Origin of the sequence: Paenibacillus kribbensis (genome assembly GCF_001705305.1) — a bacterium.
Lineage (GTDB): Bacteria > Bacillota > Bacilli > Paenibacillales > Paenibacillaceae > Paenibacillus > Paenibacillus kribbensis_B.
Window position 1 is genome coordinate 57,672 of sequence record NZ_MCBP01000017.1, and the last position, 57,671, is coordinate 115,342.

A 57,671-nucleotide genomic window follows, 5' to 3' on the forward strand; every position below is an offset into this window, starting at 1 on the left:
TTCAAATGCTGTCCGATACGCTCTGCAAACTGGAAGCTCATTAGACCTTGACCATCAAAAAACTGGACATTCTTATTTTCATACTTCGGGTACTCCACTCGCTTAAATCCGATGGACTCTTCATTGATTGCTATGATTGGGATTTCTTCCGTTTGCTCGATGGAATAGCAAGGATATAGTTTGTCATTATACATAACTGAACGAGCAGGGAAAGAAATTGCTTCTAGCTTCACACGACGATTCTGTTTATTCCATCCGTTGAAAGTTTTGAACTCTGATTGATCAGGAACAGATTTCGTGCGACCATTCCACGGGATGGTTTTATTGGGTATACGATCTAACTTATGTAATTGTTCCTTGGTTGGCTTCAATTCTTTCTTCGCTTTGAAATATTCACGTTGCTTCGTCTTTTCATCGAATATCAACTTCTGCTGCTCCAAATTTTCAGCACACTTTTCCACTTTCCATACATCCTCGATGATCGTATCTTTTTCATAATCTGGTATGACGACAATACGAGGGACATACCGGACTTGTTGTGCTGCTGAACGACTTACACCAAGTGCTGCTTCCCATTTGTGGATATTGGTGAGTGGTGGTATTTTGCCGAGTGTAATGTGTCGATACAAATCAGCAACATACTTTTCTTGGATAAATTCTGTTCGCTGTGTACGTCCCATCGCAGGTGACTTGATCGAACGAACATATTTCTTTCCATTATAATAGATGCCATCTCGCAATATACGTTCAAACAGAGCAAGTTGGGATGGATCATCTTCGTCGATTTGATCAGCTTTGAGCATAAAGATGACTTCGGTAACATCGGTGGAAGGATCACGTTCTGCTACGACTCGTTTGAGTTGGTCGAGATAGATGCTGTCCGATACAGTGATGGTACGAGTGCTAGATGGTGGCGCGTTAAGTTGATCGCCTACATCAGTGATCTCCTTAAAGTGGAACAGATTGACTTGGTATTGATTTCGTGTTGGATTAGTGGACAAATTTTGGCCTCCTGTTTATTGGTTTGAGTGATATGGTTGTGAACGTTCCATTCTGTGTCTGAGCATAAACAAAACAAACGTTCGTATATAATATAACGAATATACGTTCGCATTGCAAGAGTTAAGTTCAGAGAATTGTTTATATTATGACAAGACTTTAAGGAGAACAAGAAAACCGAGGGCTACATACCCTCGCTACCTATAGTGTAAAATGAAAAAGTTAATATTATAATATTACATTCAGACCGTTTTAATATAGTACATTAAAGATTTTAACGTTTTCCATAGTGAATTGATATATTAACAGACTAATCTAAATGTCTATTTGGAAAAGTGTGAGTAAAATATAAATTCCCATAAAAAAAGAAATTAATCCAACGAATAAATAGGCATTAAAATAGGGATGTGTTTCCTTCTTGTTCTCAATATCCTCCTACACTCATTCTAAATCCTTATAAATCGAGCGTTTGACATTTCTACGTACAGAGTATACGAAATTATATCCCATTCAAGTGCTTCATACTAAAGCACGAAATACTGTTTAGATTCGCCGTGGCAGAGATATCCAAATTTTGGTTAAATTCCGCCCCCAACTGTCTTCCAAATATGTACTTTATGAAATACCAACGCTAGCTTAATTTATGTAATAGTTTGATATAATATATCTAATAAATTGAAGCTGCTCTAGTCCAACTATTAGGAGGTTATAATGCATTTCAAGTCATTTACGATTAAAAATTTTGGACCTATAGAAGATTATTCTGTTAATTTCCTACCAAAAGGACTTAACATTATAGTTGGAAATTCAGCTACTGGAAAAACTCAAATGTATGGCTCTTTATTATCTCTAATTCAAGGAAGAAAAGTACTATACTTCGATGATGAGTCAACCGAAGCTAGCTCTCTAACGCTAATTTCTGAACACAAGAATGTAATTCAGAAGCATGAATATATGTATCAGGAAAAAGTTTTCACTTGTGTTTTTCAAAACATTGCAGTATCAAGAAATATAACTCTCTCCTCAAATACGTCTCAACTTCTTAGCTTGAGACCTACATTTTATCATGGTGAGCTTGATATTAGTTTACAAGAAATTGATATTACATTTATTGCTTCTCTTTTAGTCAACGAACCTAAATTTCTAGATAGCTGGTCTTTAATAAAAGTAAAATATCTATCCCAATTACAATACATCGGTAAGGAAAAAATAGTAATTACTTCCCGTGGTGCAGAACAAGCCTTGAAATTACTCGCCGTGATCTCTTATCACTCTAAATCAAATTATTCATCACCGCTCATTTTAGATGAAGCCTTAGATTTTATTGATGATCAGTTTCTCAACTTTATCTATTTTGTATTAATAAAGTATTCACAAAAAAATCAAGTCATTCTATTCAGTCAGTTTGGATATACAGACAAATTAAAGCAAATTTCTTGTATGGAATTTCCCCTTTTACATTGGAGAAAAGAAAACCGTTCTCCAATAGGATACAATTACCATTCATCAAGAAACAAGCTTCTTCCTTTAGAGCCTGAAAAAAAGAGCGAGAAAGATAATCCCTTAATAGTTAGATATATTAGTCATTCTATACTAAAGGATGAAGAATATAGATTTGTTGAGTTTAAAGAAATAAAGGGCAATAATCCTACAGACTCAATCCTTAGCCTCGTAGATCAATACATTGTCGCATATTTAAACGAAAATTCAAATCATAGAGGTCGGATTTTCTGGGGTATTACAGACGAGGAACGAAAAGTAGTAGGTGTAAAATTAAACTATAAACAACGTGATGAATTGCGAAAACGTATTTCTGAAAAATTAGGACAAATACAACCATCACTTCCCCCAAGTGTATACAGAATAAATATAGAAAAAGTATATGATAGAGAACTCAATGAAATAGCTGACTTATGCATTGTTGAAATTTCTGTTGAGCCCTATCAGAATAGCTACCTTTACTCTACTTCCAAAGGAGAGGTGTATATTAAAACCGATGGTGGGAAAAAGAAGCTCTCTGCACTAGAACTACAACAGGAGATATTACTTCGAAGGAAAAATTAGAGCATCTTTTAAGTACAACTTCACAGATTAAAGAGAAGATAACCGCCTTTAAAATGGCGGTTATCTTCTCTACTCTAGACTTTTCGTTTTTTCATTTAAATCCATATTAATAAATCCCTTGAGATCATTTCTATAAAATTCGTATTTAATAAATTCCGAAGCTATTTCCGGTGGAGTATTATCTACAATAATTATTTGCACATTATCTTGCAGTTCAATGAGAAAGCTATATATTGCTCTATAACTTTGTGGGTCAAGTCTCTCATCATCAGTTACATCTGAGTTAATTCCTAAGTACTTACTCACAGTATCGAACATTAACAACCCAGGATGATTTAGTTCAGGTTGGTCAATTTTAAGTTTCAGTATTGCCCCAAGATATGCAATCTGAATACACATAACTAAACCGCCACTTTCATGATCAAACACACTTGCATCATGGTAATAAGGCATATACGAATCCGTATTAATATAGTCAACTAAAGGATCTGTTGAAAAATTGAATTTCTTGAGTAATGCCCTGTACTCCTTATTTAAAAATTCCAAAACATTTTCCTCAACTTTCCCTTCAACACGCAAGCCCTGTTCTTGGGCCCTTAATCTTTCTAATGTTTTCTCGGCAGAACTTATTTCATTATTTTTTTCTTCAATTTTTTTATGAACTCGAACAAATTCTTTAATTAGGTTCTCATTATTTTGAAAAGAAGAAATAAAACTGTTAAGAACCTCAATTTCGGCAAGAAACGGCGTTTCAATATTCTCTGAAAATTCTTTAAAAGCAACGTCATATATATCTTTTCTACCTTTAACTTTTTCAATATACGAATTAGCCTCATTTAAAGCAGATTCATTTTGCTGAATTGAAGCTACTAAAGTAGAGATTTTTTTATTGAGTTGACTAATTGCTTGATTTATTGATTCTTGACTTTCTGCAGGAAGATTCATTTTAATCATTGAATCACATAGTGGACAATGATGTTCATGATGGTCATATTTATAATGAAAGAATGCTTCCTTTGTAGCAACCATTTCTTCTAATTCTTTGTTATAGTCATTTAAAAGATTCCTTTTACTGCTTAATGAAAACTGGATACTTCTTCTAAGTTCCTCCATATTTGAAAGTTCTCTTGCTTGATTAATTACTTCAAGTTTAACTTCGTTATATAATTTATTATTCTCACTTTTTTTATCGCTTATTTGCTGAAGAAGCTTTTTCTTTTCCAACTTTTTCCCATTAATCTTATCGCTTATATTATTTAACTCAGTAAGCAAAAGCAACTGATCTTCTGCATCTCGTTCTTTAAGGTATTGATTCAAGCTTTCTATTTCTCTCTCTAAAAGTTTGATTTTATTTTCATTATCGACTATTTGCTGGATAAGTGCATCTAAATCAGGATTGATTAACTTGTGAAGTAATTGAAATGTTGGTTTGTTTTTAGGTTTTACAAAAGAATTTTCAGAATTCAAAAAATTCTTAGTTCCTAGCTCGTGCTGATTAATGTATACAAATCGAAGCATATCTCTAAAAGAGATTGATTCTGTGGTCTTTGTTGTGTCATGAGCCTTGTTCTTAATTCTCTTAAACTCTGGGATTTCTAAAATGTCGAGGATAAATCTCGATAAATCTTGATAGTCGACTATTTTAGGAATAAATGAAGAAAGTTGCTGTGAATCCGTGTAGTATATATGAATTTTGGTTGTATTTTGTTTTAAGTCCCTTCTTAAAGTGTAAGTATTCCCCATGATTACTAACTCTAAAAACACATGGTCACAAAATTGTCCTAGTTCCTTCTGAACGTTTAAATTTATCTTTTCTTTATCGCCAAGACAGTAATCGATTAATTTCAAAATAAGAGATTTACCGCTATAACTATCACCAGAAATAATATTAAGTCCCAACGTAAAAGGAAACGTCCTTTTATAATAGTCTCCCTCAACAATCAACTTCTTGATTCTTATGGATTGGATCATTTTTTTACTCCCATAATAATTTTTTCTCCCTCAACTGAATACTTGGTTTGTGTTTTGATAGTATTTATTCGTTCTTGTAGTTTCTTATAATACGAGCTCTCTAGCTGGGTTAAAACTTCTTTTCCCTCTGCTGTAAGTGAGCATTTAAAATCATCATTTTTTTCATTTGAGATGGTGATATATCTTTGAGAGTATAGATTCAATAGTATTTCCTTTATCTGACTTTGGATATCAAAATAGATATTCTCATTATCTAAAGAAGTGTTTAAATCAGATTTTTTTTCAAATATTAAAGGATCACTATCTGATATCGAGAGACTATAATAAAAAAGTATATGTCTAATACTTAGTCCTGATCTTTTGCTAAAGGAATTGATTACAAATAAAACATTCATCATTTCTAAAAATGGATTATTGAAAAGTAATCTAAGTGATACTGGTAAGTTATTGTTCTGCATAATATTCATCCCTACTTATCCTATTATCTCCCCACCAAATATCCTTTTCCCAATCATCAGCTAAAACATGTATTAAACCTTTATTTTCAAAATCAAAAGGAAGACATTCTTGTATAACCTTAGTTAGTCTTCCATACTCAAGACATCCAAATTGTTCATGAATTTCATCAATAAATAATTGACTATCAAAATGGCTACCATAACTAATCTTTTTAATATCCGCATATTTCATAGCGCATACTGTTAAGATTGTCATTATTACTCTTTCATCAAATCTCTTTTTTCTTAATTTTCTGATATATCTATCAGCGAAGAAGAAAAAATCTTTGCTTTGTTCGTAGGTCTCATTATCAATTCTCTCAAGCTTTATTTTTTTACAGAACAAATTTTTATTTAAATCTTCCTTTATTTCTGGGTCAGGTGGCTCAACAAAAAATTCATCTTCATCAGTTTGTAACGAAGATGGCGGCTCTGTTGAGCTTATCTCATTTAAAATTCTTCGAATTTCTTTTACATGGCTAGATTTTGTGGAATCATATGAAATCACTTCTAGTCGATACTTTGCCTTTAAATCCGTGATAATCTCTTCACTCGGTCTGTCTAAAAGTATGAAATGCCTAGCTTGAAAAGTATCATTATAATCTTGTATAAGTTGCCTAATATATTCGTCATCAAAAGAGAAGCCCATAAAAAGTAAAACAAAGCTCCCTGAAATAAGAGAAAATAATCTTTTATATTTTTCTTCTGAATAAACTTGGTTATATTTATTTCTTGTCAGGACAAGAGAGCCTGTGTCTGAAATATTCCCATGAAGATGCCATATTCGTTTTGGTGATTCATCCAAAACCAACTCGTGCGAACTTACAGAAGATTGACTTAGTATCTGTGGGAATAGCCGTTCACCTTCCAAATAATCATAAAGCCATTGATCATAGTTTGTAGTTAAGATACGTTGAAAATTCAGTCGCCCAATATCTGAATAATTATGGTCTTCATCACTTGGGCACCTTACTTGCTTTGCTTGAACTAAACGTACTATCCCCTCTTGAATTTGTCTCTCATCGTATCTTCCATATCTCATTAATGAATCAACGGCGTTCCAATAATTCTTTGTGCTCAGTTCAAATTCTATAGCAGGTAAAAGTTGAGCAGGGACGTTAGTAGACAGTTCATTTATAAGATCCCCCCAACTTGGAATTTTAAAAGGAATCGATAAGCCTGCACCAATAAAAGGAACTAAACGTCCTTGAGAATAAATGTTCCTCAGATGTGTAATATTGTGATCGGTCATTCTTGCCCTCCCAAATACCTAATTATTGATATCGATAGTTCAAATTATCTATAAATATTCGACAGCTATCCACAGAATCCTTCATTATATTGGAAGTAATATTAAGAGATAGTACAACACTCCCGGATTTTCCTCTTGAATCACATTTTAGTGAATTCAGAACTATTGATGGGAAATTATTGAACAAAGAGCAAGCTGGCAAGCTTATCAGTTTCGTAAGATTTCTTGTTACAGAAAATAATAGAAAGGAATAATCCACCATCGATAGATATCGAAAAACGCGGAAAGAACTCTTGGCGATTTATTGTTGAAATTGGCTCATCAACTCAAGGAAAACACCTTTAGAAAACTAAAACAATAAAAATCGAAGATGAAACTTTATTGCGAACAAAGAAGCGTTTAAATGACCATCTGAATGAGGAATTAGTGAAATTCAGGATTGAAGATGAAGCAGGCAAGTACATTGCGCCAGAGGAGATGCGGTTCTCCGTATTCTGAAAGAATAGGAAAATAAATCTGCAGTTAAGCAACTCAAGGCCACTACTTCAAACAAATACAAATATTACCTAAAAACAGACACTTCCTTTATTCGGTCACAATCGGCTTGATCAGGTTAAGCCAATTCATATCCTGAATTACTTAGATTCACTTGATAAAGATAGGAGTCGCTTGGACGGAAAACAGGCAACACTATCGTCCGGCAGTTTATTTATATGTATCGGATTTTAAAAATAACTTTAGCCGCGCTGGCGAATGATGATCACTTTTAGCCTTAAATACGGGGATGCGTAGAGGAGAGCTACTTAGGTTATAATGGAAAAATATCGATTTAAAAACCGGAGTTATTGATATTAGGCAGAGCATTACAGCATATAAAGATGGCGACTCCATCATAAAAGAACCGAAGATAAAATACTCTTTACGGAAAGTCCATGCTAAGATTATCTCCGAACGGCTAGGACATGCTTACATCGGCACGACCATGAATATCTATAGACACGTATTGAGATCAGCCGACCACGAAGCGGCCAACAAGTTTGACTCCATTTTGTCGGCCATTATGGCAAAATAACCCCCTCAACATCATTCGTCACCATTCGTTCCCAATCAACAATTTTACTTACTCAAACCCCTTATAAATCAAGGAACACACAGCACTCCCCATACCTTTGTAAATAAAATATGTTCCCGCACTCAACCCTAAAGCGTTTTTTTGAATGCAGGAACATATTCAAGTTGCTCTTAAACCCTCGTACATCAATGCTTCTCATCCCGATATATTACTACCACGCACTCCACGTGCACCGTATGCGGAAACATGTCCACGGGCTGCACTTCCACCGTCCTATACCCGCCATCCTCCAATATCCTTAAGTCCCGTGCCAGCGTGCTTGGATTGCAGGATACGTACACCACGCGCTCTGGCTTCATCTCCAGAATAGTATCGAGCAGGCGTGGATCGCAGCCCTTACGGGGTGGATCGACGACGATGACGTCGGCGGTGATGCCTTGCTCTTTCCATGCGGGAATGACGTCCTCGGACGCACCGACTTCGAATTTCACGTTACGCATGTTGTTCAGCAGCGCATTACTCCGTGCATCGTCGATGGCTTCTTTGACGATCTCTACTCCGTACACCTGATCCGCATGCTGGGCGAGGAACAAAGAGATCGTGCCAATACCGCAATACGCGTCAATCACCGTTTCCTTGCCCGTGAGTCCGGCATATTCGACGGTTTTGCTATACAGCACTTCCGTTTGAACGGGATTCACCTGATAAAAGGATCTCGCGGAAATTGCAAACTGGACGTTTCCAATATAGTCGTAGATCACGTCACGGCCCCATAGCACACGAGTTTCGTCGCCAAAAATAACGTTCGTTCGCTTGGTATTCACGTTTTGGCAAATACTTGCCACGTGTGGGATATGCTCACGGATACTACCAATCCAGGCATCGGCGTGCGGGATATCTCGTCCATTCGTGACGAGGACCAGCATCATTTCACCTGTACGAAAAGCGGTCTTCACGACGACATGGCGCAGCAATCCGCGTCCGGTTTCCTCATTATATGCACTGATGCCCAGTATTCGGCCAATCTCTTTGACACGTGCGACAACCTCGTCGTTGCGCTCATCCTGAATGAGACAGGTGTTCATATCCACGATGCGATGGCTGCCACGTGCGTAGAAGCCGCCGACAAGCCCGCCCTCGGTGACGCCAATCGGCACCTGGGCTTTGTTACGATACCGCCAAGGCTCGCTCATTCCGAGCGTAGGATGTACCACTACGCCTTGCTCACGCGCCAAATTTACGGACATGCTATCGGCATTCGGGTCCATACTTATTACCGAGGACGAGGCTGAGGCTGTATCGGCCTCTACACCCGTAGCCAATACCTGTGCTGCCTGGTTACCGGATTCGGTAGTTGCGTTTGCATTCGCACCCGACTCCGTTCCTGAACTGGCGCTATCCGTCACGCTCAGCTTGCCGATGCGCTCCAGTACGTCCACGACATGCTGACGCTTCCAGCCCAGCTGCGCTTCGTAGCTCATATGCTGAAGCTGGCAACCGCCACACTGATCGTAGATGGCGCAAGGCGCTGCAATCCGGTCAGGACTGGCCTGCACGATCTCCAGCAGCTTGGCATAGCCATACTGCTTTTTCGTTTTCAGCACCTTGACTCGTACCTTTTCCCCCGGCAATGCGCCTGGAACAAAGAGCGTAAAACCCTCGACACGCCCTACCCCCTCGCCATCATGATTCATGCCGATAATGTCGATTACGGTCTCATCGTTTTTTTGCACAGGCAGATCAGCATGCTCTGCACTGGAACGGTTACGACTGGATGTGTGTCGCCCCTGTCCATCACCGGAAGAACGACGAGTCCCTCGTTCTTTTTCTATCCTATTCCGATCCGCATCCTTTATATTTCCATCAAAATTTCCATTTCCATTTTCATTTCCATTTCCGATTCCAATTCGAAGCTGTCCCTTTCCAGCTCCACCTCGAGACTGTCCTTGCTCTCTCTCCCTTTTCGGCTGCACAGTCTTTTTCTGCGGCTTTCCTTGAACAGCAGCCACTGCTGCATTCCGGCGGCTTTTTCCACGTCCGCTGCGGTTACTCGTCATGATTCATATCACTTCTTTCTGATCATCTTTTTTATACCTATATTTTCCTTTAAAACATACAATGCAAACAGCCTACAAGCAATATAAACGTCAACCCTAAAATGCCGTTACTCCCCACGGAGAACGGCAAGAACCCATAACCAATAGGTCGAAACAACATAACAACCTCTGCAGTGTATGCTTGTCTCGCTATCATTGGAAACGTCAATCTTTTCTAAAAAAATATTGCTTCACCGGAAACATCCTCATTTGGAAATAAAAAAATTTCCACATCATTCCTTAATGCAGGATTTCGCAAAATTCGATCCCAGCCGCGCCAAGGTACAATATATAGACGAATAAAATCATTTCGTTCTATCTATCGCTGATTCCTATCACAGGATTTTGCAAAATCCTTACCGAAATACATTCAAATGATGCGGCAAATTTCGGAAAGTTGCGGGCAAAGTCCCCCCCAGTTCGCCATCCAGATTAAGCTGGACATAGCCGGGCGAGGTTACTTCCATGTAATCCGTTTTAAAATGAATGATCTTCTTGTCCTGCAAATGTTCACCACGCAGCGCAAGTGTCACCAACCGGATCATTTCCGCAAGATTACATTTACGGACAGCGATGACGTCGAGCAGCCCATCATCTATTGTCGCCCCGGGAGCAAGCTTTTCAAACCCGCCCACTGAATTCGTATTTGCAATCAGGAAGAGCATGAACTCGTCGTGTATCACTTCCTGACCCGATGCTTTAATAATCAGCTCTTGCGGAGCCAGGCTGACCATTTTCTCCATGCCTTTAAAATAGTAGGCCAACTGGCCAATCATCGTTTTTAGCTTGCTGGGAACTTCATACGTAAGCTCGGTTAAAGTCCCTCCACCCGCAATGTTGATAAAGTAGCGGTCATTGGCTTTTCCAATATCCAGCGGCTTCGAATTTTGGCGAATAACCAGGTCACAATAATCTTCCCATTGCCTGGGGATGCCCAGAGCTCTGGCAAAATCATTTGTCGTCCCTAGAGGGAACACACCCAGGGGCGGGCGGTTTTCCCTTTCAGCCATCCCGTTAATGACCTCATACAAGGTGCCATCGCCACCTGCGGCGATAATCATATCATACCCACGCTCAATGGCCTCTGTTGTAGCACGAGTCGCGTCCCCTTCACCCGTAGTTGCATGGCAAGAGGCTTCTATACCACCTTCATCCAAGCGCTGCAAAACATCCGCAAGACGACGTTTCATTTCCTCACGCCCAGAAGTCGGATTATAAATTAATCTAGCTCTTTTCATTCCGTTACGCCACCCGTATATTTAATGATATTTATATTCACATACCCGTTCATCACATTCAGTCTATACAAAATATCATCATACTGGAAAAAGACCTCTTTTACAATAAAAGAAGCCATCTATAACCTAATTATGGAAATAAAAGGACGAAGCAACGCTGTAGCTGGACCCATCTCCCTGAACCAAACTACCTAAACTCAACTACCTGAGCCAAACTATCAATGGCTTGATCTTGTCCGCATGTCTTGCATTAGTTCGCAAATCTGCTTGTCCATCCAGGTGGTGAGTAAAGGATGCGGCAATAAGGGAGCCCCTGAATAACGGTACTCAAGCCCCTCTAACCGCTTGGGAATAACGCGGCTTGTAAAATAACCGGAGCTCAAAAAAAGCGGCGCCACCATAACATCATGACCCCGCTCCTGATTCCAGTACACTACCTTGTCGTGCACACTTTCGGGATTTAGCAAAGCATAGTCTGTTCGTATACCACTCACGATTTGCACTGTACGGGCCAACGAAGAAATTCCCTGCTCCCAGCGCTGAAGAAAGCCGTTATGTACACTACCGTGTCCAACGAGTAAAATGACCTCTTTTGCAGGATCTACAGACAATGGGCGAACCTTGTCCCATACCATGTGTGCAACATCTTCTCCGTCATCCAACGGGCTGCCGAAATGCACTCGCGCCTTCCTCCGAAAAGGCTTCAAATCCGTTTCTTTGTCCGGCGCATCCTTGACTCCCAGCGCATAGCTAATCTCATCTACATGTGTACTGCCTGATGACATAAACAAAGGGATCACCAGTAAATCCGTTACATCCAAGGCTTCCAGATGGTCAATACCATCCTGAATCAATCTTCCTTTAACCGTTTCCAAAAATGAAACCTCTACCGGTATATCCTTCGGTATATGAAGCTTTGCAACTGCCTGATCCACCTGTTCCACCCAATACGGCTCCTTGGAGCCATGGCTGATTACCAGTATCCCAGGGCTCCGCATTAGCGTCCCAGACGTTCCAGCGTCATTTTGTACCCGTCATTACCATAGTTCAGACACCGTTTAACACGTGAAATCGTGGCTGTACTCGCACCGGTCTCCGCTTCAATCTGGTTATACGTGCTGCCTTTGCCCAGCATACGGGCAACCTCCAGACGTTGGGAGAGGGATTGAATTTCATTTATCGTGCAAAGATCATCGAAAAATACGTAGCATTCTTCCAAATTTTTAAGAGTTAAGATCGCCTCAAACAATTGATCAATACTTTTATCATTAAGCTTTTTGAGCTGCATGGATTATCATCTCCCAAGGTTACAATCTCTCCTCATTGTACCTGAGAAATAGTAGGTTTTTCAAGCATTAACGATTTCACGCATTACAGAACAACATTACATGTCATGGCATCATACCGTACGAATGCCCAAATCCGCTTTTATACCTGATTACGGGACACGCGCCTAAACCCACCTGTGCGTTTGTAACATACAGTAGAGTATCAACCTGCAAAGGAATGTGATCTCATGCCTGGACACTACTATCATCGGAGGCCGCTACAGCGATCCCTTTCCGATCCGTATAGTTCAACTCCTTATCCCGGACTCGATCCGTACAGTGAGGTTCCGCAAGCCGATTCCTCCGCGCTGGTGCCTTATGAAGCGCCAGCGAGTATTACGGATTCCGCTGTCGTTACACCAGACCCTGCTCCAGCCAAAGGGGGACTGCTCGGCAGTCTCGGCAGTCTTGGCAGTCTCGGCAATATCAAGAATCTCAATGAAATTAAAGGTTTTATCGACCGTATGGGCGGCATTGACGGAATTGTAGCTACGCTTGGCAAGGTACAAAAGGTCATGAGCAGCGTACAGCAATTTGCTCCAATGGCGAAGCTCATAATGGGTGCGCTCCCCGTATTCGGCAAATCCGGCAGCAAAAATTCTGCGCCTGTTTCCGAGGAATTGGATGAATTCAAGCCACCTTCACGCCGCCGCCGAAAAAAAACACAACGCAAAAATAGCACTACTCCACGCAGACGCCCGGTCAAGCGTAAACGTCGTTAGTCCATTTTATTTGAACCAGCCTCGACGCATAAACCAGACTACCATTGCGACACTGAGCAGGAACATGAAGAATAGGATGCCAAAATAGCCGTATTTCCAGGTTAACTCGGGCATATACGAAAAATTCATACCGTAAATGCCGACAATCAGCGTCAACGGCATAAACACCGTCGTAATTACGGTCAACGTCTTCATAATCGAATTCATGCGATTGGAATTGAGCGAAATATAACTGTCTCTCAGGTCGGCTGTCATTTCACGGTCGGCCTCCAGCATGTCCGTCAGCTTCAACAGATGATCATAAATATCCGTAAAATAGACCATATGCTCCCCTTTGCCCTGCACATGCTGCGAATTCAGGACCCGGTACATCAGATCACGCATCGGTACAATAGTACGGCGCAGCTTGAGTAGTCTGGCCCGCAGGGCAAATACCTGCTTCATCAGTTCCTCCACGGATTCGTGCCTGCCCAGCCCCTCCAGCTCGGCCAATTCATCCTCAATCATGAACAGACTCGGGAAATAGTTATCCACCAGCTTGTCCATCACCGTGTAGGCCGCAGCCAGCGGCCCGCGCGACCATATTTTACGTTCGTTCGCATGCTGGACAATCCGTTCCCAGGCCTGATCGATCTCATCCAATTCATGATGGTGATAGGTCACCAAATAACGGCTGCTAATGAACAAGTCCACTTCTTTCGCATCCAGTGTATCTACATCAAGCGCGTGCACGACCAGAAACTGTACATCCTCGTAATAATCCAATTTAGGTCGTTGCAGGACATGCATACAATCCTCCACAGCCAACGGATGAAAATGAAAATAACTTGTCAGCAGCTCCGATTCACGATCTGTAGGCTCGATAAAATCCACCCATATCCATATGTAATCCTCCATGTCTATTTGCTCCAATGGCTGTCCCACCGTCACCTGATGATCATGACCTATAGCCAATGTACGTATCACCGTACGTCCCCCTCGTCTATACTACCTGTCTTTTAATACTGTTTATATTGTATATAAGCCATTCCGGATTATACAAATTCCAAGCGCTATATGCCACACGCTAAATAAGAAAAGGATATCTCCGGGTCAACAAGCCTTCCCAAGATATCCTTTATCCTCGTGATGAAAAGAAAAATCACTCACGTTCACTAAAGATGCACACGAAAAGCCACTAAGCGGTCGGATGCTTACCTCGCTATTTCCCCCGGCGCAGCAAGCAAAGCGATGCGCCCTTTGCTTTTCCTCTGCTCCCGCTCATTCAAAAGTGAGGCAGGCTTTTGCGAAGAAAGGAGGGATCAGCGAGTCGTAGCGCAGCGGTACATTTGAATCTGTAGAAGCGACAGCGATCGTAAGATCAAATGGACCGCGGAGCGTCTCACAACGAGCACCCCCGCCCACATTCACAAACCCTGCCTCACTTTCGCTCCACTTACAACACTTTCTCTAAAAAACTAATCGTCCGCTCATTTTTCGGATTACCAAATACCTCTTGTGGTGTTCCTTCTTCCACGATGTAGCCACCGTCCATAAACACAACACGGTCGCTTACTTCGCGAGCAAAGCCCATCTCATGCGTCACGATCATCATCGTCATGCCTTCACGGGCCAGATCTTTCATTACACCGAGCACTTCGCCCACCATTTCCGGATCGAGCGCCGAGGTAGGCTCGTCAAACAGCATAATGTCCGGGTTCATCGCCAACGCACGCGCAATCGCTACACGCTGCTTCTGACCGCCGGAAAGCTGGCCTGGCAGTGCATCAGCCTTATCAGCCAAGCCTACACGGTCCAGCAGCTTCATCGCCGTTTCCCGGGCCTCTGCCTTCGTTTGTTTGCCCAGCTCTGTCGGTGCGAACATAATGTTCTTGAGCACCGTCATATGCGGAAACAGATTGAAATGTTGAAACACCATACCTATATTTTCACGGACTTTGTTAATGTCCACGTTTTTATCTCCCAGATTGTAGTCGTCGACGATGACCTCACCAGCGGTAATTTCCTCAAGCATATTCATACAACGCAAAAACGTACTTTTCCCCGAACCCGAAGGGCCGATGACGCATACAACCTCGCCTTCACGCACTTGCATGTCAATGCCTCTCAGCACTTGGTTACTGCCATAACTTTTTTTCAAATCCTTGACGATAATTTTACCCACGACGAACTCTCCCTTCAAGACGGTTGGAAATTTTGGTCAGGACTGTAATGACGATAAGGTACATTATCGCAACGACCAGCCAAATATCAAAGGATTGGAACGTCCGCGCGATAATAATCTTACCGGATTGGGTCAATTCGACCAGACCGATAACAGACAAGATGGACGTATCCTTCAACGTAATAACCAACTGATTGATAAACGACGGGATCATGATTTTTACAGCCTGCGGCAAAATGATTTTGAGCATGGCCGTCCGGTACGGCAAACCAAGCGAACGGGCCGCTTCCATTTGTCCCGGGTCAATGGACTGGATGCCTCCGCGGATAATTTCCGTCACATACGCCCCCGCGTTTAGAGACAACGTCAATACAGCCGCAACAAAAAGCGGCATTTTGAAATCCAGTGCCTGTGGAATACCAAAGTAAATAAAGAAAGCAAGTACGATCAGTGGAATACCGCGGAATACATCTACGAACACTGTTGCAATGCCACGGAGCACCTTGTTATGGCTTACCTTCATAAAGCCAAACACCAGCCCCAGCAAAAAGGCGATAAGCAGCGATACCAGGGTATACAGCAGCGTATTTCCCATCCCTTTAATCAACGCAGGCAGCGAAGCGGAAATCAGTTCCCAGCGGCTGCGCTCAACAGGTGCCGTGCCTTTACCGGATTCGCCCAGGTATTTGGACATGATCTTGTCATACTCACCGCTGTTGCGAAGATTAACAAGCCCGGCATTGAATTTTTCCAACAGCTCCTGATTATTGCCTTTGTTGACCGCAAAACCGTAAGAACCGCCCTTTTCCTTATCCGTCACCAGCTTAAGGCCATTATTTTGCGTCACACCGTATGCCAATACCGGAAAATCATCAAAGCAGGCAACTGAATTCCCTGTTTTGACTTCATCGTACATTTGGGAAGAATCATCGAATGGTACCATCGTAAAGCCGTATTTGTCCTTAATGGATTCCGCGAAGGTGTAGCCTTCCGTTCCTGTTTTGACAGCTACACGCTGGCCCTTCAAGTCCTCATAGCGTTTAATCGTATCATTATCCTTACGAACCGCCATGACAACCCCTGAATTAAAATACGGTTCGGAAAAATCAAATTTCTGCTTCCGTTCATCGGTGATACTCATCCCGGCAATGACGCCATCCACTTGATTGGTCTCAAGCGCCTGCACTGCCGCGTTAAAGCCAAGAGGCTTGATGGTATATTCAAAATTCTGATCCTTGGCAATAGCTGCCAGCAAATCCATGTCGATTCCGACAAACTTGCCATCTACATCTTCAAACTCAAAAGGCGCGAACGTCGTATCCGTGCCGATATCATATTTTGTCTTGTTTTCTGCATGTGCCACTGCACCGAAATTACCGGCCAGGGCAACCACAAAAAACAAACAAATCATGAGAGCTATTAGTTTTCTAGATTTTTGCATAATTTCCTCCAGTCAGTCGAACGGTTCAAAGTTTTCTGTTTATTCTACAGGAGTTATCAAAAATTGACTACTTTGATGTCAGCTTTTTTTGAAAAAATATTTCATGGAACTATCTGGATGTATAAACTTCGAAGATGCAATTTGGGTCACAGAATGCCAATAAGCCCCTGCCGCAAAAAGCGGACGGAAGCTTATTGTGTACCCTATAGTGTATGTTTTCTTTCGTGAAATAATAATGAAAAACTAGAAAAGAATTTTGAAAATCAATCCAGCCAGCAGTGCAGAAATAGGGATCGTAATCACCCAGGTTATTACAATACGACCAGCCAGTGACCAGCGTACAGCACTAAAACGCTTCGCAGAGCCAACACCCAAAATAGCCGAAGTAATGGCATGAGTGGTGCTTACAGGCAAATGAAGCAATGTGGCAGTGAAAATAACGGAGGCCCCCGAAACGTCGGCTGCGAATCCGTTAATTGGATCTATTTTGAAAATTTTAGTCCCCATTGTCTTGATAATCTTCCAGCCCCCTATGGACGTTCCCAGTGCCATGGCTGTTGCGGCTGAAATTTTCACCCACATCGGTACTTCCAAATGATCCTGATACCCTGCCGAGACGAGTGCAAATGTGATAATCCCCATCGCCTTCTGAGCATCATTTGTACCATGTGTGAACGATTGGATAGCTGCCGTAATGACCTGCATTGTACGAAAGCCTTTGTTCACCGTATGTGGACTGCGATAAGCGAAGATGTATTTCAAAATCATCATCACGATGTAACCGATAACGAAAGCAATCAGCGGGGAGAAAATCAGTCCCTCAACAATCCCAATGAAGCCGCTCCAATTTAACTTATCCGGTCCTGCACCTACATACACCGCTCCAGCCAAAGCACCAATCAATGCATGGGAAGAGGATGAAGGAATACCGAACCACCAGGTTAGAAGATTCCAGATAATTGCAGCAATCAGTGTTGCAATGACGACATCAATGCCATTTGTAAGCTTGGTAGGGTCAGCAACACTCCCACCAATCGTCTTGGCAACCCCTGTAAACATGATAGCCCCGAGAAAATTCATGATTGCAGCCATAATAATTGCGCGTCGCGGCGTCAATGCACGGGTCGAAACCGAAGTTGCAATCGCGTTCGCCGTATCATGAAATCCGTTAATAAAATCGAATGCCAGAGCAAGAAAAATAACAATACCCAGTACCAGTAAACTTGTATCCATGTAAAAGGACTCCCTTACGAGTTACGCATAATGATGGATTCCAGCATATTTGCAACATCCTCGCATGAATCCGTTGTCGTTTCAAGGCGTTCGTACAGTTCTTTACGTTTGATCAGCTCAATAGGATCGGTTACAGTTGCAAACAGGTTTTTGATGCAAATACGCAACAATTCATCCCCCTGATTTTCCAAATCATTCAGGCGAATGGTGTACTCACGAATAGCCAGCAATTTCTTTTGCGAAAGCAAATGTACAGCCTTCTGAATCTCATAGGCTGATTGACGCAAAATATCAGCGAACTGCACAATATACTCGTCCGGCTCCGTAATGTTGTACATATAAAAACGTGAGGCTGTTGCTTCCAGACCGTCCAGCACATCATCCATGGTTGTTGTCAGTTCCATGATATCGTCGCGTTCCAGCGGCGTGATAAAGGTCTTGTTCAGCTCAGTAATAATCGTGTGTGTGTAATCATCACACTTATTTTCATACTTCTTCATCTCATTGGTAAACAAAGTCACATCTTGAAGGTTTGAAGTATGTTGGGCAAAATAATCCGCTGCTTGCACGATCGTATCTGCCATATTTTCCAACGTCTCGAAGAATATATCCTTTTTCTTCAATCTCATAACGATTACCCCTTTACGAAAATATCCGCAACCTGTTTCGACTGCAATAGACAACCTTTGCTATCTTATCACACTCATCAATGTTTTTGTAATGTTTGCAAAAGCAAATTTCAGGATATTCGTATACAGTACCCGACACAGAAGTTCATTATCCGACATTTTTTCCTTTAAAAGGTGTGTTCCGCATTCATTTTTCGTTTATAGTCACATGCTCATTTAGAGAAGTATCTGCAGGGACCACATGTATATAGGATGTACCTGGCGTCAACGGAATTTCAACTCCATTTTTCATAAAACGAACCGCATCACCGGGCGTATGCTGCCATTGTGCATGTATGACTCGCCCTTGTTGAAACACCATGGCCTCTCCACTGCCATTCAGCGCAACACTCAATCTGCCTACATCATCCAGCGTTCGATGGCTGGCGCTCATCACAATAACATTGGCCGCAGAAAGCTGTTGATTATTATTTTGATCCATATGTGACTTTTCGTTCACAAATCGCCTATATTGCTGATCCGACGGATCGTAAGTGTAGGATACCCGATAACTTTTGAGCAAAAAGCGGATTTGCAAAGATGCTGCACTCTCGTCTGTCATGACCGGGGCTTCACCGGATTTAAGGTAAGGATATACCGGAACCTCTGCCTGCTTGACATACCCTTTATGATCAATTCCTTTGCGCAGTCTGCTTACATCTGTGTACAGATTATGGGGAGGACGACGATCTTTGCTTCGCCAAAAGTAAGCACCCCCATTTGAAATCTCATCTAAATGTTCCTTCTTCTGCTGCTGTAAAATCGCATAGGCATCTGTGCTTCCACCTGCATGTATCGGCAACGCACCATAGGTTTCGCCCAGCTCAATTAGATACGGTCGGATGCTGCGGACCGGACCGATCTTCACATCTCCGCTATAGCTTTGAAAAAAAGCGATCAAACGGGTAATTCCGCCTTCTGCAAGAACTTCATATACCATATCTGCCTGGCTAAGACCTGCCTGTGGACGTGCAGCCGGAGCATTGTTAATCATAATCGCGAGCGGTCGCTCCAAAACCGGCTGCTCCACCGGAAGACCGGTAAGCGGAGCTGTAAATGCCGGAATGGACTGCTCCTTGGTCGGTTCAGCCTCTAGCTCAGTTTTTTGCTCGATCGATTGGGGAGCGGGTTCCGATTCACCCGTTTTGGACAAAGCAGAACAAGACATCAGCGTCATGCACAACAGAGCTGAGGCCATCACACGCAACCATTGAGTTCGTTGGGAAATGGACCTGGACAAGTTTATCCCTCCACTTTAGATATTTTTCTCATTATAAGCTTTATTTCCTGTTTTTGTCTTGATCGAAGGTATATGTCCCGATAGAATACTTATCTGAAGACATTAAAATTTAAAAAATATTCAGACTTTGTGATTTTTATCACAAATAAGTGTAACTGAACCTAATACAATAAAGGTGTAGCAGAGATGATCATCCTAACCTAATGAAATACAAAACATTTTGATATAAGAAAGAGGAGTGGTTTAAATGTTTAACAACTGGTTGCGTGAAAACAAAGTAGCGATGTGGCTGCTGACTGTAGTACGGGTTTATCTCGGGTATGAATGGATGAGCCATGGACTTGAAAAGCTGACTGGCGGATTTGATGCCGGTGGTTTCATCTCGGGAGCCATTGCTAAAACGGGTGGAGATCATCCCGCTGTACAAGGCTGGTGGGGATCGTTCCTTGAAGCCTTCGCCCTGCCAAATGTCGGTTTGTTCAACGTCCTGATCCCACTGGGTGAGTTCTTGGTCGGGGTTGGCCTGCTGCTTGGTACACTGACTACACTGGCTGCTTTGATGGCCATGGTCATGAACTTCTCGTTCCTGTTCTCGGGTACAGTAAGCACTAATGCAATCTACCTGCTGTTTGAAATCTTCCTTGTGGTCGCCGGTGCAAATGCTGGACGGATTGGCTTTGACCGTTGGGTACTGCCCTTCCTGCGTGGATTGTTCGGTAAAAATAAAGACACCTTTCCAACCGATCCTGCTCGAAAAACAGCTTAACTAACCCACAAACAACCGTTACCCTCTGGGCTAATGGTTGTTTTTTTATGCAGCTATGCTGCTCCCTACTTGTTCATCACAGAAGGAGTCTCCCATCTCATACTGACGTGGGAACTCCTTTTTTTGTCGGATTCAACTTTTCGTCAAATGTTTACAAGTTGGATACAACATGGAATGCTCACGATACATTTCCCCTATACACTACAGATACACCAAAGAAAACACGAAGAAATATGGAGGGTTATATGATGAAAAAAATGACCAAAGCCTATCTCATGCTCGCGGCAGTAACTTTCACTGTACAGACTATGGGAATGGGATATCAGGCAACAGCCGCAGCAGCAAAAACTGCTACAGCATCTCAGACAGTAAGCGCACAACAAATTTCCAAGACCTTTGAGCAACTGCTAAGCCAGCCCGGCAAGCTGCCTCAGGCATTTATGTATTTGCAAAAACACATTCAATCTGTTCCTGCAGCTCAGGCAAGTATGATGGCACTCCATCTGGAAAATGCGCAGAATAAGCAATTGGATGCATACTCACGTACGTTATACCCAACGTCTGTTCAAAATAAGATTAGCAGCATATACAAGCCTGGCGATACGTTCACCAATCTGATTAGCCGTACAAAAGACGCAAGCCTGAAAAAATTACTAGTCCAAACCAGAGATGCCGGATTCAAGCTTGAAACTGCGGAAGGTATGTTTTACCCGGTCATAAACTATGAAAAATATACAGTATTCAGCAAGTACACCACGGCAGATATTCGCAGCTACATTCACATCATGGCGATTGAATCGGGACAGGCAGCTACCAAGGATGCAGCGCTCCGCATCGGCTATCAACAGTTAGCGGGACGAGTCCTGACACAGGAAGCGTTTTTAAACCAATATCCACATTCCAACCGTACACTGGCTGTAAAAAAATTGCATGATCTGTACTATTTCTATACCTTCTACGGCACGAACAATACGCCACTATTCGATTATGAAACCAAGAAGATTCAACCTAATGCCAAAAAAGGATATCAACTCGTCATTCAACGCAACCTGGATTCGAAAAGTGCCTACATTCAGAAGCTGAAAACCTTTGTGACCCTGCTGGATCAAAACGGAGATAAGCAAACGACACAAGTATCTGACTGGCTGAAAAAGAACGTATCTTCCAATTAATCGAGAAAGCGGAATATACAAAAGAACTTCCATCTCCCACACCATGTGGATTTGGAAGTTCTTTTTACATTTATTGATCACTTTCCTGACCAAAAGCCCAGCAATTAAGGCTTAACGAGCCAAGGACATAGCTCTGAAAAAGCTTGCGTGCCGAGCGCTGATCATCCGCAGCACCCATCACATAAAACAAAGGTGAAAAATGCTCCATCCCATAAGAAGGAACCGCCTGCTTGGCATAAGGAGCCTTCTTATCATATTGGAATAGATGACGCAAATTCCAGTCTTGAAGCTGCTGTCCAATCCAGTCATCATATTGAACCGCCCACTCGGCCGGCTCATTCGTTTCCTTGAGTGTACGCAGATTGTGTACCAATCCGCCGCTGCCGATTATCAAAATGCCTTGTTCTCGCAGCGGTGCCAGCATCCGTCCAATCTCATACTGCTCCTGCGGAGCACGCCGAGAATCAATGGAAAGCGGGACGACAGGGATGTCTGCATCAGGATATATATGCCGCAAAACTACCCATGCTCCATGATCCAGTCCCCGATTTCGAACTGGCTGGTGAAACAGGTTATGCTGACTGAACAGATGCTTTATCTCCTCACACAGCTTCGGATCGCCTGGTGCAGGGTAATCAAGTGTGTACATTTGCTCAGGGAAGCCATAGAAATCGTGCAACGCTGCATGCTGATCATCCGCACCGATACATTGATCAGGACTATCCCAATGCGCGGAAAAAATGACTATTCCTTGGGGTCGGGGCAGGCTCGCGCCCAGCTCTGCAAGAAAGCTAGTATATGCGTTATTTTCTACAGCCAGTGTCGGTGAACCGTGCGCAACAAAAATCGAGGGTAATGTCATCGCTGCCAACCTCCACACGCCAGTATAGTGTTACTCTTCCATTTTACTCCGGCGGAGGCGCAATTTCCAATGCAATCCGTTAGACCTGAAATCAGATCATCCAGTGCTGCCAATCCCGTTGAATATTTTCCTGCTCATCCAACCATTCCAGCGTCCGGTCAATCAACTGTTGCCGCTCTTTACCTGAAGAGAAGGTGTGATCTCCCTGGAAAATAATCTCTTTATCGCAGCGTCCCTCTGGACGCATCCAGAATACCTTCTGGAACAAAAAGGCGTAATCCACAGGAATAATATCATCCGAGGTTCCGTGAATAACGAGCACATCCCCGTTAAATTTGACAGCCTCCTGAAACGGCTGGAACTGGGCTAATGACTCAAAATAAGCAGGTGTGAACTTATAGTCCAAATAGTCGGCCTGACCATTTTTAACAGACTCATCGTACACGCTTCGTTCCGTAATTTTGACGATGTCGTTGAACGGATAGCCGACAGCTGACCAAAGGACCAGGTTTTGTACTCTCTTGTCCCGTACAGCTGTGAGAAGGGCGACTGCGCCCCCCAGACTGTGACCGATTAGCGTTACCTTGGTCGGGTCGATGTCCGCGCAATTCACAGCGTAATCCAGCACGGTACGTGTCTGGTTAATCATCGACTCCAGTCCTTGCTTGCCATAATCGCCTGTGCTTTCCCCACAACCGGCAAAATCAAAGCGCAGGACAAAATATCCCCCTGCTGCAAGCTCACGTGCAGTCTTTACAAATAACCGATCTACCCCGATCCGATTGCCTACAAATCCGTGGCATATCACGACGAGCGGCACCCGTCCCTGACGGTCTCCTTCACCCGGATTGCTCGGATAATGAATCGTAGCAGCCAGCTCCTCATTTTCAAAGCGAATTCCAATTTGCCGTTCCATCATAATTCTCCCCCTGAATAATTTAAACGTATATTGTAACACGGATACTCAGCAAAATACCCATTCACTTTAATTCCGATAAGTTTAATAAGTTTTATAGTAAAGTCAGTCTATCATCGCCCTGCTTCCTTGTCAACCTGTCATCCATACCGATAAAAATGTAAACAAATGGCGTTCCCCATACGATGTTGGAGAACGCCATACTACATGCTAATTAGGGTGAATCCCCCACATTAGAGTAGAAGGTTCCTATTCGTAACTGTTCCTGAACATCTGGTGGGTTTCCGCTCGTCCCTCCCACTCCAGTTTATAAGAGTCTCCGCTATTATGATCCTCATGCCATAAGCTGCGGTAGCCCTCCTCACCCAGTTCCCCTGCAAATTCTGTATCCTGAGCCACTTCAGTATCGTCCAGTATACGGTATGTTGGAGATGCTCCCTGAATGCTCCGGTGACTCACGTTAGCAAGCGGGGGTCCCCCGCTGTTCCCGTTCGGAGCGCCTGCCAGTCGTTTTTGGACTGAATAATCTGCCTGATTCTCCAGCTTCATGATGCTACATCCTCTCAACGTTTATATTCAGGTTGCTCCATGTGCTCACCCTTTATCCAGTTTGAGGAGAATGCAGCGCTAATATACATTCTGCCGATAAAGCCTTTTGCCATCTGGCGCGTACTCACGTATACTGTTTTTGTTGCAAAATACCGGTTCCATCAGCGGGATACGCTCGCGAAACAGGAGGAAGAAATGAGTAAAGTAAAATATTATACGCTTATTGCATGGATAGCCTTGTCCATGTTTTTTTTGACACAGGCGATGATCGGAGGGTTTATCACATTTACAGGCGGAGATATCACCCCCTTTGAGAAAATTAACCTGTCGACCCTCATCATTATCGCCGCAGGAGCGATTCTACTGGTTGAAGCACTGATGAATTTTATGGACCGCCCTGGAGAAGACGAGGAGACGCAACAGCCAGACCATGCACCAGTGAAGCCCCAGTTGAATTTCAAATCCATCTTGATGTATATTGTGCTGGTTGTCGTGATTCTCGTCTCCGGATTGGCACTGCGCAGTATACTGCCTGTATTCAGGATTTCACCTTGGGTAAATCTGATTCTCGCAGCCGTCGGCTTCATCGGACTCAAACCACTTTTTTTGCGTAAAAAGCGTTCTTAATCCACCAATCCTTGTTGTACTGAAGCTGCCTCATCAGCCAAAAAAATCCGTATTCCCGCCTGCAAGAAGATGCATGTGGAAATACGGATTGATGTATTCTAAAGCTTATTTGGAAAACAGTTGCTCTGCATTATCCAGGGCGATTTTGTGCCCCATCGAGGAATAGTCCAGCCAAGGCTGTCCGTCCAGCATGTAGACATGACCCTGCTTAACCGCCTTGAGTCCTTGCCATACTGCGTTTCCTTCCAGTTGCTTGTATACCTTTTGCGCATCAGCGCCTTTACTGATAATGACAAGGATGGCGTCAGCATCATAATCAGGCAAAACTTCCTGGGATACGACCTGGTAGGCCTTGTTGATTTTTTCTACACCCTTGGCTGGCTTCAAGCCCAAGTCCTGATACAACAGCGGTCCTACCGGACGCTTCATGCCCATGACACGAACTTCCTTCGCCGTCACACGTACAGCCATAACCGTTCCATCTCCGATTTTGGAGTGGATCAGCTTTTTAACCCGTTCCTTCTGTGCCTCATAATCTTTCAGAAAAGCGTCGGCCTCTGCCTCACGGTTAACCATGACGGCGATTTTTTTCAGTTGGTCCTTCCAAGTGCCTTCATCCAGATCAAAAACCTCGGTTGGCGCAATTTTTTCAAACTTGGCTACATCGTTGCCTGAATATTTTTTGTCGAGAAAAATATGATCAGGCTGAAGCTCCAGTACCGCTTCCATATCCGGGTCCGTAACAACACCCAGCTTGCGGGTATTTTGGAGACGATCTTTTACATGGGGCAGAAAATCCTTCACATCTCCACCTACAACCGAACCGGCCGGAGTAATGCCCAGTGCCAGCAGGTTGTTCGTCAAATGGATAGACATCGAAGCAATCCGCGAATCGGCGTTAATTGTTGTCTTACCGCTGTCGGCTGCTTTGCTGTCTGTAGCTTTGGATTCTGCAGCTTTGTTATTTGCTGCTTGTCCACAAGCGGACAGCATAATCATGCACAAAACAAGAATCATTGCTGCCCATGAACGCTTAACATCTGAACCCTTTAATCCATATTTTTTCATCATCATTCTCTCCTATGCCATAGAAGCCCCATATATATCATCCATATATAAAGCGTCTGCTTGGTTGGTATTTCAGCAATTTGCAACCTTCAATTTCATATGTATTCCTTCTGTCATTTGGTTCGGGACAGCAGGAACAAAAAATACGGAGCTCCTACCACCGCGACCACCACCCCTGCGGGAATCGCATTCGGCTGAAACACCGAACGTCCAATCGTGTCGGATATGACCAGTATGACAATCCCGACAAAACAGGCCACGGGCAGCAAATGCTGGTACATCGGTCCGACCAGACGGCGAGCCAGATGGGGTGCGATCAGTCCGATAAAGCCGATGCCTCCAGCCATAGACACGCTGGCACTGGATAGGGCTACGGCTGCGCCCAGCAGCAGCAGGCGCTGACGCTTCACATTCGTGCCAATTCCGGCTGCTGTCTCGTCGCCCAGCGACAGGTTGTTCAGACTGCGTGTCTGTGACAGGACGTAGGGCAACACAATGATGATCCACGGCAGCAAAGCCGCTGCATGCACCCAGTCCCGGCCCCATACACTGCCAGCCAGCCAGCGTGCTGTGAAGGCGTACGTATCCTCATCCAGCCGCAACGACCAATACAGCGTTATTGCGCTGAGTCCCGAGGCTACACCGATGCCGGACAAAATCAGACGCACAGGCACGATTCCTCTGCTGCGGTTATACGACAACAGAACAATCAGCACCGCCGCGACGAGCCCTCCTGCAAAGGTGAACAAGGGGATAAGCACAGCTGCCGAGCCCTCCAGATCACGAAAAAAGCTGACGAACATCACCAGTCCCAACGCAGCCCCTGCGTGAAGTCCCAGCACCCCGGGATCAGCGAGCGCGTTGCGTGACAAGCCTTGCATGATTGCTCCGGCTGCACCCAATCCCGCGCCAGCCAGCACGGTTACGATGATACGCGGCAGACGATATTCAAACAGAACCATATGATCACGTCCACTGCCACCGCCAAACAGCGTATCCAGCACACGCAGCGGTGGAATGCGGATCGTTCCGGTGTTCAGACCCAACACAATAACAACAAAGCTGATCCCCGCCAATACCAAACAGACGAGCCAAGCCTTTGTTTTTCTTGCATCTCCCGTTCCTATAGAGCGACTCACTACAAATCCCTCCTTTCCTTACGGGCGAGAAAGAGGAAAAAGGGTACTCCGATAAAAGACACCATAATTCCAATAGCCAGTTCCTCCGGCGGATTTGCCATTCTCGCCCCCAAATCAGCCAGCACTAGCAGCACAGCTCCCAATAGCGCAGACAACGGAACAATCTGGCGATAATCCACACCAATCAGCTTGCGAGCGATATGCGGAATAACCAGCCCTACGAAGCTGATGGCCCCGGCGGCCGACACAGATATCCCAGCCAGCACCACCACCGTAAGCAGGCCAAGCAGTCGGATACGCTTGAGATTTAATCCCAGGTTCAACGCCACCTCATCGCCCATTGAAATCAGCGAAATAGAGCGCGCCAGCCCCATCGACCAAGCAATTACAATCAGCAAAATCGGCGCAAGGATCTCAAGCTGCGACCATTTGATTCCGGCAACGCCGCCCGCATACCAAAAGGCCAAATCCTGACTCAAATCAAAATAAATCGCAATCCCCGAAGTCATAGAGCCGAGCAGGGCAGCCGTCACAGCCCCAGACACCGTCAGTCTCATTGGCGTTAATCCCCCCGGCGCGGAGGCTCCAAGGCCGAATACCAGCAAGGTGCTCATCAGCGCACCGAGGAACGACAATACGATTAACGTGCCATAAGGCAGATTGGGGAAAAAGGCAAAGCTCACAGCGACTACAAACATCGCTCCTGCGTTAATGCCCAGCACACCTGTATCTCCCAGCGGATTGCGTGTAATGCCCTGAATCAGGGAGCCTGCCACCGCCAGCGCGGCTCCAATAACGGCTGCACCAAGTACACGCGGCAATCTCAGCTCATGAATGATCTGATGTGTCATTAGCGAATGGTCATAGTGGAATACTGCCGCCCACACTGTGCTTATAGTCAAGTCCTTGGCTCCAAGAGAAATAGCGGCAAACATGGACAAAGCCAGCAACACAGCAGAAGCTATGAACAACGACGCCTGCCGAATCATGCCTGCCCGGAGCAGCGGGCGGGCTACGGTGGCTGCATCGGAAACCGCCTCCTCCGTCGGAGCTGCTCGTCCGTCCGTCCTGCCTTTTAACCGCATTCGTGAGGTCACTCCCTCCATACCCGAAAATCACCATAAATATAAAATCGATAATGATAATTATTATCAACTTGATTCATAATAGCATGTTTTTGTGACATTGCAAGCCAAAAACTGCTCCCCCATATGGAGAAGCAGTTCTTGGCTTACATCTATGTGAGATGACTATAAAGATGACGCCAGACATCCCGTTTTTTTAGTACGTAGGCCAGCCTGCCGAATCCCATTTCAGATCACTAATCAGGAGCTTTGGATTCCCATTATCCGTGGCATCATAGGCATGACGTGCAATGACACTGTTATTATAGATGGATTGACCGCCCGGTCCCTTCCAACGATCATTCCCTGCATCCAGCACAGTCCCACCGCCATCCATCAGGTTTTTACGGCTCTTGTCCACATACGGTCCAGTGATACTCTTGGAGCGGCCGTAAATGATCTTATAATTACTGTCTACGCCTTTGCAGCAGTTATCAATAGAAGCAAACAGATAATAATAGCCGTCGCGGTATGTAACATGTGGCGCTTCCAAACCACCGGCAGTACGCTTGGCGATAGAATAGATCTGGCCCGTAGGTTTCATTGTACTCTTGTCCAGACGAGTAATTTTCAAGCCAGAATTCCATGAGCCAAAGGAAAGCCACGGGTTACCGGAAGCGTCAATGACGAGATTCGGGTCAATGGCGTTATAATCGTTAGAATCCGTCGTACGCAGCACCAGTCCATCATCTCTCCAGCTTCCCGCGCCTATGCTCGTTGCAGAGGTTAGCCCAATAGCCGAGGTTCGGGAGCCGAAAGTAGAAATGGAATAGTACACCCATACTCGACCATTGTACTTTTGAGCATCCGGTGCCCATACATCATTAGTCTTCTGCTTAGGTACATACGATTTCCACCACGATGGCGGTGACAGGAATATTTGCGGCAATCTGTAAAAATTACGTCCATCATCCGATCTTTGAACCTGTATCCCCTGTCCTGTGGAGAAAATATACCATGCATTGCCTTCCTTCGTGATGGACGGATCATGTACCGCCACATCGCCAGTTAACGGCCAATGTTCTGCCGATGCGGATGGCACCACTGACAGCAGTAATGCAGCCGAGGTTACGGCAGCAAACGCTGTTCGGACCAATTTACCTTGTACTGATTTTTTCCAGGATTTCAACACGCTTACGCACCTCCAAATTCGTTTTATATAGATGAGAATCAGGTGAAACATATATTACGTTAGTGTTTATACTTATGAAGTTACACATATATTAACCTATACATTTCTGTTTTGTAAACGCTTTATTTCAAATAAAAAGAAATTCATAAACTACGTATAACGTAATGCATACAAAAAGGAGCCCGCGGGCTCCTCTCCTTGTTAAATCAGCATATTAAATAAATTCTCATTTTTGTTCAGTTCCGTATAATTGAGCCCCTTGCGGTTCATTCGTTCGATCAAAGGAAGATAGTCTTCCTGATGAAGCAGCTCAATGCCGACCAGCGCCGGGCCGTTTTCCTTATCGTTCTTTTTTGTATACTCAAACCTAGTGATGTCGTCGTCCGGTCCAAGCACATCCTGAAGAAATTCGCGCAGCGCCCCGGCTCTTTGCGGGAAATTCACCATAAAATAATACTTCAATCCTTCGTAAATCAGGGACCGTTCCTTAATCTCCTGCATCCGATCTATATCGTTGTTGCCGCCACTAATGATACAAACCACCGTTTTGCCTCGAATCTGCTCGCGGTACAGATCAAGTGCCGCTACAGGCAGCGAGCCCGCAGGTTCCACTACAATCGCATTTTCATTATATAGCTCAAGAATGGCGGTGCATGCCTTGCCTTCCGGTACCTTCACAATATCGTCCAAGGTATGGTTGCAAATATCATAAGTCAACTGACCGACACGCTTTACCGCTGCTCCGTCAACAAACTTGTCGATGTGCTCCAGGGTAACCACCTTGTTCAGTCGCATCGCTTCCGTCATGGACGCCGCCCCAAGCGGTTCCACACCGATCACCTTGGTGGCTGGACTCACTGTTTTTACATACGTGCCTACGCCTGCCGCCAAGCCGCCGCCGCCAATCGTCACAAACACATAATCCGCAGGGGTATCCAGGCTCTCCATCACTTCCATCGCAATCGTACCGTTGCCTGCTATAATTTTCGGCTGGTCAAACGGATGGATAAAGGTCATCTCCTGCTCACTGCACACCTTCATGGCCTCGTCATAGGCGTCGTCAAACGTATCTCCGGTCAGAATGACCTCTACACTGTTACCGCCAAAGCGACGAACCTGCTTCACCTTCTGATTAGGCGTTGTGCTCGGCATGAATATTTTACCGTGGATGCCCAGCGCATTACATGAAAAAGCCACACCTTGCGCATGATTGCCCGCACTCGCGCACACAATGCCCTTTTCCATTTGCTCGGGAGTCAGACTGCGGATCATATTGTAAGCTCCGCGGATTTTAAAGGACCGTACAACCTGGAGATCCTCTCTTTTCAGATATACATTACAGTTATATTTGGCCGACAGGACGGCATCTCTCTGTAAAGGTGTACGTACAATCACCTCACGCAGCATATGATGCGCCCGTACAATATCCTCCATGCCAACGGTTGACGCCGTGGCCGGGCCAGTTTTCTGGGTTTCTGTTGGTTCCATAGGTTCTCCACGCTCCGCCTGAATATTTCTGTATTTGAGCATTTTGCATAAATCCTATTTGTACCCTTGAGCGTTAGGAATCGAATTATACAAAATGCTGTATTTGAAATCTTTCGAATATCATACCACGTTTACCTACAGCTTGTGCAGGTCATATACATGAAAATGAGAATGAAAATCAATTATAATGCAAAAAACAGACCGGGCGATGCCCGACCTGCTTTTTTTCGATGCTATACGTTTCTGGTATTGTATTGCTCCGATTATCGACTATCCTTTAACCCCTCCTGCCGTCATGCCTTCGATGAAATAACGCTGGAAGAACAGGAACACGACCAGAATCGGCAAAATAGCCAACACCGACCCGGCAATCAGCACATCATAATTGTTGCCATATGGCGTCAGCAGACTGGACAGACCAATCGGCAGTGTCAGCATGTCGTTGGTACGCAATACGATCATCGGCCACAGGAAGTTATTCCAGCTGTTCATCGCCTGTAAAATAGCCATCGCCGCAAACGCAGGCGCCATCAGCGGCATCATAATCCGCACGAAAATACCATACTCCGAACAACCGTCAACCCGTGCAGCATCCATAAAGTCCTTGGGCACTCCACTCAAATATTGACGGAAGAAAAAGATCGGGATCGGCGCAACGACGAAGGGCAGTATCACACCCCATACCGTGTTGATCAGCTTCATGCCAATCATCAGCTTGTAAAGCGGCAGCATGATAATTTCGACTGGAATCATCATCACAACCAGCACCAGCGTAAAAATCACATTTTTTAATCTAAAACGGTACATTTCCAGTCCGTAGCCCACCATTGCGGACAATATCAGACATAGCACCGTAAACAAGACGGTAATGACAATGCTGTTCCAATACCATTGAAAATAATCCGTCGTCCCCTGAAAAATGAACGCATAGTTTTTCAAGGACATGATGGCCCACTCCAGCTTGAGATTCAAGCCGTAACGCAGCAGTTCCGTTGATGGCTTGAACGAGGCAAGCGTCACGGCAAATAGCGGAAACAGGGCAAACCCGGCAAACAGAATGAACAGGACAACGAGAAATGCGGATAACGGGCCTTTTTGTTTCTGAACCATCGCTTAATCCTCCTTCCGGAACATGCCGAAAAATTTGAGCTGGATCAGGTTCAGCACTAATGTAAATACGAGCAATACAATGCCCACCGCAGCTCCAAAGCCCATACTGTTCTGCTCCAGACCTTGGCGATAGAGATAACCGACAATCGTTAAGCCGATATCATTCGGGGAGTTATTTCCGTTCCACAGCATGTAGCTCTCTGTGAACATCGACAAGCCCGCGTAAATACTAATCGTAAATACGTAGATCGTCACCGGCTTGAGCATAGGAATCGTAATCCGCCAAAAGGAAGCAAACCGGCTGGCTCCATCAATCTGCGCGGCTTCATACAGCTCGGGGGGAATGTTTTGCAATCCCGACATGTAATACAGCATGTTAACACCCAGCCATCTCCATAGAGCCAGCACAATCAACGCTAAAAAACCGGTGTTGGCATTCATCAGCCATTTATGCGGCTCCACACCGAATACGCCCAATAAGGAATTCATCAAGGAACCATCCAGTTCCCCGAACATAAGCCGGAAAATGGTGCCTGCCACCACCACCGAGGTCAGAGCAGGTATGAACATAACCGAGCGGAACAGCCCTCTGCCCGGCATTTTAGGCGAATTCAGCAATACCGCCAGTACCAGCGGCAGGGGAATCAACACGACCAGCGTAAGCAGCGTGTACAGAACACTGTTCAGTATCGCTTTTCCAAACGTAGGATTCATTAAGTCCTTGTAATTCTCCAATCCGACGTACGTTGTGATACCTGGTAGCACTTCCTGAAAGCTCATAATGATCGTCGAGATCACCGGATAAGCAAAAAACAGCGCAAAGGACAGTAAAAATGGAAGGATAAACACATACGGTGCTGTACGGCTGGAATGAATAAAGCGACTCCATTGACTTCTGGTCGGACGCTGAGTTTGTGGCGGCTGACCTGTCGGTACATTAGCGTTCGTATGAACGGGCGTTGCCATGAATCTCACTCCCTTTCCTGTTGGGGTCTATCTCAGTTCATCTGCCAGCTCATGCAGCACTGTGGCCGGGTCTTCGCCATTCAGCAGTGTCCGATAAAGTATTTTATTGCGAACCGCACTGGCGATATCAGGCGTTTTCGGTCCGATATGCACCGCATTGATTTCGTCTTTTACTTCGATGAGGGTGTCAAAAATATTCGGTCCGAAATAGTCCGTAAATTTGTTCTTGGCTTTGACTTCCGGCATTGTCCATACCTCACTGCGGATGGGATCAAAACCAAGCTGCTTCCATATCTCCACATTCCCTTGCTTGGACAGCTTGGCAAAGGCCAAAAAGCGCATGGCCAAATCCGGGTGCTTCGATTGGTTCGTGACCACCGTGCCGGTTCCGCCCATACCCGCTGAGCGAAAGCCGCCTTTTTCCCAGGCCGGCAACGGTCTGATGATGATTTTTCCTTTCAGGTCAGGCATATAATCCGTAAAGCGTCCCATATACCACATCGGCATCCACACCGAAGCGGCACCGCCTTTGTTCATAAACCCGTAGTATTCCTCCATATGGTGTCCACCGCCTGGTGCGGGAATCGCTATTTTGTCCTTCACCATCTGCTGAAGAAACTTAAGAGTTTTAATATTCGTTTCGTTATCCAGTGTCAGCTCGCCCTTGTCATCCAGAAAATCCGAGTTCTGCTGGGAAATCATCGGCCAGTAATTCCACAGGTCATTCGTCTCCACCGTCGCCATTGGCTTGCCTGTTTTCGCCAGTACTTGCTTGCCTGCCGCAGCATAATCTGCCCACGTAACGATGGAATCCGGGTTTACCCCCGCCTGGTCCAAAATTTCTTTATTGTAATACATCACTTCGGCCCCGACATGAAAATCAATGCCGTAATATTTGCCGTCTTTTCCGTAAATCTGTACTCTGGAAGGCACAATGTTGTTCATCTCCGGGTCAATCACCGGATTGAGCGGGACAAGCTGCGGTATCCCTTTGAGGAAGTTGCCGATCTTGTTCACCTCGATATCCGCGATATCCGGTGCCCCCACCCCCGATTGCAACGCAATCGATAGCTTGCTATGGTGGTTGTCATAAGGAAATGTATTCGCTTTCAAATTAATTTGTTCATCAGGGTGCAGTTGGTTCCATTGATCAGCCATTTGCAGAAAAAACTTCTCATGCAGTTCGTTAAACGTCCACAACACCAGTTCTGTTCCCGGACCATCCTGTTCGTCGGCCTTGAAGGAACAACCTTGCAGCAGTCCAGCCATTAAAACCACTGCCATGAGCATCAACGCCATGCTTTTTCTTCGCAGCAGCATATCCTTCCCCCTTCGCATGATGAAAAAATGATTTGCTAATGATTGCGCTTTCTTTTATTATTTAACATCAACCCTAATTCGTTTACAACAACATTATTTATAAAAGTTCATTTTTAGCGCAAAACTAGCGTCTCCATTGCATTATAGGGGAAAAATGAATTGGATGGGACTATGATGTTTTTTGCATAAAAAAAGCGACCCAACACCATTGAAATTTGGCGTTGGATCGCTTTTTTTACCTATTCTTGAGCGTGTGCTGCTTCGTCCTTCACTTCTGCTCGAAACGCTCTAATGCTTTCTTTGCGGCGATTATTTTTTTCTTCGATTTGCTTGCGCTCCTCGTTGCTGATTTCAGAGGAAAATTCGTTCAGATACCCTTCAGCTTCATGAAGATTCTGTTGTGTATTCTGAATACTTTGCTGCAAATGCTCTACATTATCGGCCCGATTATCCGGTTTTGCCATTTCGTTGTCGCCTCCTGATTATGGAATCGCTCATTGGAGCGCTAATCGGTAGCTTGAACGATATCAGACCATTTTATGCATTAAAATGCTCTCCAAACCATTTCCCTGCGGCTTCGGCTTCTGTACGGGTTAATTGATGACCATTGCGTTCCCAATATGCATCCACCTGAGCTCCGGCCCCTTCCAGTAAAGCGTGCAGCTCACGGGATTCCGCAACCGGAACGATCGGATCATTTTCACCGGAAGACAGAAATACAGGGACACCTTTTAAGTCCGGCAATTGCAGCCCGCGCAACGGCACCATCGCATGATGGAGAATAGCCCCGCGCAGCGCTTTGGCATCGTGAAAGAGCATGCTGGCCGCTATGTTCGCTCCATTGGAATAGCCAAGAGCCACGACGTTGTTACGGTCAAAATCGTATTGCTCAGCAGCCGTATCCACAAATTCGCTCAGTTCTTTGGTGCGAAATACCAGATCCTCCAGATCGAACACTCCCTCTGCCAACCGGCGGAAGAAACGCGGCATTCCATTTTCCAGCACATTCCCCCTCACGCCTAACACAGAGGCTCCTGGGGCAACCAAATCTGCCAATGGCATCAGATCCTGCTCATTCCCACCAGTGCCGTGCAGCAGCAATATCACCGGGGCTTGTGGATTACTTCCTTTACGGAAAACGTGTTTCATACTACATTTCCTCCTCACAAGAATGGTTTATATTCATTTAATATTAAGAATCTTATTTTTTGTATAAATTAATTATAACGAGTTTTGCCGCCTTTTACAAATAGAAATATTGGTGCAGCTCAGCCATTTTTGAAGCTTCATGCATTTGCCTGTTGACACGTACATTGCATCTATTTTAGTATCGTATTAGATATTTAGAGAATTATCTAAATATCTAAAGGAGTGAGCTAACTTTGAATGATGCCTTTAAAGCCTTGGCCGATCCGACCCGGCGCAAAATATTGCAGCTTTTGAAAGACAAAAGCATGAGCGCAGGCGATGTCGCCGAGCATTTTCAAATCAGCAAGCCCAGCATATCCCACCATTTGAGCATTCTGAAGCAAGCCGGGCTGGTGCTGGATGAACGGCAGGGACAAAACATCATTTACACCCTACATACGACAGTGGTGGCGGATGTCATCGGTTGGATGTTCAGCATCGTCCAATCGGATGCCCCTGTAAAGAAACATTCGAATGATATTAAGGATACGGAGGGGTCTGAATGAAATTTCGAATACACTGGAGCCTTAGGGATGTTTTGACAACTTTGATTGCCTTATCACCTGCTATAGGCGCTTTACTGCTGTATGACCGGCTTCCTGATGTTATGGCCTCTCATTTTAGCTTTAACAATACAGCGGACGGTTATATGAGTAAAAACGGTTCTATTCTCATGCTGGTGGTGTTGGGGCTGGTGCCATTGCTTCTCCGGCTAGCTCGCTACATGGACCCTAACAGGGCCAATTACGAGAAATTTTCTAAAGCCTATGAAGTCACACGGGTAGGTACTTCCCTCATTCTCGCTGTAGCAGGTTGGGGAATGCTGCTGTATAACCTGAATTATCCGTTGCAGATGGTTACCATAATTTATGGAGTGTTGGGCCTGATGCTGATGGTACTTGGCAATTATATGACACAGGTACAACCCAACTTTACTTTCGGCATCCGTACACCATGGACTCTATCCAACCCGGAGGTGTGGCGGAAAACTCACCGTTTGGGCGGACCCATGATGATGCTCGGTGGTGCGGCCAGTCTGGTAGCGGCATGGGTCGGAGGTGCGGCGGGAACGTTCATTTTTATAACTGTCCTGGTTATATCCGTAGTCACTCCCATATTCTACTCCTTCCTCCTGCATCGCAAATTAAATCATCAGTAGGCATCTCTGTCCAGACGGACAGGGATAAAAGCTATGAGACCATCCCGATGCATAAAAAGAGAACCTCCCGGCTACGGTTAACGCAGATTGGGAGGTTCCTTTGTATATTTGAATATTAGAACAACAGCTTATCGGGATGAGTACCTACACGCTCATCCAGATGAAGTGCGTTGATTCGGTTAATATCCTCTGCCGTCAGTTCAAAATCGAACAAATCGGCATTTTCGCGGATACGATGCGCAGTTACAGATTTGGGAATCGTCACGATGCCCCGATCCAGATGCCAGCGCAAAATAACCTGTGACGAGGTTTTGCCGTATTTAGCAGCAATCTCTACGATATCCGCCTGCTCTGTCAGTTTCCCCTTCATCAGTGGACTCCACGATTCAAGCTGAATCTGGTGTTCCCGGCAGTATTGATGCAGCTCTTGCTGTGTCAGACGCGGGTGAAGCTCCACTTGGTTGATGACAGGTACAATGTTGCTGTCTTTCAGGAGGTTTTCGAGATGGTGGACTTGGAAATTGCTTACTCCGATAGCACGCACGCTTCCCTCTTCATACAGGCGTTCGAACGCCTTCCAGGTTTCCTTGTACTTGTCCTTGCCAGGCCAATGAATAAGATACAGATCAATGATGTCCAGACCCAGCCGCTTGCGACTTTCCTCGAATGCACGCAGTGTTGAATCGTAGCCCTGATCCTGGTTCCATAGCTTGGTGGTAACAAACAGATTTTCTCTGGCCGCCCCACTGTCTCGAATGGCTTGTCCAACCAGCTCCTCATTACCGTAAATCGCCGCCGTATCAATGCTGCGGTAGCCAGCCTCTATGGCTATTTTGACCGCTTCGTAAACCTCATTGCCTTCGGCCTTGTATGTACCAAAACCCAGCCAAGGCATCTGAACTCCATTATTCAGTACAGTTGTATCCGCAATGTTCCCCATGTCTATCTCCTCCTGTTCCTGATTATGATTTATCCGCGAGATGATTACAGTTTGGTTGCATCCTGAAAAGCATTCACTTGAAGCGGAGCTGCCAGCAATTCCTTCGCTGCCGCAACAAATGCCTGGAAATGGGCAGACTTGTTATGGAAATCTACAGCGGCTGCATCCTTCCATTCTTCGACCATCGTAAATGCGTTGGGATCATTCAGATCCTGCATCAGCGTGTAGCGTACATTGCCTTCTTCAGCCTGTGATGCGCTGATCAATCCCTGGGTTTGTTGCAGAAAGACCTCTCTTTTTTCTGGTAAAACTTTCATATCAGCATGAATAATAACCATGATATCGTCCTCCTCATATTATGTAACTATTTTCTATTATAGACCATTCATCCGACAGATTAAAAGTGCGGCTGTTCCTGTAATACAGTAAAATGGATCGTATTGAGGAGATGAACAGCTTGATCGGCTCCTCCTATATCTTGCTTGACGGCGGTGAAGGCATGTGCGTTTTCAGACAAAACTAATGGTATTCATCTCCCTTTTAGTGCTGGTGGTTACCGGGCTATTGGGGTTATCCTTTCGATATATGATCACCTCCGCTCTATACGAAGAGATCGGAAAAAGGGCTCTGACCGTTGCCAATACGCTTGCGGTAGATGCGCAGGTCAGGGACGCTCTGGAGCAGACGGATACGACGCAGCTGCGCTTGCGAATCAAGGAGGCAGTGAAGCCAGTCCAAGCCAGCAGCGGCGCTGACTTTATTACCATTGCTGATCGTCATCTCATCCGGCAATGGCATGTCAATCCAGAGCGCATCGGCACGCCTATGATAGATCCCATGAATGATAAGGTGCTGCAAGGGCAGTCCTTTATCACAGAATCGACAGGCTCTCTCGGGCGATCACTCCGGGCCAAAACTGCAGTTTATGATGAACAGGGCAAGGCCATCGGCCTCATTTCTGTAGGTTTTCTAATGACAGATGTGGAGCAAAATATCCGCACATACACCTATGCATGGCTGTGGTTCATGGTGGGCGCGCTTATGATTGGCATTTCAGGCAGCCTGCTAATAGCGCGAAGGGTACGCCGGGAGCTGCACGGGCTGGAGCCAGTGGAGATTGGACGCTTGTACCAGGAAAAGCAAGCCATTCTCGAATCCATAGGCGAAGGGATTATCGCGGTTAATAGCAGTGGACAAGTCACACTTGCCAATCCGCAAGCCGTCCGCTTACTTGGTCTTCCCCCGGAAACTACCATGGACGGTTGCGAGCTTCATCACTTACCGGGTGCCGCAGCTAAACTGGCAGATGTGCTTGTTGCGGATTTCATCGTGAATAGTGAAGATACGAAGCCGGGCCAGGAACATATTGTATTCAATGAGGAAATTGAGGTGCAGCAACGAGTTGTAGTCGTCAGCCGTGTGCCGATCAAGGATCGCTCCGGGCAAAGGATGGGCACGGTTGCCAGTCTGCGTGACAAAACAGAGTTGCTCCGCATGACGCGGCAGTTGACCGAGGTCAAAGATTACGCGGAAGTGCTGCGATCACAAACACATGAATACACCAACCGGCTGTATCTCATCTCCGGCTTGATTCAGTTGGAGTGTTATGATGAAGCGGTGGACTTCATTACTCAGGAATCGGAACAATATCGCATGCACAGGACCAATGCCTCTACTTCTTTACCTGATTCGATCATCGCCAGCCTGCTGATCGGTAAGAAAAAGCAGGCGCTGGACAAGGGGATTGTATTACACTCTACTGTTAGCGGGGCATTCTCTACCGTATCTCCTGCGTTGGAGTGGTCGCTTCTTGCTGCCATGGCCGGAAACCTGCTGGATAATGCCATGGAAGCTGTCGCGATGCCCTCAATTCCTGAGGGACAAGTCTGGTTCCGGCTCGAAGAAACGGCTAAAGCCATAACTATCGAGGTTGCGGACAACGGATCGGGAATTTCAGAGGATATCCGGGATAAGCTGTTCGTCAAAGGGGCATCGACCAAAACAGAAGCAGGGCACGGGTACGGCCTTGCTCTCGTGCACGAGTATGCAGAGCGAATGGGCGGCTCAATAAAAGTAAATGAACGGACAGGTGGAGGTACCATTTTTGAAATACGCATACCTTTAAACAGGTTAGAAACGTGTAATGATGTAAAAGGAGGTTATGCCCATGAATGAGCGGGTTTTATCGGATATTGAGGTGCTTGTTATTGAAGATGATCCGCGAATTGCGGAGATTAACCGACGATTTATTGAAAAGGTGGACGGATTCACCGTATGTGCAATAGCAACGAACGAATTTGAGGCAAAGCTTCAATTGGACGTGCTGCGTCCGCCTTTGGTCGTGCTGGATGTTTATTTTCCTGATACCGACGGTCTGACGCTGCTATCGTTCATCAAGCAACACTATCCGGACACCGATGTCATTATGCTGACTGCCGCCAAAGAAGCTGAAACCGTGGTACAAGCCGTTCGCGCAGGCGTATTTGATTTTATCGTGAAGCCGCTTGTGTTCGAAAGATTGCGTGCCACGCTGGAGGAATATGCCCGTTTTCAGCGACAGGTCAAGGCATGGCAGGAGCAGCCATCGACGGTGGAGCAAGCCGAAATTGACAGTCTGCTTCAAAACGCGGGCACTGGTCGGATGACAGGCACCGGAGTGGGAGAGCTGTGGGCCAAGGGCATTGACAAAGTAACCTGCGACAAGGTGCTTGAGCTTCTGAATCGGCGGGGCGAGCTGACTACGGGTACGGTGGGGAATGAGTTGGGTATGAGCCGCTCCACAGCCAGAAGGTATCTGGAGTACTTGGTAGAAAGTGGTGACGCCCACCACGATCAGGTATACGGAACCGTCGGCAGACCAGAGCGTATCTATCGGCGACAGCGGGAAAATGAATAAACGTAATTTTAATGAACTTAATTCACTTTATCAGCCAAAATAGTTTAAATGAACACATTGTTTACGTCCCTCCTCCCGATTGCTAGAATGATCAACAGTTGGTTAATTGATAATGATTATCACTAACTATGATAAGCACATTTGGAACGGGGGACAACATATGGCATCACCAAAGAAACCACTACGCACAGGCATGCTGCTTACAGCCATTCTTGCACTGCTGACGGTCATTATCGCCGGATGTGGCAGCCAGACAAAAGATAACAACGCAGCAGCACCTCAAGCAACAGGCGATTCCCGAATCATAAAGCATGAGATGGGAGAAACCAAAATTACAGGTAAACCAAAAAGAATCGTAACGCTGGAATTCTCTTTTGTCGATGCAGCAACCCAGCTAGGTGTAACACCTGTCGGAATAGCCCAGGAAAATGACGATGATATCGAGGGATTGCTCGGCAAGAAAATCGACTTCACTCCTGTAGGAACGCGCAAGCAGCCGAATCTGGAAACGATCAGCTCCTTGAAGCCCGATTTAATCATTGCCGATCTAAACCGTCATAAAAGCATATACAAAGAACTAAGTGAAATTGCTCCGACCATTGTTCTGAAGAGCCGCAACTCCTCCTATGAACAAAACCTGGCATCCTTCGGTGTCATTGCCGATGCGCTGGGCGAGAAGGAAAAGGGCGAACAGATTTTAGCTGCACATAAAGCTAAAATGGAAAAGCTGAAGGAAGGAATTAAAGCTGGGGAGCCACGCAGCGTACTGCTAGGGGTATTCCGCTCTGATTCACTGTCCGCTCACGGGGCTTCATCCTTTGATGGACAGCTACTGGAGCAAGCGGGCATCCACAATGCTCTTCAAAACACAGACGAGCCCACTGTCAAGCTGACGCTGGAGCAAATTGCACAAGCTGATCCGGACGTGATCTTCTTGGTGGAAGCTGATGAGAAGCTGATTGCAGAATGGAAGCAAAATCCGCTGTGGCAAAACATTACGGCTGTCAAAAAAGGGGAAGTTTACGAAGTGAACCGGGCACTGTGGACCCGGTACCGCGGACTCGGCTCAGCCGAGAAAATACTGGAGCAAGCTATTTCGCTTCTGTATCCCGCGCAAAGCAAATGAGACGCCTCCCGTTGATCGGACAGGCCTCACGTGGCCGGCTGAATAAGCCGGTCTTCTTTGCACTTCTATTGGCGCTGCTGGCTGGACTATTGCTGAGCGTGGCGATTGGCCCGGTCAGGATGGACATCCCCACCATGCTGACTGCGCTATTCACCGAGCATCCGTCCAAGGATCAGCTCATTATCCTGACGGTCCGCCTGCCGCGTGCCGTCATTGGCCTGATCGTCGGGGCCGGCCTTGCCGTGGCCGGGGCGCTGATGCAGGCCATCACACGCAACCCGCTGGCTTCGCCGCAGGTATTCGGGGTCAGCTCGGGCGCTTCGCTGGCTGTCGTGCTGTCCGTCGTGTTGCTGCCGAATATCGGATCGTCCGGCAGCATTTATTTTGCTTTTGCCGGGGCTATCGCGGGCGGCTCCTTCGTATATGCACTGGCCGGAACGGCAGGCATGACGCCGGTCAAGCTGGCTCTGGCCGGGATGGCCGTGCATCTGCTGTTGGCCTCCGTCACCCAGGGACTGCTCGTGTTCAACGAGCAAATATCCGATGTGCTGTATTGGCTGGCCGGAGCCATTGACGGGTCCACCTGGGCGGATACACGTCTGGTGCTGCCCTGGTTTGCCATCGGCATGATCCTTGCGCTGGCATTGGCTCCCTCTCTGTCCGTGCTGAGCCTCGGAACAGAGGTCGCGCAGGGATTGGGACAGAATGTACGGCTTGTCCGTCTACTGGCCTCGGCCTCAGTCATTATGCTAGCAGGCTCTGCCGTTGCGGTGGCCGGTTCCATTGGCTTTGTAGGCCTGATGGTGCCGAATATCATCAAGATGTTCACGGGTGACAATTACAAACGGGTCATCCCCCTGTCTGCGATCTGCGGAGCACTCCTGCTGACATATGCAGACGTGCTCGGACGATTTATCGCATTTCCGTATGAATCGCCCGTTGGCATTGTAACAGCGCTGATCGGCGCGCCCTTCTTTTTATATCTGGCACACAAGAACGGGAGGGCTGCACGATGAAAAAGCTGTGGATTTTACTCGCGCTAATGCTGGGTGTTTCTTTTATAGCCATTGGCGTGGGCAGCACCTACATTACGCCCTCCGAGTTGCTCGCGGCTTTGACTGAACGAGATGCCTCATCGTGGTTCATCGTTCACCACTATCGGCTGCCTCGCGGCCTGCTGGCCATGATGGCCGGAGCAGGACTGGCGGTAGCCGGAGTGCTGCTGCAAGGCATGATCCGCAACCCGCTGGCTTCGCCGGACGTGGTGGGCGTATCGAAGGGAGCCGGCTTCGCGGCGGTTCTCGTCATCGTGCTGCTGCCCTCATCCCCGGTGGCTCTCCTGCCTGTAGCCGCCTTCGTCGGAGCCGGGCTGGCCGCGCTACTGCTCGTACAGCTTTCGATGAAGGGCGGCATGCGCCCCAATATGCTGGCCTTGACCGGGCTGGCGGTAGGCGCTATTTTTCAGGCTGCGACCGATTACATTCTGGTCAAATATCCTCTTGAAGCCAGCGATACGCTGACCTGGCTGGCTGGAAGCCTCTGGGGCAAAGGCTGGGACGAAGTCTACGGACTACTGCCGTGGTTGCTCGTCCTGCTGCCTCTAGCCTATACGCTACAGCGCAAGCTGGATATTATGAGCCTGGATGAAGAAAGCTCGGCCGGGCTAGGACTTAGCGTAAAACGCGTGCGTACAGGGCTGCTAGCCGTGTCTGTGGCCCTGGCTGCCTCCTGTGTCGCTGCCATCGGCTCCATCGGCTTTATCGGCCTGCTGGCACCGCATCTGGCACGCCGCTTGTTTGGCAACCGCCACCGTTACCTGCTGCCCGGCGCGGCGATGATCGGCGCTCTGATTCTCGTCCTCGCCGACGCGCTGGGACGGGGCTTGAAGCCGCCGCTCGAAATTCCCGCCGGCATCGTGACAGCCATTATTGGCGCACCCTATTTTCTGTATCTGTTGCTGCGGGAACGCAAGTCCAAAGGAAATGGGTAGGGAATTAAAAGAAAAAAGAGAGTCAGCCTGTATATGATACGGGCTGACTCTCCTTACTGGCTCTCCTTATTGGCCTCCGCACTTATGCGGGTTTCGGTACTTCTACTCCATTCAAAATGAGGTGCATACGAATGTCCGCCTTTAAGGAGTCGGATACTGCACAATATTTTTCCTTGCCCATCTGAATCGCCTTCCACACACGGTAATCCGGAATATCTCCATCCACATGGAATGTCAGATCAATCGCTGTAAAGCCTGTCGGCATTTGTTCCTTACGCGTACCTTCTGCGTCAATATCAATTCGGGTAATGTCCGACAAGAAACGGTCCAAAATCATCGTGATATCAATACCGATACACCCCGCCAGACCCGCCAGCAGCAGCTCCATTGGTGTCATCCCCTTGCCATCACCGCCATAAGCAGCCGTAGCATCCATTCCAACCGAATAGCCGGACGGTCCCTCCGAAGTAAACGCGCGTTTGCCGTGCCAAGTTGTAGATACTTTCATAATTAAAAGCCTTCTTTCTCATTTAATCATCTATAATCAACCGTCATTCTTGTCTCAAAACTCACTAATCTGGCGCAAAAATTTTCGTGTTCTCTCGTGCTGGGGAGCCTCAAAAAATGCCTGTGGTGCAGCCTCTTCCAAAATAACACCGTCTGCCATAAATACAATCTTGTCCGCCACTTCACGGGCAAATTTCATCTCATGGGTGACGACAACCATCGTCATTCCCTCTTGAGCCAGCTCCCGCATCACGCTCAGCACTTCCCCGACCAGCTCGGGATCAAGCGCCGATGTCGGCTCGTCGAACAGCATGATCGCCGGGTCCATCGCCAGCGCACGCGCAATGGCTACCCGTTGCTGCTGCCCACCGGACAAACGTGCAGGATGTACATCCTGCTTATCTGATAAGCCCACACGCTCCAGCAACCGTTGTCCGACGGACATGGCCTGGTCGCGCGGCATTTTTTTCACCGTTACCAATCCTTCAATGACATTGCCGATGGCGGTTTTGTGCGGGTACAAATTGAATTGCTGAAACACCATGCCCGTCTGTCTGCGAATGTTACGAATAGCTGCTTGTCGTGTACGAAGTGGAGCGGTGGCATCGACCTCGATCCCGTTTACCTCAAATTTGCCGGAAGTCAGTTCCTCCAATCCGTTCAAGCAACGCAGCAAGGTACTTTTACCGGAGCCGCTCGGACCAAGCAACACGACGATTTCACGAGCGGCCACCTGAAAATCAATGCTTTTCAGAACCTCTACCTGTCCAAATCGTTTCCCCAATCCGTTTGTTGTTATCATATATCCATCATCTCCACCTTAATAAGCTCGAGCCAGACGCTTTTCCACCCGCTCCAGTATAGCGGAGAATCCAATGCTCATAATCCAGTACATCAGGCCAATTTCGAGCAGAAATGGCATGTAGAGCAGATACTGCGCCTGTAAAAGCTGTGCTTGCCGCATCAATTCACTAACCCCGATGAACGAGACAAGCGACGTTTCCTTCAGCATTCCAACAAACGTATTCCCCATCGGGGGAATCGCAATACGTACTGCTTGTGGAAGGATGATACGCCACATTGTTTGACCGGGCGACATGCCCGTTGCATAGGCTGCTTCGGTCTGACCCTGCGGGACAGCTAAAATAGCTCCACGAAACGTCTCCGACAAGTACGCCCCCGTATTAATACTGAGTGCAAGACAAGCGGCCGTCAGCGATCCGAACGATATTCCGTAATCATCCAACCCGTAATAAATAACCGCAATCTGTACCAAAACGGGCGTCCCCCGGATGATAGATACATAGCTGCGTGCCAGCCATCGGACGGGGCGATTCCCCTTCAACCGGGCGACAGCCACAATCAAACCAATGATTAAGCCGAAAAACATAGAAACAATCGTAATATACAGCGTATAATAAGCGCCCTTCAACAAAAAAGGGACATTTTCCCACATTAATTCAAGCATCGGTTATATTCCCTTCTTTCAGACGAGTGGCTCCGTGTCAGCATAAAGCCAGAACCGGAGCCAGACGCCTTAGCAGGCTTGCGTTATTCTTTTGGCTCCTCGCCGAACCATTTTTTGAAGATGGTTTTATAGGTGCCGTCTTCCTTCATTTCTTTTAGAGCCTTGTTCAAGGCTTCTTTAAGCTCAGGCGAATTTTGGTTAATAGCTACACCTGCTTGGTCGGATTTAATTGGCTCACCTACCGCTTTAATCTGGAAGCCATTTTTGTCGACGATAGGCTTGAGTGCATACAGATTGTTAATGGTTGCGTCAATGCGGCCAGAGTTCAGATCCTTTAGGGAAGTAATGACATCATCATACGTTTTAATCTCAAAATCCCCTACCTTTGGCAGCACTTCGTTACGCAGATAAGATTCATCATTCGTTCCCAGGCCGACACCAATAGTTTTGCCTTTGAAATCCTCCAGCTTGGTAATATCATTGGTTTTGCTGTTGACGATAATGTTTACATGGTTTGTGATATAAGGCTCTGTGAAATCAATTGCCTTTTTACGATCCTCTGTAATCGTGACCTGGCTGATGACCGCATCGAATTTTTTCTTTTGCAAGCTTGGAATCAGTCCCGAAAATTCTTGTGCCGTGAACTCCGGTTTTACTCCAATCCGCTTCGCCAATTCCTTGGTGATATCCACGTCAAACCCGTCCAATTCCTTGGCATCATTCAAAAAATTGTACGGTGGGTAGGTCCCCATCATACCGACCTTGATCACACCTGCCTTCTTGATCGCTTCCAGTTGATTCCCCGCTGCCTCATTGCTGCTGCCCGCTCCATTACTGGTGCCGGAAGTATCCTGTCTCGTTCCGCAAGCGCTCAGCACAAGACTAAACAATGCCAAAGCCATTAGTGTCGTTACCAAGAACCCTCTTTTACTTGTTTTCATAAATCGTTCTCTCCTGTCCTGTCTGGATGTAAATGATTAAGTGCCTATGTGTAGTTTGGCTATATTATTTGTCGCCTACTGCCAATTCATGCGATATTGACCATCTAGCCTTGACCTAACAATCCGTAAAATTCAAAGCTCGCCGCCTCTGCCGCCAATCTTTTAGCTGTTGCCTGCATCATATGGTCATGTGTTCCCTCGGAACCGAATAGCCAGCGTGTAATGATGCCCTCGATCATACCCATGAGTAATGCTGCCCGTAATTCGACATCCAGCTCAGCAGGCAGCATGTTCAGTTCGATCGCTCTTTCCATATTACGCCGGAATGCCAGTTCCATTGCGATTCTTGTCTCCCGGATACTTTGGCGCACCGGTTCATCGACGCCGCTGCCACTCAGCAGCAAACCCATCAGATGGCGGTTCTCCAATGCAAAATCAAATAAACGGACAAACAGCGCTTCGGAAGCCTTAACCATATCAGCCAGCGTTCCAGCATCGCGGCGATAACCCTGTCCTATCGCTGACAGCAGCTGTTCACGGCCTGTAGCAATAATCTCCAGTGCCAATGCCTCTTTGCTTTTAAAATGCCAATAAAACGTGCCCTGGGCTACTCCAGCCTCCACCACGATATCTGAAATCTTCGTTTGATGGTACCCGTGCTCGGCGAATCGCTTCAACGCAATGTGGAGAAGCTGTGTTCTGCGGTCTGTTTCTTCTCCAGCGCGGTCAGCAGGTTGTTCATTTGCGACGGTTTCGGACTGCTTCGCCTTCCGTGGCAGCATAGGTTTCTCCTCCCGATTGATCAGTCAGTCAGTTTTATATTTTTAATCCTATAGGATAAGTATACTTTTGTCAAACAAAGTTCCATACTTTGCGTACAACAAAAAAAGAGAACCTCCGAAGAAGCACTCTTTTTTTATAAAGCTCTGCTACAGCAATGCTTTTGCTGCAATATCCGTACGGTTGTGCTTGCCTTCAAAGGTAATGCGTGCCGCCTGCTCGTAAGCTTTGTCCCGTGCCTCGGCAATGTCACGTCCCAAGCCGACCACGCCTAATACGCGTCCGCCGTTCGTTACCCACTCACCCTGCTCATTGATGCCTGTTCCGGCATGGAACACAATCGCTCCGTCTGCCTGGTCCAGCCCGTGGATCGGAATACCTTTAGCGTAAGCTGCGGGATAGCCCCCGGAAGCCAACACTACGCACACCGCCGCTTCATCCTTCCACTCGATCTCCACCTGATCCAGCGTGCCATTCACGGCCGCGAGAAAAATATCGAGCAGATCGGATTGTAGACGCGGCAATACAACTTGAGTTTCAGGATCGCCAAAACGTGCGTTGAACTCAATCGTCTTCGGCTTGCCATCTGGCGAAATCATCAATCCGGCGAATAAAACACCACGGAACGGGCGTCCTTCAGCAACCATGGCCTTGGCCGTCGGCTTAATAATCGTCTCGATGGCTTCTTCAATAATGGAATTGGCTATGTGCGGCAATGGAGAATAGGTGCCCATACCTCCGGTATTCGGCCCTTTATCCCCATCAAAAACCGGCTTGTGGTCTTGTGCTGCTGCCATCGGCCGAACCGTTTCACCGTCCACAAAGGAGAGAATCGACATCTCCTGTCCAGCCAAAAATTCCTCGATCACAACCTGCGCGCCCGCTTCTCCAAACACCTTCGTTACCATAATATCGGAGAGAGCCTTCTCTGCTTCCTCCATTGAGTAGGCGACCGTTACCCCTTTACCCGCTGCCAGTCCGTCTGCCTTGATGACCACCGGAATCGGCTGTTCCTTCAAGTAGGCATGTGCTTCCTCATAGGTATAAAACTTGCGATAGGTGGCTGTCGGAATATGATATTTTTGCAGCAAATCCTTCATGAAGATTTTGCTGCCTTCGATTTCCGCTGCATTTTTACGCGGTCCGAATACGGGAATGCCTTTCGCTTCAAAGGCATCCACGATGCCGTCAGCCAGTGGATCATCAGGGCCAACCACGACCAGCCCGACCTTTTTGGCTTCCGCCAGCTCTGTCAGCGCGTCAAACTCACTTACCGGAATCGGAACGCACTCCGCCAATTGACCAATGCCGGCATTGCCCGGCGCGCAATAGATTTTCCCGGCCTTGGGGCTTTTCTTCAGCGCCCACACAATTGCATGCTCGCGGCCGCCCCCTCCGATAACCAAAATATCCATTCAGGTGATTCCTCCCGCTTCCATTAAGATCATTCAGGTATGAACAAGCTGCTGCATCCTCAACTCATGCAAGTTAGTGCTTGAAGTGACGAACGCCCGTAAAGACCATGGCTATGCCGTACTCATTAGCTACCTTGATGGATTCTTCGTCCTTGATGGAGCCGCCCGGCTGAATGACTGCCGTAATGCCTGCTTTAGCAGCCATCTCCAGCGTATCGCCCATCGGGAAGAATGCGTCGGATGCCAGCACCGCGCCCTTGGCTTTTTCTCCAGCCTGCTCAATGGCAATCTTGGCCGCTCCGACACGGTTCATTTGCCCCGCGCCCACGCCAATGGTCATATTGTCAGCCGCTAATACGATAGCGTTGGATTTCACATGCTTAACCACTTTCCAGCTAAACAAAAGCTGCTTCAGCTCTGCCTCGGATGGCGCCCGCTCCGTTACAACCGTAAGTGCGTCCGGGTCTACAGCGTGAATATCATTTTGCTGCACGACCATGCCGCCTTCAATCGATGTAACAACAAAACGGCTCTCTGCTTGTTGAGAAGGGGAAATCTCACCTAGGTCAAGCAAACGGATATTTTTCTTTTTCGTCAAAATCTCCAGTGCTTCCTTCGTAAAGCCCGGTGCCAGTACAATTTCCAGGAAGATTTCGCTCAACTTTTTGGCTGTATCGCCGTCAATAATCCGGTTGGCCGCTACGATGCCGCCAAAAATGGAGGTTGGATCAGCCGCATACGCCTTGCTGTACGCTTCATAGATACTGCCGCCGATTCCTACGCCGCAAGGATTCATATGCTTCACCGCCACCACGGCTGGTTCGCTGAATTCCTTGACGATTTGCAGTGCCGCGTTCGCATCATTGATGTTATTGTAGGACAGCTCCTTACCGTGAAGCTGTTTCGCTGTTGTTAGCGTCCCCTTCGCTGCGAGTGGCTGACGATAAAAAGCCGCCTGCTGATGCGGATTTTCGCCATAACGCAAATCCTGAATTTTTTCATAGGTTACCGTGTAACGCTCAGGCAAAGGCTCGCCTGTCACATTCGACAAATAATCAGAAATCAAAGCGTCGTATGCAGCCGTATGACGGAACACCTTTGCTGCCAAACGCTTGCGGGTATTCAGCTCCGTATCGCCATCCTTACGGATTTCCTCCAGTACGGTGCTATAATCATCGGCATCGACTACCACACTTACAAAAGCATGATTTTTCGCCGCAGAACGTAGCATGGTTGGACCGCCGATGTCGATATTTTCAATCGCGTCCTCGTAGGTTACACCGGGTTTGGCGATCGTTTCCGCAAAAGGATACAGATTCACAACGACCAGATCAATATAACCCAAGCCTAGCTCCTTCATCTGCCGCTGATGCTCTTCATTATCCCGAACAGCCAGCAAGCCGCTGTGTACCGCAGGATGGAGCGTTTTAACACGTCCGTCCATAATTTCAGGAAATCCTGTCACCTCTGAAATGCCGATAACAGGAATACCCTCCTTAGACAGCAAGCTGCTCGTTCCCCCTGTCGAAACGATCTCCACACCTAATTTGGACAACTCGCGGCAAAACTCCACGATCCCCCGTTTGTCCGATACACTAACAAGTGCTCTTTTAATAGTCACCCTGTCTCCTCCTTTAGCTCTTTATCAATTTATTTCCCGAGAAATATCGGAAAATGCTTATACAGCATCCTTGATATGACAATGATATGACAAATTACAATCATCTTTAGAGAAGTGAAACTACCTTGCGACCATCCAAATGAATTTTGCCTTGAGCCAGTCTGCCAACCACTTCCGGATAGAGCTGGCGTTCCACGGATTGAATAGCTGCAGATAACGTATCCGCTGTAGCATGATCGTGTACTTCCACCACACGCTGGGCAATAATCGCCCCGGTATCCATACCTCCATCGACAAAATGAACGGTGACCCCACTTACTTTGACTCCATAGGTCAACGCCTGTCCGATCGCATCTTTTCCAGGGAATGCAGGAAGCAGTGACGGATGGATATTAATGATTTTTCCAGCGTAAGCATCGACCATGACACTGGATAGCAATCGCATATAGCCTGCCAACACGATGAGATCAATCGATTTCTGCTCCAGCAGAGCCACCAGTTCACGCTCATAGTCTTCTCTTAAAGCATACTCCTTGGGTCGAAACGTATGACAAGCAATCCCGGCTTTCTCTGCTCTGGCTACAGCAGGAGCCGCAGGCTTGTCACAGATTAACAGTTCTATGGATGCACCGCCCAGTTCTCCTCGCGCAGACGCATCTACCAATGACTGGAAATTCGTTCCTTCGCCTGACGCAAAAACAGCAACCCGGTAACTGTTCATTACACCTCGGCTCCCGTAAAGGTCACGATAGAGCTGCCTTCCGTTACCTTCCCGATCACATAAGCATCTTCGCCTTGCTCTTTCAGTACATTCAGTGCAGCCTGAGCATCCTCTTGCCCCACAACGATGACCAATCCGATCCCCATATTAAAGGTCGTAAACATGTCTTTGTTCGAGATTGCGCCTTTTTCCTGCATGAGCTGGAAGATTGGCAGGATCGGCCAAGTGCCATACTCTATATCCACATTGACGTGATCCGGCAACACTCTCGGAATATTTTCGATAAAACCGCCGCCCGTTATATGAGCCATGCCTTTAACCTTTACCTTGTCCAGTAATGCCAAAACGGATTTCACATAGATTTTCGTTGGCTCCAGCAGTACATCGCCCAGCTTGCCGTTCAAGCCTTCGATTTCATCATGCAGACTATACCCTTGCTGTTCTAACAACAGCTTGCGAACCAGTGAGAATCCATTGCTGTGTACTCCGCTGGAGGCCAGTCCGATTACGGTGTCTCCGGGAGCAATCGAGCTGCCGTTAATGATTTTGCTCTTGTCCACAATCCCGACAGTGAATCCGGCAATATCGTATTCACCATCGCTGTACATGCCTGGCATTTCTGCGGTTTCTCCGCCGACCAGTGCACAACCCGATTGGTGGCAGCCCTCGGCAATTCCGGCGACAATGGCTTCGATTTTCTCAGGTACAACCTTGTCACAGGCGAGGTAGTCAAGAAAAAAGAGCGGCTCTGCGCCCCCAACGACAATGTCGTTCACACACATCGCAACCGCATCAATACCAATGGTGTCATGGCGATCCATCGCAAAAGCAAGCTTCAGCTTCGTGCCGACTCCATCCGTACCGGAAACGAGTACAGGCTCCTCGTACTTATCCTTATTCAGGCCGAACAACGCACCGAATCCGCCCAAATCCGTCAGCACTTCGGGACGGAAGGTACGCTTGACGTGCTTTTTCATCCGTTCTACTGCTTCATTACCGGCAGCGATATCTACTCCTGCATTTTTGTATGCTTCGGACATTCATGAACACTCCTTCAAATGATTGACCCTCCTAAGTCCTCCCTAACAGGGAGGATTCCATGGGGCTGCTCCCCCTGGACCCCTCAAGAGTCGGTCAGATGCGTAGGGTTGGGTGCTACTTGGTGTATGGTTCGTGCTGTGAGTCGCGTGTTTTCCTTTGTCATTTTTGCGGGTTATTCCCGCAAATGACAAGGACACGCTTTAGTGCGTGGCCGCCTTTTGCAGCGGGCGGCGGGAACACGTCCCGGGCTGTTTGCTTCGCAAAGGCGGGGACGTGCCGGGCAAAGAAGTGAGCGGCGCCAACAGACGGCTTACTTCTTTGCCCTTTTGGGGCAGGTAGCTTCGCCCTGCCTGCTGTGAGCCTCGCTTCGCTGGCTCACGCCTTTCCTTCCCTCTTCCCCATGGGAACGGAAGAGGTACAGGCACTGCTGCAAAGGGATGTACAACTGAGGAACGCAGCGGGTGGAAGGATTCTGGAGAAGCGAAAGCGTTCGCCTTTGCCGCTGGATTCTAACCCTGTAGGGGTTATTCCAATCCAGGAATCTGGCGGCAACAGCGATCGGAAGAACCTTCCACACGCGGAGTGGCCCCCTCAGAACCACCTTCAATTCGTACTAGTACCATACACCGCCTGTATCTCTTTTGTTCCCTTTTATTAACAACTACATCCGAACTTTTCTTCGCCTTTGAAATCCACCTGAGTCGGATAATCGTTATCGAAGCAGGCCAGGCATAAGCCGCCCTTATAATCCTGTTCGTTATGTCCGCCTACAGCGGCAATCAAGCCCTCGGCGCTCATAAAGTAGAGCGAATCGGCGTTAATCTCTTGACGAATTTCCTCGACGGTTTTGGAAGAAGCGATCAGCTCCCGGCGATCCGGCGTGTCAATGCCATAGAAGCACGGATTTTTGAAAGGCGGTGAGGTAATACGTACATGTACCTCCAGTGCACCCGCATCCCGCAGCATATTCACGATTCGGCGGGACGTGGTGCCCCGGACGATGGAATCGTCGATCATAATGACGCGCTTGCCTTCAACGACGCGGCGCACAGCGCTCAGCTTCATTTTCACACCCTGCTCGCGCAGCTCCTGACTTGGCTGGATGAACGTACGTCCGGTGTATTTATTTTTAATCATGCCCAGCTCATACGGAATACCTGTCTGCTCGGCATAACCAATCGCGGCCGAAATACTGGAATCCGGTACCCCGGTCACCAAATCCGCATCGACAAAAGCTTCTAGAGCCAGCTGGCTGCCCATCCGTTTGCGTGCGGCATGAAGATTAGCCCCGTTCAAATCACTGTCAGGACGAGCAAAATAAATATACTCCATCGCACACAGCGCTTTACGCTGCTTATCTTCCGTGTAACGGTCTTCGTGCAAGCCGTTTTTATCCAGTACCAGTAGTTCACCTGGTTCGATATCGCGCAACAGCTCTGCCCCAATCGTTTCCAGAGCACAGGTCTCGGAAGCAAACAGATAAGCATCTCCCAGCCTGCCCATCGTTAACGGACGCAAGCCGTTGGGATCAGAAGCAACGAGCAGCTTGTCGTTGGTCATAATAAGGAAGGCAAACCCGCCGACGATACGCTTCAATGCATCCTTGGCAGCCTCCACCAAATCCTTGGACGACCGGGCGATCAAATGGGCGACGACCTCTGTATCGCTGGTCGTTTGAAAAATAGACCCGCCCTGCTCCAGCTCCTGCCGGATTTGCAAGGCGTTTACGATATTACCGTTCGTGGCTACCGCCAAATCGCCATCACGATATTTGAACACCAAGGGCTGGGCATTCGTCAGCTTACTGTCTCCACTTGTGGAATAGCGTACATGCCCGATGGCAATGTCGCCTGTCAGCGAAGCCAGCAAATCTTTATTGAACACTTCTTTAACAAGGCCCATCCCGCGGTGATAATGGAACTCATCCCCACTGCTTACACAGATGCCTGAGCTCTCCTCCCCGCGATGCTGGAGCGCATGCAATCCGTAATAGGCTAGAGAAGCCGCATCGGAGTGTCGGTATACACCAAACACGCCGCATTCCTCTTTTAATTTATCAAAAAGCCCCTCTTTACCAGAGCCTTCATTATAATATTCTCCAGTCCACAACGTCCGTGCTGTTATTTCATCAGACATGGAATGACATCCTCCCAGATTTGCTTCAAGCTGGCGACTGCCTCGTTCAAAGCGGGTTGTCCGTTCACCTCAACTGTCAATTGTGTTCCTTCAACCGTACCTAATACGGTAACCGGAACTCCCAAGCCACGAAGATGTGCTTCCAGTGCAGAAGCCTTATCCGGCGATGCGGATAACAAAATGCGAGATTGACTTTCGCTGAACAAAGCATGGTCAGGACGCAAAGACGTTTCTACGTTAATCTGCGCTCCCAATCCGCCGCTAATGCCGGATTCCGCCAGAGCTACAGCCAATCCACCCTCTGCGAGATCATGCGCGGATTGTACCAATCCGGCCTGGATCGCTCCCAATACCGCGGTCAGCAGTTTTTTCTCTACGTTCAAATCCAGCTCGGGCGGACGTCCCTCGGATACACCGTGTACGACAGCCTGGAACTCACTGCCTCCCAGCTCGGCCTTCGTTTCGCCCACCAGGAAAATCACATCACCTTCGGCTTTGAAGCCTTGTGTCGTAATATGATCCGTATCATGTACCAGACCTACCATACCGACAACAGGCGTCGGATAGATGGAGCCTTTGGCATTTTCGTTGTACAAGCTGACATTGCCCCCGATGACAGGGGTATCCAGTACACGGCAAGCTTCTGCCATACCGTCCACGGCTTTTTCCATTTGCCAGAAAATATCCGGCTTTTCAGGGTTGCCAAAGTTCAGGTTGTCCGTAATCGCCAAAGGCTCGCCGCCAGAGCATACAATGTTACGTGCTGCTTCGCTGACTGCAATCCGTCCGCCTACCTCTGGGTCCAGGTATACATAACGTCCGTTACAATCCGTGGTCATCGCAAGTCCCTTGCGGGTGCCGCGTACGGTCACTACAGCTGCATCCGAGCCTGGACGAACGGCTGTGCTAGTGCGAACCATGTAGTCATACTGCTCATATACCCATTTCTTGCTGGCTACACTTGGTGAAGACAACACCTTTTTCAGCGCACCGTTCAAATCAGTTACTTCCGGGTAACGCAGCGTGTCAACAGCAGCATTTTGCTCATAATAAGCAGGAACCTCGGAAGGCTTGTCGTAAATCGGACACTCATCTACCAGCGCCGTCACTGGCATATCTCCCACTACTTCACCGTGATGGAACAAACGCAAACGACCGTCATCTGTCACCTTGCCGACCTTGGCACAAATGACGCCCCAACGCTCGAAAATTTCAAGCGCCTGTGCTTCGTCCTTTGGCTCAACAACGAACAGCATACGCTCCTGTGATTCGGACAGCATCATTTCATAAGGCGTCATGCCCTCTTCACGCTGCGGTACCTGATCCAGATACAGCTCAAGACCGTTGCCCGCCTTACTTGCCATTTCGGCACTGGAGCAGGTAAGTCCCGCTGCCCCCATATCCTGAATACCCAGTACAATACCGCTGTCGATCAGCTCCAGACATGATTCCATAACCAGCTTCTCCATAAATGGATCGCCTACTTGAACCGCAGTCCGATTCGCTTCGGATTCCTCTGTCAGCTCAACCGATGCGAAGGTTGCTCCATGAATTCCGTCACGGCCTGTCGGTGGTCCCACATAAAACACCGGGTTGCCGACTCCTTTTGCCACACCGCGCTGGATTTTATCATGATCAATCAATCCGACACACATCGCATTAACGAGCGGATTGCCCTCATAGCTTTCATCAAATACAACCTCGCCGCCTACGGTCGGAATACCGATACAGTTACCATATCCCGCTATACCGGATACCACATGCTCGAACAAATATTTCACACGGTCGCTCTCCAGCTTGCCAAAACGCAGAGAGTTCAACACCGCTACAGGTCTTGCGCCCATGGAGAAAATATCACGAATGATACCGCCTACCCCAGTCGCTGCTCCTTGAAAAGGCTCTACAGCCGATGGATGGTTATGGCTTTCGATTTTGAATACAACCGCTTGGTTGTCACCGATATCTACAATCCCTGCTCCCTCGCCGGGTCCCATCAACACTCGCGGACCACTCGTCGGAAAACGACGCAGCAATGGCTTGGAGTTTTTGTAGGCACAATGCTCTGACCACATGACACTAAATACGCCAATCTCCGTATAATTCGGCTGACGTCCCATAAATTCGCAGATCAACGCATATTCGCTGTCCGATACACCCATCTGCTGATACAGTTTATGTTCGGCAACCTGCTCTGCCGTCGGTTCCTTAGCGGACACTTGCTGCGCCATGACGATCCCTCCAAGCGTTTAAAATAGATGTAAACATACGTTTGCCGTCATCTGTTCCAAGCAATGCGTCCACCGCGCGTTCCGGGTGGGGCATCATGCCCAGTACGTTACCCTGCTCATTACAAATCCCCGCGATATCGGTCACAGAGCCGTTGGGATTATCTTTATACGTAAATACGATCTGGTTATTCGCCTGCAAGCGAGCCAGCGTCTCATCATCACAGTAATAGTTGCCTTCGCCGTGTGCGATCGGAATGACGATCTCTTCACCGGCAGCATAATCTTTTGTAAAAGGTGTATCGTTATTCGCAACCTTCAACACCGTATCATGACAACGGAACTTCATCGACAGATTACGGCGCAAAGCACCCGGCAACAGCCCGGCTTCGGTCAAAATTTGAAAACCGTTGCAAATACCCAAAACATATTTACCCTCAGCAGCCGCTTTCGCTACCTCTTTCATTACCGGTGCAAACCGGGAAATCGCGCCACAGCGCAGATAATCTCCGTAAGAGAAGCCCCCCGGAACAAGAATACAATCGTAAGGCGACAGATCCGTCGCAGTATGCCATACATAATCGACAGGTTCACCGACCGTGTCCTCTATCGCCTTATAGCAGTCAATATCACAGTTGGAGCCCGGAAAAACCAGAACTGCAAATTTCATGGAATTAGCCCTCCAGTTCGTAGCGGTAGTCTTCAATGACCGTGTTGGCTAACAGCTTTTCGCACATTTCGATGACACGCTTCTCTGCACTCTCGCGGTCTGTTGTATCCAGATTCAGCTCCATATACTTACCAATTCTGACGCTGTCCACTTCTCCGAAGCCCATAGAATGCAGTGCGCCTTGCACCGCAACTCCCTGCGGGTCCAAAACGCTTTGCTTAATTGTGACATAGACCGTTGCTTTCATCATGTTCCTTCAGTTCCTCCTCCGAATGGATGAATCCTATTGGTTTTAAATCAATGATTACTATTTACTGTGCCGTCAGACGCCGCCAAATATCCGTATATCTTGCAGTTGTTTCTTCTACGACCTCAGCAGGCAACGGATCGGGCTTACTGTTCTTGTCCCAACCGGATGATGCCAAATAGCTTCGTACCGGTTCCTTATCCATGCTGTCAATCTCCACATCCAGCTCATACTTTTCCTGTGCCCAGAAACGTGATGAATCCGGGGTAAAAATTTCGTCAATCAAAATCACCTTTCCGTTAACAAGACCAAACTCAAACTTGCAATCCGCTAAAATGATTCCCCGCTTTTCACAGAAAGCACGGGCAAATTCGTA

Annotated in this window: 56 protein-coding genes (2 of these 56 cut by a window edge); 13 read left to right on the forward strand and 43 right to left on the reverse strand. The window is 47.0% G+C overall.

Annotation, left to right across the window (positions count from 1 at the left end; genetic code table 11):
• Positions 1 to 1,001: the start of an RNA dependent RNA polymerase gene (locus BAZ21_RS23785; protein ID WP_068505382.1), read on the reverse strand. Its footprint begins 2,398 nt before the window's first position; only the first 1,001 of its 3,399 coding nucleotides appear in the window; it begins with the start codon at positions 999 to 1,001; the stop codon falls past the left edge of the window.
• 709 nt (positions 1,002 to 1,710) lie between these two features.
• On the opposite strand from BAZ21_RS23785, the gene BAZ21_RS29975 reads away from it, so the two are divergent.
• Entirely contained in the window at positions 1,711 to 3,063 is a 1,353-nt protein-coding gene (locus BAZ21_RS29975) for an ATP-binding protein (RefSeq protein WP_068505383.1), read from the forward strand.
• A gap of 69 nt (positions 3,064 to 3,132) precedes the next feature.
• On the opposite strand, the gene BAZ21_RS23795 is transcribed toward BAZ21_RS29975, so the two are convergent.
• From BAZ21_RS23795 to BAZ21_RS23825, 7 genes are all read right to left on the reverse strand, one after another.
• A complete protein-coding gene (locus tag BAZ21_RS23795) occupies positions 3,133 to 5,034 on the reverse strand; it encodes an AAA family ATPase (protein ID WP_068505384.1) in 1,902 nt (633 codons plus the stop codon).
• Entirely contained in the window at positions 5,031 to 5,501 is a 471-nt protein-coding gene (locus BAZ21_RS23800; protein WP_068505385.1) for an ABC-three component system middle component 4, read from the reverse strand. The genes BAZ21_RS23795 and BAZ21_RS23800 overlap by 4 nt, the downstream gene beginning before the upstream one ends.
• Complete coding sequence (locus BAZ21_RS23805) at positions 5,479 to 6,783, reverse strand: SIR2 family NAD-dependent protein deacylase (protein ID WP_068505386.1); 1,305 nt, start codon at positions 6,781 to 6,783, stop codon at positions 5,479 to 5,481. Before BAZ21_RS23805 ends, BAZ21_RS23800 begins: the two co-directional genes overlap by 23 nt.
• A 1,257-nt stretch (positions 6,784 to 8,040) precedes the next feature.
• Positions 8,041 to 9,912 (reverse strand): 23S rRNA (uracil(1939)-C(5))-methyltransferase RlmD, encoded by a 1,872-nt coding sequence (gene rlmD / locus BAZ21_RS23810; RefSeq protein WP_068505387.1) that lies wholly within the window; start codon positions 9,910 to 9,912, stop codon positions 8,041 to 8,043.
• Between the two features lie 395 nt (positions 9,913 to 10,307).
• Positions 10,308 to 11,189 (reverse strand): diacylglycerol kinase, encoded by an 882-nt coding sequence (locus BAZ21_RS23815; RefSeq protein WP_068505388.1) that lies wholly within the window; start codon positions 11,187 to 11,189, stop codon positions 10,308 to 10,310.
• A gap of 218 nt (positions 11,190 to 11,407) precedes the next feature.
• Positions 11,408 to 12,187 (reverse strand): sirohydrochlorin chelatase, encoded by a 780-nt coding sequence (locus tag BAZ21_RS23820; RefSeq protein WP_084011887.1) that lies wholly within the window; start codon positions 12,185 to 12,187, stop codon positions 11,408 to 11,410.
• Complete coding sequence (locus BAZ21_RS23825; protein WP_007428885.1) at positions 12,187 to 12,477, reverse strand: YerC/YecD family TrpR-related protein; 291 nt, start codon at positions 12,475 to 12,477, stop codon at positions 12,187 to 12,189. The genes BAZ21_RS23820 and BAZ21_RS23825 overlap by 1 nt, the downstream gene beginning before the upstream one ends.
• Positions 12,478 to 12,705: 228 nt before the next feature.
• Between BAZ21_RS23825 and BAZ21_RS23830 the strand changes: the two genes are divergently transcribed.
• Entirely contained in the window at positions 12,706 to 13,239 is a 534-nt protein-coding gene (locus BAZ21_RS23830) for a tyrosine protein kinase (RefSeq protein ID WP_068505389.1), read from the forward strand.
• 6 nt (positions 13,240 to 13,245) lie between these two features.
• Here BAZ21_RS23830 and corA read toward each other — a convergent pair whose 3' ends face one another.
• The 6 genes from corA to BAZ21_RS23860 form a co-directional block, all read right to left on the reverse strand.
• Complete coding sequence (gene corA, locus BAZ21_RS23835; RefSeq protein WP_068505390.1) at positions 13,246 to 14,205, reverse strand: magnesium/cobalt transporter CorA; 960 nt, start codon at positions 14,203 to 14,205, stop codon at positions 13,246 to 13,248.
• A gap of 469 nt (positions 14,206 to 14,674) precedes the next feature.
• The gene (locus tag BAZ21_RS23840) at positions 14,675 to 15,403 is read right to left on the reverse strand and encodes an amino acid ABC transporter ATP-binding protein (RefSeq protein ID WP_068505391.1); all 729 of its coding nucleotides are present in this window, start codon (positions 15,401 to 15,403) and stop codon (positions 14,675 to 14,677) included.
• Positions 15,396 to 16,844 (reverse strand): amino acid ABC transporter substrate-binding protein/permease, encoded by a 1,449-nt coding sequence (locus tag BAZ21_RS23845; RefSeq protein ID WP_068505392.1) that lies wholly within the window; start codon positions 16,842 to 16,844, stop codon positions 15,396 to 15,398. Before BAZ21_RS23845 ends, BAZ21_RS23840 begins: the two co-directional genes overlap by 8 nt.
• A 243-nt stretch (positions 16,845 to 17,087) precedes the next feature.
• Entirely contained in the window at positions 17,088 to 18,077 is a 990-nt protein-coding gene (locus BAZ21_RS23850; protein WP_068505393.1) for an inorganic phosphate transporter, read from the reverse strand.
• Between the two features lie 14 nt (positions 18,078 to 18,091).
• Positions 18,092 to 18,706 carry a DUF47 domain-containing protein gene (locus BAZ21_RS23855; RefSeq protein WP_007428879.1) on the reverse strand — a complete coding sequence of 205 codons (615 nt, stop codon included), beginning with the start codon at positions 18,704 to 18,706 and terminating at the stop codon, positions 18,092 to 18,094.
• A gap of 187 nt (positions 18,707 to 18,893) precedes the next feature.
• Positions 18,894 to 19,985 (reverse strand): DUF3048 domain-containing protein, encoded by a 1,092-nt coding sequence (locus BAZ21_RS23860; protein WP_068505394.1) that lies wholly within the window; start codon positions 19,983 to 19,985, stop codon positions 18,894 to 18,896.
• Positions 19,986 to 20,232: 247 nt separating this feature from the next.
• On the opposite strand from BAZ21_RS23860, the gene BAZ21_RS23865 reads away from it, so the two are divergent.
• The gene (locus BAZ21_RS23865; RefSeq protein ID WP_068505395.1) at positions 20,233 to 20,751 is read left to right on the forward strand and encodes a DoxX family membrane protein; all 519 of its coding nucleotides are present in this window, start codon (positions 20,233 to 20,235) and stop codon (positions 20,749 to 20,751) included.
• 248 nt (positions 20,752 to 20,999) lie between these two features.
• Complete coding sequence (locus BAZ21_RS29185) at positions 21,000 to 21,923, forward strand: hypothetical protein (protein ID WP_068505396.1); 924 nt, start codon at positions 21,000 to 21,002, stop codon at positions 21,921 to 21,923.
• Positions 21,924 to 21,993: 70 nt separating this feature from the next.
• On the opposite strand, the gene BAZ21_RS23875 is transcribed toward BAZ21_RS29185, so the two are convergent.
• From BAZ21_RS23875 to BAZ21_RS23885, 3 genes are all read right to left on the reverse strand, one after another.
• Entirely contained in the window at positions 21,994 to 22,785 is a 792-nt protein-coding gene (locus tag BAZ21_RS23875; protein ID WP_068505397.1) for a dioxygenase family protein, read from the reverse strand.
• Positions 22,786 to 22,876: 91 nt separating this feature from the next.
• Entirely contained in the window at positions 22,877 to 23,701 is an 825-nt protein-coding gene (locus BAZ21_RS23880) for an alpha/beta hydrolase (RefSeq protein WP_068505433.1), read from the reverse strand.
• Positions 23,702 to 23,950: 249 nt separating this feature from the next.
• Positions 23,951 to 24,250 carry a hypothetical protein gene (locus BAZ21_RS23885; protein ID WP_068505398.1) on the reverse strand — a complete coding sequence of 100 codons (300 nt, stop codon included), beginning with the start codon at positions 24,248 to 24,250 and terminating at the stop codon, positions 23,951 to 23,953.
• Between the two features lie 195 nt (positions 24,251 to 24,445).
• Between BAZ21_RS23885 and BAZ21_RS23890 the strand changes: the two genes are divergently transcribed.
• Positions 24,446 to 24,877 carry a hypothetical protein gene (locus tag BAZ21_RS23890; protein WP_068505434.1) on the forward strand — a complete coding sequence of 144 codons (432 nt, stop codon included), beginning with the start codon at positions 24,446 to 24,448 and terminating at the stop codon, positions 24,875 to 24,877.
• Between the two features lie 105 nt (positions 24,878 to 24,982).
• Here the strand turns inward: BAZ21_RS23890 and BAZ21_RS23895 are convergent, their stop codons facing one another.
• The 10 genes from BAZ21_RS23895 to BAZ21_RS23940 form a co-directional block, all read right to left on the reverse strand.
• Positions 24,983 to 25,945 (reverse strand): ABC transporter substrate-binding protein, encoded by a 963-nt coding sequence (locus BAZ21_RS23895; RefSeq protein ID WP_068505399.1) that lies wholly within the window; start codon positions 25,943 to 25,945, stop codon positions 24,983 to 24,985.
• 113 nt (positions 25,946 to 26,058) lie between these two features.
• Entirely contained in the window at positions 26,059 to 27,084 is a 1,026-nt protein-coding gene (locus BAZ21_RS23900) for a FecCD family ABC transporter permease (RefSeq protein ID WP_068505400.1), read from the reverse strand.
• On the reverse strand, positions 27,084 to 28,073 hold the full coding sequence (locus tag BAZ21_RS23905; RefSeq protein WP_176718209.1) for a FecCD family ABC transporter permease: 990 nt from the start codon (positions 28,071 to 28,073) through the stop codon (positions 27,084 to 27,086). The genes BAZ21_RS23900 and BAZ21_RS23905 overlap by 1 nt, the downstream gene beginning before the upstream one ends.
• 292 nt (positions 28,074 to 28,365) lie before the next feature.
• Positions 28,366 to 29,340, reverse strand: coding sequence for a glycoside hydrolase family 43 protein (locus tag BAZ21_RS23910; RefSeq protein ID WP_068505402.1), 975 nt, complete (start codon positions 29,338 to 29,340; stop codon positions 28,366 to 28,368).
• A 201-nt stretch (positions 29,341 to 29,541) separates the two neighbouring features.
• Entirely contained in the window at positions 29,542 to 30,828 is a 1,287-nt protein-coding gene (ilvA, locus tag BAZ21_RS23915) for a threonine ammonia-lyase IlvA (RefSeq protein ID WP_068505435.1), read from the reverse strand.
• Between the two features lie 270 nt (positions 30,829 to 31,098).
• Positions 31,099 to 31,938, reverse strand: a complete 840-nt coding sequence (locus BAZ21_RS23920) for a carbohydrate ABC transporter permease (RefSeq protein WP_068505403.1) — start codon at positions 31,936 to 31,938, stop codon at positions 31,099 to 31,101.
• A 3-nt stretch (positions 31,939 to 31,941) separates the two neighbouring features.
• Entirely contained in the window at positions 31,942 to 32,904 is a 963-nt protein-coding gene (locus tag BAZ21_RS23925; protein WP_084011889.1) for a carbohydrate ABC transporter permease, read from the reverse strand.
• A gap of 27 nt (positions 32,905 to 32,931) precedes the next feature.
• A complete protein-coding gene (locus BAZ21_RS23930; RefSeq protein ID WP_068505404.1) occupies positions 32,932 to 34,224 on the reverse strand; it encodes an ABC transporter substrate-binding protein in 1,293 nt (430 codons plus the stop codon).
• 239 nt (positions 34,225 to 34,463) lie between these two features.
• Complete coding sequence (gene tlp, locus BAZ21_RS23935; RefSeq protein WP_007428862.1) at positions 34,464 to 34,688, reverse strand: small acid-soluble spore protein Tlp; 225 nt, start codon at positions 34,686 to 34,688, stop codon at positions 34,464 to 34,466.
• A gap of 73 nt (positions 34,689 to 34,761) precedes the next feature.
• Entirely contained in the window at positions 34,762 to 35,373 is a 612-nt protein-coding gene (locus BAZ21_RS23940; protein WP_068505405.1) for an alpha/beta hydrolase, read from the reverse strand.
• Positions 35,374 to 35,606: 233 nt separating this feature from the next.
• Between BAZ21_RS23940 and BAZ21_RS23945 the strand changes: the two genes are divergently transcribed.
• Both BAZ21_RS23945 and BAZ21_RS23950 read left to right on the forward strand, forming a co-directional pair.
• Positions 35,607 to 35,918: an autorepressor SdpR family transcription factor gene (locus BAZ21_RS23945; protein ID WP_068505406.1), complete on the forward strand. Its 312-nt coding sequence runs from the start codon at positions 35,607 to 35,609 to the stop codon at positions 35,916 to 35,918.
• Positions 35,915 to 36,571: an SdpI family protein gene (locus BAZ21_RS23950; protein WP_068505407.1), complete on the forward strand. Its 657-nt coding sequence runs from the start codon at positions 35,915 to 35,917 to the stop codon at positions 36,569 to 36,571. Before BAZ21_RS23945 ends, BAZ21_RS23950 begins: the two co-directional genes overlap by 4 nt.
• Positions 36,572 to 36,686: 115 nt before the next feature.
• On the opposite strand, the gene BAZ21_RS23955 is transcribed toward BAZ21_RS23950, so the two are convergent.
• The gene (locus tag BAZ21_RS23955) at positions 36,687 to 37,511 is read right to left on the reverse strand and encodes an aldo/keto reductase (RefSeq protein WP_068505408.1); all 825 of its coding nucleotides are present in this window, start codon (positions 37,509 to 37,511) and stop codon (positions 36,687 to 36,689) included.
• 44 nt (positions 37,512 to 37,555) lie between these two features.
• Positions 37,556 to 37,849, reverse strand: a complete 294-nt coding sequence (locus BAZ21_RS23960) for a putative quinol monooxygenase (protein WP_068505409.1) — start codon at positions 37,847 to 37,849, stop codon at positions 37,556 to 37,558.
• Positions 37,850 to 38,033: 184 nt separating this feature from the next.
• On the opposite strand from BAZ21_RS23960, the gene BAZ21_RS23965 reads away from it, so the two are divergent.
• The 5 genes from BAZ21_RS23965 to BAZ21_RS23985 all read left to right on the forward strand — a co-directional run bounded on the left by BAZ21_RS23965 (position 38,034) and on the right by BAZ21_RS23985 (position 43,523).
• Complete coding sequence (locus BAZ21_RS23965; protein WP_444939614.1) at positions 38,034 to 39,686, forward strand: ATP-binding protein; 1,653 nt, start codon at positions 38,034 to 38,036, stop codon at positions 39,684 to 39,686.
• A complete protein-coding gene (locus BAZ21_RS23970) occupies positions 39,679 to 40,407 on the forward strand; it encodes a response regulator (RefSeq protein ID WP_068505411.1) in 729 nt (242 codons plus the stop codon). The genes BAZ21_RS23965 and BAZ21_RS23970 overlap by 8 nt, the downstream gene beginning before the upstream one ends.
• 160 nt (positions 40,408 to 40,567) lie before the next feature.
• Positions 40,568 to 41,533: an ABC transporter substrate-binding protein gene (locus BAZ21_RS23975; protein ID WP_068505412.1), complete on the forward strand. Its 966-nt coding sequence runs from the start codon at positions 40,568 to 40,570 to the stop codon at positions 41,531 to 41,533.
• Positions 41,534 to 41,544: 11 nt separating this feature from the next.
• The gene (locus tag BAZ21_RS23980; RefSeq protein ID WP_068505437.1) at positions 41,545 to 42,549 is read left to right on the forward strand and encodes a FecCD family ABC transporter permease; all 1,005 of its coding nucleotides are present in this window, start codon (positions 41,545 to 41,547) and stop codon (positions 42,547 to 42,549) included.
• Positions 42,546 to 43,523 carry a FecCD family ABC transporter permease gene (locus BAZ21_RS23985; RefSeq protein ID WP_068505413.1) on the forward strand — a complete coding sequence of 326 codons (978 nt, stop codon included), beginning with the start codon at positions 42,546 to 42,548 and terminating at the stop codon, positions 43,521 to 43,523. The genes BAZ21_RS23980 and BAZ21_RS23985 overlap by 4 nt, the downstream gene beginning before the upstream one ends.
• 82 nt (positions 43,524 to 43,605) lie before the next feature.
• On the opposite strand, the gene BAZ21_RS23990 is transcribed toward BAZ21_RS23985, so the two are convergent.
• From BAZ21_RS23990 to purM, 9 genes are all read right to left on the reverse strand, one after another.
• Positions 43,606 to 44,031, reverse strand: a complete 426-nt coding sequence (locus BAZ21_RS23990; protein ID WP_068505414.1) for an OsmC family protein — start codon at positions 44,029 to 44,031, stop codon at positions 43,606 to 43,608.
• A gap of 54 nt (positions 44,032 to 44,085) precedes the next feature.
• The gene (locus BAZ21_RS23995) at positions 44,086 to 44,832 is read right to left on the reverse strand and encodes an amino acid ABC transporter ATP-binding protein (protein WP_068505415.1); all 747 of its coding nucleotides are present in this window, start codon (positions 44,830 to 44,832) and stop codon (positions 44,086 to 44,088) included.
• An 18-nt stretch (positions 44,833 to 44,850) separates the two neighbouring features.
• Positions 44,851 to 45,498 (reverse strand): amino acid ABC transporter permease, encoded by a 648-nt coding sequence (locus BAZ21_RS24000; RefSeq protein ID WP_007428849.1) that lies wholly within the window; start codon positions 45,496 to 45,498, stop codon positions 44,851 to 44,853.
• Between the two features lie 83 nt (positions 45,499 to 45,581).
• Positions 45,582 to 46,439: a substrate-binding periplasmic protein gene (locus BAZ21_RS24005; RefSeq protein WP_068505416.1), complete on the reverse strand. Its 858-nt coding sequence runs from the start codon at positions 46,437 to 46,439 to the stop codon at positions 45,582 to 45,584.
• A gap of 104 nt (positions 46,440 to 46,543) precedes the next feature.
• Positions 46,544 to 47,221, reverse strand: a complete 678-nt coding sequence (locus tag BAZ21_RS24010; RefSeq protein ID WP_068505417.1) for a TetR/AcrR family transcriptional regulator — start codon at positions 47,219 to 47,221, stop codon at positions 46,544 to 46,546.
• Between the two features lie 147 nt (positions 47,222 to 47,368).
• Positions 47,369 to 48,634: a phosphoribosylamine--glycine ligase gene (gene purD, locus BAZ21_RS24015; RefSeq protein ID WP_068505418.1), complete on the reverse strand. Its 1,266-nt coding sequence runs from the start codon at positions 48,632 to 48,634 to the stop codon at positions 47,369 to 47,371.
• 73 nt (positions 48,635 to 48,707) lie between these two features.
• Positions 48,708 to 50,255 (reverse strand): bifunctional phosphoribosylaminoimidazolecarboxamide formyltransferase/IMP cyclohydrolase, encoded by a 1,548-nt coding sequence (purH, locus tag BAZ21_RS24020; RefSeq protein WP_068505419.1) that lies wholly within the window; start codon positions 50,253 to 50,255, stop codon positions 48,708 to 48,710.
• 106 nt (positions 50,256 to 50,361) lie between these two features.
• On the reverse strand, positions 50,362 to 50,976 hold the full coding sequence (gene purN, locus BAZ21_RS24025) for a phosphoribosylglycinamide formyltransferase (protein WP_068505420.1): 615 nt from the start codon (positions 50,974 to 50,976) through the stop codon (positions 50,362 to 50,364).
• The gene (purM, locus tag BAZ21_RS24030; RefSeq protein WP_068505421.1) at positions 50,976 to 52,016 is read right to left on the reverse strand and encodes a phosphoribosylformylglycinamidine cyclo-ligase; all 1,041 of its coding nucleotides are present in this window, start codon (positions 52,014 to 52,016) and stop codon (positions 50,976 to 50,978) included. The genes purN and purM overlap by 1 nt, the downstream gene beginning before the upstream one ends.
• Before the next feature lie 204 nt (positions 52,017 to 52,220).
• Here purM and BAZ21_RS29190 point away from each other — a divergent pair, with 204 nt between their 5' ends.
• Positions 52,221 to 52,376, forward strand: coding sequence for a hypothetical protein (locus BAZ21_RS29190; RefSeq protein ID WP_176718208.1), 156 nt, complete (start codon positions 52,221 to 52,223; stop codon positions 52,374 to 52,376).
• Positions 52,377 to 52,671: 295 nt separating this feature from the next.
• On the opposite strand, the gene purF is transcribed toward BAZ21_RS29190, so the two are convergent.
• The 5 genes from purF to BAZ21_RS24060 form a co-directional block, all read right to left on the reverse strand.
• Positions 52,672 to 54,153 (reverse strand): amidophosphoribosyltransferase, encoded by a 1,482-nt coding sequence (purF, locus tag BAZ21_RS24040; RefSeq protein ID WP_068505423.1) that lies wholly within the window; start codon positions 54,151 to 54,153, stop codon positions 52,672 to 52,674.
• On the reverse strand, positions 54,138 to 56,381 hold the full coding sequence (gene purL / locus BAZ21_RS24045) for a phosphoribosylformylglycinamidine synthase subunit PurL (RefSeq protein WP_068505424.1): 2,244 nt from the start codon (positions 56,379 to 56,381) through the stop codon (positions 54,138 to 54,140). Before purL ends, purF begins: the two co-directional genes overlap by 16 nt.
• On the reverse strand, positions 56,359 to 57,048 hold the full coding sequence (purQ, locus tag BAZ21_RS24050; RefSeq protein ID WP_068505425.1) for a phosphoribosylformylglycinamidine synthase subunit PurQ: 690 nt from the start codon (positions 57,046 to 57,048) through the stop codon (positions 56,359 to 56,361). The genes purL and purQ overlap by 23 nt, the downstream gene beginning before the upstream one ends.
• 4 nt (positions 57,049 to 57,052) lie before the next feature.
• The gene (gene purS / locus BAZ21_RS24055; protein WP_007428837.1) at positions 57,053 to 57,298 is read right to left on the reverse strand and encodes a phosphoribosylformylglycinamidine synthase subunit PurS; all 246 of its coding nucleotides are present in this window, start codon (positions 57,296 to 57,298) and stop codon (positions 57,053 to 57,055) included.
• A 61-nt stretch (positions 57,299 to 57,359) separates the two neighbouring features.
• A protein-coding gene (locus tag BAZ21_RS24060) for a phosphoribosylaminoimidazolesuccinocarboxamide synthase (RefSeq protein ID WP_068505426.1) crosses the window boundary here: on the reverse strand, positions 57,360 to 57,671 show its final stretch. Its footprint extends 570 nt past the window's final position; 312 of the gene's 882 nt are visible here — the last part of the coding sequence; the start codon falls outside the window, past its right edge; the stop codon is at positions 57,360 to 57,362.

Excerpts from the sequence above, each read along its gene's own strand:
- BAZ21_RS29975 (WP_068505383.1), top strand. The coding sequence starts at position 1,711 with ATGCATTTCAAGTCATTTACGATTAAAAATTTTGGACCTATAGAAGAT.
- BAZ21_RS23795 (WP_068505384.1), bottom strand. The coding sequence starts at position 5,034 with ATGATCCAATCCATAAGAATCAAGAAGTTGATTGTTGAGGGAGACTAT.
- BAZ21_RS23800 (WP_068505385.1), bottom strand. The coding sequence starts at position 5,501 with ATGAATATTATGCAGAACAATAACTTACCAGTATCACTTAGATTACTT.
- BAZ21_RS23805 (WP_068505386.1), bottom strand. The coding sequence starts at position 6,783 with ATGACCGATCACAATATTACACATCTGAGGAACATTTATTCTCAAGGA.
- rlmD (WP_068505387.1), bottom strand. The coding sequence starts at position 9,912 with ATGACGAGTAACCGCAGCGGACGTGGAAAAAGCCGCCGGAATGCAGCA.
- BAZ21_RS23815 (WP_068505388.1), bottom strand. The coding sequence starts at position 11,189 with ATGAAAAGAGCTAGATTAATTTATAATCCGACTTCTGGGCGTGAGGAA.
- BAZ21_RS23820 (WP_084011887.1), bottom strand. The coding sequence starts at position 12,187 with ATGCGGAGCCCTGGGATACTGGTAATCAGCCATGGCTCCAAGGAGCCG.
- BAZ21_RS23825 (WP_007428885.1), bottom strand. The coding sequence starts at position 12,477 with ATGCAGCTCAAAAAGCTTAATGATAAAAGTATTGATCAATTGTTTGAG.
- BAZ21_RS23830 (WP_068505389.1), top strand. The coding sequence starts at position 12,706 with ATGCCTGGACACTACTATCATCGGAGGCCGCTACAGCGATCCCTTTCC.
- BAZ21_RS23845 (WP_068505392.1), bottom strand. The coding sequence starts at position 16,844 with ATGCAAAAATCTAGAAAACTAATAGCTCTCATGATTTGTTTGTTTTTT.
- BAZ21_RS23850 (WP_068505393.1), bottom strand. The coding sequence starts at position 18,077 with ATGGATACAAGTTTACTGGTACTGGGTATTGTTATTTTTCTTGCTCTG.
- BAZ21_RS23855 (WP_007428879.1), bottom strand. The coding sequence starts at position 18,706 with ATGAGATTGAAGAAAAAGGATATATTCTTCGAGACGTTGGAAAATATG.
- BAZ21_RS23865 (WP_068505395.1), top strand. The coding sequence starts at position 20,233 with ATGTTTAACAACTGGTTGCGTGAAAACAAAGTAGCGATGTGGCTGCTG.
- BAZ21_RS29185 (WP_068505396.1), top strand. The coding sequence starts at position 21,000 with ATGAAAAAAATGACCAAAGCCTATCTCATGCTCGCGGCAGTAACTTTC.
- BAZ21_RS23875 (WP_068505397.1), bottom strand. The coding sequence starts at position 22,785 with ATGACATTACCCTCGATTTTTGTTGCGCACGGTTCACCGACACTGGCT.
- BAZ21_RS23880 (WP_068505433.1), bottom strand. The coding sequence starts at position 23,701 with ATGGAACGGCAAATTGGAATTCGCTTTGAAAATGAGGAGCTGGCTGCT.
- BAZ21_RS23885 (WP_068505398.1), bottom strand. The coding sequence starts at position 24,250 with ATGAAGCTGGAGAATCAGGCAGATTATTCAGTCCAAAAACGACTGGCA.
- BAZ21_RS23890 (WP_068505434.1), top strand. The coding sequence starts at position 24,446 with ATGAGTAAAGTAAAATATTATACGCTTATTGCATGGATAGCCTTGTCC.
- BAZ21_RS23895 (WP_068505399.1), bottom strand. The coding sequence starts at position 25,945 with ATGAAAAAATATGGATTAAAGGGTTCAGATGTTAAGCGTTCATGGGCA.
- BAZ21_RS23905 (WP_176718209.1), bottom strand. The coding sequence starts at position 28,073 with ATGATTCGGCAGGCGTCGTTGTTCATAGCTTCTGCTGTGTTGCTGGCT.
- ilvA (WP_068505435.1), bottom strand. The coding sequence starts at position 30,828 with ATGGAACCAACAGAAACCCAGAAAACTGGCCCGGCCACGGCGTCAACC.
- BAZ21_RS23920 (WP_068505403.1), bottom strand. The coding sequence starts at position 31,938 with ATGGTTCAGAAACAAAAAGGCCCGTTATCCGCATTTCTCGTTGTCCTG.
- BAZ21_RS23925 (WP_084011889.1), bottom strand. The coding sequence starts at position 32,904 with ATGGCAACGCCCGTTCATACGAACGCTAATGTACCGACAGGTCAGCCG.
- BAZ21_RS23930 (WP_068505404.1), bottom strand. The coding sequence starts at position 34,224 with ATGCTGCTGCGAAGAAAAAGCATGGCGTTGATGCTCATGGCAGTGGTT.
- tlp (WP_007428862.1), bottom strand. The coding sequence starts at position 34,688 with ATGGCAAAACCGGATAATCGGGCCGATAATGTAGAGCATTTGCAGCAA.
- BAZ21_RS23940 (WP_068505405.1), bottom strand. The coding sequence starts at position 35,373 with ATGAAACACGTTTTCCGTAAAGGAAGTAATCCACAAGCCCCGGTGATA.
- BAZ21_RS23950 (WP_068505407.1), top strand. The coding sequence starts at position 35,915 with ATGAAATTTCGAATACACTGGAGCCTTAGGGATGTTTTGACAACTTTG.
- BAZ21_RS23955 (WP_068505408.1), bottom strand. The coding sequence starts at position 37,511 with ATGGGGAACATTGCGGATACAACTGTACTGAATAATGGAGTTCAGATG.
- BAZ21_RS23960 (WP_068505409.1), bottom strand. The coding sequence starts at position 37,849 with ATGGTTATTATTCATGCTGATATGAAAGTTTTACCAGAAAAAAGAGAG.
- BAZ21_RS23965 (WP_444939614.1), top strand. The coding sequence starts at position 38,034 with ATGGTATTCATCTCCCTTTTAGTGCTGGTGGTTACCGGGCTATTGGGG.
- BAZ21_RS23970 (WP_068505411.1), top strand. The coding sequence starts at position 39,679 with ATGAATGAGCGGGTTTTATCGGATATTGAGGTGCTTGTTATTGAAGAT.
- BAZ21_RS23975 (WP_068505412.1), top strand. The coding sequence starts at position 40,568 with ATGGCATCACCAAAGAAACCACTACGCACAGGCATGCTGCTTACAGCC.
- BAZ21_RS23985 (WP_068505413.1), top strand. The coding sequence starts at position 42,546 with ATGAAAAAGCTGTGGATTTTACTCGCGCTAATGCTGGGTGTTTCTTTT.
- BAZ21_RS23990 (WP_068505414.1), bottom strand. The coding sequence starts at position 44,031 with ATGAAAGTATCTACAACTTGGCACGGCAAACGCGCGTTTACTTCGGAG.
- BAZ21_RS23995 (WP_068505415.1), bottom strand. The coding sequence starts at position 44,832 with ATGATAACAACAAACGGATTGGGGAAACGATTTGGACAGGTAGAGGTT.
- BAZ21_RS24000 (WP_007428849.1), bottom strand. The coding sequence starts at position 45,498 with ATGCTTGAATTAATGTGGGAAAATGTCCCTTTTTTGTTGAAGGGCGCT.
- BAZ21_RS24005 (WP_068505416.1), bottom strand. The coding sequence starts at position 46,439 with ATGAAAACAAGTAAAAGAGGGTTCTTGGTAACGACACTAATGGCTTTG.
- BAZ21_RS24010 (WP_068505417.1), bottom strand. The coding sequence starts at position 47,221 with ATGCTGCCACGGAAGGCGAAGCAGTCCGAAACCGTCGCAAATGAACAA.
- purD (WP_068505418.1), bottom strand. The coding sequence starts at position 48,634 with ATGGATATTTTGGTTATCGGAGGGGGCGGCCGCGAGCATGCAATTGTG.
- purN (WP_068505420.1), bottom strand. The coding sequence starts at position 50,976 with ATGAACAGTTACCGGGTTGCTGTTTTTGCGTCAGGCGAAGGAACGAAT.
- purM (WP_068505421.1), bottom strand. The coding sequence starts at position 52,016 with ATGTCCGAAGCATACAAAAATGCAGGAGTAGATATCGCTGCCGGTAAT.
- purF (WP_068505423.1), bottom strand. The coding sequence starts at position 54,153 with ATGTCTGATGAAATAACAGCACGGACGTTGTGGACTGGAGAATATTAT.
- purL (WP_068505424.1), bottom strand. The coding sequence starts at position 56,381 with ATGGCGCAGCAAGTGTCCGCTAAGGAACCGACGGCAGAGCAGGTTGCC.
- purQ (WP_068505425.1), bottom strand. The coding sequence starts at position 57,048 with ATGAAATTTGCAGTTCTGGTTTTTCCGGGCTCCAACTGTGATATTGAC.
- purS (WP_007428837.1), bottom strand. The coding sequence starts at position 57,298 with ATGATGAAAGCAACGGTCTATGTCACAATTAAGCAAAGCGTTTTGGAC.